Origin of the sequence: Xylanibacter ruminicola, assembly GCF_900142525.1 — a bacterium.
GTDB lineage: Bacteria > Bacteroidota > Bacteroidia > Bacteroidales > Bacteroidaceae > Prevotella > Prevotella ruminicola_A.
The window spans coordinates 57,672-115,342 of record NZ_FRBD01000010.1; the positions used below are offsets into that span (position 1 = coordinate 57,672).

The 57,671-nt window shown below is 46.3% G+C and carries 55 protein-coding genes, 1 pseudogene and 1 riboswitch (2 of these 57 cut by a window edge); of the genes and pseudogenes, 25 read left to right on the forward strand and 31 right to left on the reverse strand.

What is annotated here, in order from left to right; translation table 11 throughout:
- Both BUB86_RS07630 and BUB86_RS07635 read left to right on the forward strand, forming a co-directional pair.
- On the forward strand, positions 1-1,005 hold the 3' end of the coding sequence (locus BUB86_RS07630; protein WP_254795124.1) for a hypothetical protein. 1,509 nt of this gene lie to the left of the window's left edge; 1,005 of the gene's 2,514 nt are visible here — the last part of the coding sequence; the start codon falls outside the window, past its left edge; its stop codon occupies positions 1,003-1,005.
- An 84-nt stretch (positions 1,006-1,089) separates the two neighbouring features.
- Positions 1,090-1,506, forward strand: a complete 417-nt coding sequence (locus tag BUB86_RS07635; protein WP_073207862.1) for a hypothetical protein — start codon at positions 1,090-1,092, stop codon at positions 1,504-1,506.
- Between the two features lie 117 nt (positions 1,507-1,623).
- Here the strand turns inward: BUB86_RS07635 and BUB86_RS07640 are convergent, their stop codons facing one another.
- Positions 1,624-2,316: an SIMPL domain-containing protein gene (locus tag BUB86_RS07640; RefSeq protein WP_073207866.1), complete on the reverse strand. Its 693-nt coding sequence runs from the start codon at positions 2,314-2,316 to the stop codon at positions 1,624-1,626.
- Positions 2,317-2,581: 265 nt separating this feature from the next.
- Here BUB86_RS07640 and BUB86_RS07645 point away from each other — a divergent pair, with 265 nt between their 5' ends.
- Entirely contained in the window at positions 2,582-4,180 is a 1,599-nt protein-coding gene (locus BUB86_RS07645; protein ID WP_073207870.1) for a CTP synthase, read from the forward strand.
- 31 nt (positions 4,181-4,211) lie between these two features.
- Positions 4,212-6,041 carry an amidophosphoribosyltransferase gene (locus tag BUB86_RS07650; protein WP_073207874.1) on the forward strand — a complete coding sequence of 610 codons (1,830 nt, stop codon included), beginning with the start codon at positions 4,212-4,214 and terminating at the stop codon, positions 6,039-6,041.
- 84 nt (positions 6,042-6,125) lie between these two features.
- Here the strand turns inward: BUB86_RS07650 and BUB86_RS07655 are convergent, their stop codons facing one another.
- On the reverse strand, positions 6,126-7,358 hold the full coding sequence (locus tag BUB86_RS07655) for an LL-diaminopimelate aminotransferase (protein ID WP_073207877.1): 1,233 nt from the start codon (positions 7,356-7,358) through the stop codon (positions 6,126-6,128).
- Positions 7,359-7,684: 326 nt separating this feature from the next.
- On the opposite strand from BUB86_RS07655, the gene BUB86_RS07660 reads away from it, so the two are divergent.
- The 10 genes from BUB86_RS07660 (at position 7,685) to BUB86_RS07705 (ending at position 17,946) form a co-directional block, all read left to right on the forward strand.
- Positions 7,685-8,032 carry a P-II family nitrogen regulator gene (locus tag BUB86_RS07660; protein ID WP_013065263.1) on the forward strand — a complete coding sequence of 116 codons (348 nt, stop codon included), beginning with the start codon at positions 7,685-7,687 and terminating at the stop codon, positions 8,030-8,032.
- Between the two features lie 44 nt (positions 8,033-8,076).
- Entirely contained in the window at positions 8,077-9,330 is a 1,254-nt protein-coding gene (locus BUB86_RS07665) for an ammonium transporter (protein ID WP_139261513.1), read from the forward strand.
- Between the two features lie 107 nt (positions 9,331-9,437).
- Positions 9,438-10,133, forward strand: coding sequence for a hypothetical protein (locus tag BUB86_RS07670; RefSeq protein ID WP_073207883.1), 696 nt, complete (start codon positions 9,438-9,440; stop codon positions 10,131-10,133).
- Positions 10,134-10,198: 65 nt separating this feature from the next.
- The gene (asnB, locus tag BUB86_RS07675; protein ID WP_073207885.1) at positions 10,199-11,899 is read left to right on the forward strand and encodes an asparagine synthase B; all 1,701 of its coding nucleotides are present in this window, start codon (positions 10,199-10,201) and stop codon (positions 11,897-11,899) included.
- A gap of 170 nt (positions 11,900-12,069) precedes the next feature.
- Positions 12,070-12,711 carry a hypothetical protein gene (locus BUB86_RS07680; protein WP_073207888.1) on the forward strand — a complete coding sequence of 214 codons (642 nt, stop codon included), beginning with the start codon at positions 12,070-12,072 and terminating at the stop codon, positions 12,709-12,711.
- Positions 12,712-12,722: 11 nt separating this feature from the next.
- Positions 12,723-14,339 (forward strand): sigma-70 family RNA polymerase sigma factor, encoded by a 1,617-nt coding sequence (locus BUB86_RS07685; RefSeq protein WP_073207891.1) that lies wholly within the window; start codon positions 12,723-12,725, stop codon positions 14,337-14,339.
- Between the two features lie 135 nt (positions 14,340-14,474).
- Positions 14,475-14,879: an energy transducer TonB gene (locus BUB86_RS07690; RefSeq protein WP_081373151.1), complete on the forward strand. Its 405-nt coding sequence runs from the start codon at positions 14,475-14,477 to the stop codon at positions 14,877-14,879.
- A complete protein-coding gene (locus BUB86_RS07695; RefSeq protein ID WP_073207895.1) occupies positions 14,876-16,429 on the forward strand; it encodes a tetratricopeptide repeat protein in 1,554 nt (517 codons plus the stop codon). The genes BUB86_RS07690 and BUB86_RS07695 overlap by 4 nt, the downstream gene beginning before the upstream one ends.
- 211 nt (positions 16,430-16,640) lie before the next feature.
- Entirely contained in the window at positions 16,641-17,174 is a 534-nt protein-coding gene (locus BUB86_RS07700; RefSeq protein ID WP_081373152.1) for a porin family protein, read from the forward strand.
- A gap of 4 nt (positions 17,175-17,178) precedes the next feature.
- Positions 17,179-17,946, forward strand: a complete 768-nt coding sequence (locus tag BUB86_RS07705; RefSeq protein WP_139261514.1) for a hypothetical protein — start codon at positions 17,179-17,181, stop codon at positions 17,944-17,946.
- Here BUB86_RS07705 and BUB86_RS07710 read toward each other — a convergent pair.
- Both BUB86_RS07710 and BUB86_RS07715 read right to left on the reverse strand, forming a co-directional pair.
- Positions 17,932-19,278, reverse strand: coding sequence for an aldo/keto reductase (locus BUB86_RS07710; RefSeq protein ID WP_073207904.1), 1,347 nt, complete (start codon positions 19,276-19,278; stop codon positions 17,932-17,934). The genes BUB86_RS07705 and BUB86_RS07710 overlap by 15 nt on opposite strands.
- A gap of 21 nt (positions 19,279-19,299) precedes the next feature.
- Positions 19,300-21,498 (reverse strand): alpha-galactosidase, encoded by a 2,199-nt coding sequence (locus tag BUB86_RS07715; RefSeq protein WP_073207907.1) that lies wholly within the window; start codon positions 21,496-21,498, stop codon positions 19,300-19,302.
- A gap of 126 nt (positions 21,499-21,624) precedes the next feature.
- On the opposite strand from BUB86_RS07715, the gene BUB86_RS07720 reads away from it, so the two are divergent.
- The 3 genes and pseudogenes from BUB86_RS07720 to BUB86_RS07730 all read left to right on the forward strand — a co-directional run bounded on the left by BUB86_RS07720 (position 21,625) and on the right by BUB86_RS07730 (position 24,116).
- Positions 21,625-22,200, forward strand: coding sequence for a manganese efflux pump MntP family protein (locus BUB86_RS07720; RefSeq protein ID WP_073207911.1), 576 nt, complete (start codon positions 21,625-21,627; stop codon positions 22,198-22,200).
- Positions 22,201-22,277: 77 nt separating this feature from the next.
- Positions 22,278-23,054 (forward strand): annotated as a pseudogene (locus BUB86_RS07725) (ABC transporter ATP-binding protein); the annotation flags it as partial.
- A gap of 27 nt (positions 23,055-23,081) precedes the next feature.
- Positions 23,082-24,116, forward strand: a complete 1,035-nt coding sequence (locus BUB86_RS07730) for an aminotransferase class I/II-fold pyridoxal phosphate-dependent enzyme (RefSeq protein WP_073207918.1) — start codon at positions 23,082-23,084, stop codon at positions 24,114-24,116.
- Here the strand turns inward: BUB86_RS07730 and BUB86_RS07735 are convergent.
- The 9 genes from BUB86_RS07735 to BUB86_RS07775 all read right to left on the reverse strand — a co-directional run bounded on the left by BUB86_RS07735 (position 24,106) and on the right by BUB86_RS07775 (position 34,579).
- The gene (locus tag BUB86_RS07735; protein ID WP_073207921.1) at positions 24,106-25,230 is read right to left on the reverse strand and encodes an ABC transporter substrate-binding protein; all 1,125 of its coding nucleotides are present in this window, start codon (positions 25,228-25,230) and stop codon (positions 24,106-24,108) included. The two genes, BUB86_RS07730 and BUB86_RS07735, sit on opposite strands and share 11 nt — an antisense overlap.
- Complete coding sequence (locus BUB86_RS07740) at positions 25,230-25,994, reverse strand: DUF4465 domain-containing protein (RefSeq protein WP_081373153.1); 765 nt, start codon at positions 25,992-25,994, stop codon at positions 25,230-25,232. Before BUB86_RS07740 ends, BUB86_RS07735 begins: the two co-directional genes overlap by 1 nt.
- Positions 25,995-26,024: 30 nt before the next feature.
- Complete coding sequence (locus BUB86_RS07745) at positions 26,025-27,149, reverse strand: hypothetical protein (protein WP_073207927.1); 1,125 nt, start codon at positions 27,147-27,149, stop codon at positions 26,025-26,027.
- A complete protein-coding gene (locus tag BUB86_RS07750; protein WP_073207929.1) occupies positions 27,146-28,318 on the reverse strand; it encodes a YncE family protein in 1,173 nt (390 codons plus the stop codon). The genes BUB86_RS07745 and BUB86_RS07750 overlap by 4 nt, the downstream gene beginning before the upstream one ends.
- Entirely contained in the window at positions 28,315-30,381 is a 2,067-nt protein-coding gene (locus tag BUB86_RS07755; protein WP_073208091.1) for a TonB-dependent receptor, read from the reverse strand. Before BUB86_RS07755 ends, BUB86_RS07750 begins: the two co-directional genes overlap by 4 nt.
- A 41-nt stretch (positions 30,382-30,422) precedes the next feature.
- A riboswitch (cobalamin riboswitch) is annotated at positions 30,423-30,605 on the reverse strand.
- 596 nt (positions 30,606-31,201) lie between these two features.
- Positions 31,202-32,653 (reverse strand): PD-(D/E)XK nuclease family protein, encoded by a 1,452-nt coding sequence (locus BUB86_RS07760; RefSeq protein ID WP_073207931.1) that lies wholly within the window; start codon positions 32,651-32,653, stop codon positions 31,202-31,204.
- Positions 32,654-32,744: 91 nt separating this feature from the next.
- Positions 32,745-32,903 carry a rubredoxin gene (gene rd / locus BUB86_RS07765; RefSeq protein WP_073207934.1) on the reverse strand — a complete coding sequence of 53 codons (159 nt, stop codon included), beginning with the start codon at positions 32,901-32,903 and terminating at the stop codon, positions 32,745-32,747.
- An 11-nt stretch (positions 32,904-32,914) separates the two neighbouring features.
- Positions 32,915-33,967: a glycosyltransferase family 9 protein gene (locus tag BUB86_RS07770; RefSeq protein WP_073207936.1), complete on the reverse strand. Its 1,053-nt coding sequence runs from the start codon at positions 33,965-33,967 to the stop codon at positions 32,915-32,917.
- A gap of 6 nt (positions 33,968-33,973) precedes the next feature.
- Positions 33,974-34,579, reverse strand: coding sequence for a DUF4254 domain-containing protein (locus BUB86_RS07775; RefSeq protein ID WP_073207938.1), 606 nt, complete (start codon positions 34,577-34,579; stop codon positions 33,974-33,976).
- 283 nt (positions 34,580-34,862) lie between these two features.
- On the opposite strand from BUB86_RS07775, the gene BUB86_RS07780 reads away from it, so the two are divergent.
- The 3 genes from BUB86_RS07780 to rnc all read left to right on the forward strand — a co-directional run bounded on the left by BUB86_RS07780 (position 34,863) and on the right by rnc (position 37,424).
- Entirely contained in the window at positions 34,863-35,099 is a 237-nt protein-coding gene (locus tag BUB86_RS07780) for an acyl carrier protein (protein ID WP_013065488.1), read from the forward strand.
- 68 nt (positions 35,100-35,167) lie between these two features.
- On the forward strand, positions 35,168-36,430 hold the full coding sequence (gene fabF, locus BUB86_RS07785) for a beta-ketoacyl-ACP synthase II (RefSeq protein ID WP_073207940.1): 1,263 nt from the start codon (positions 35,168-35,170) through the stop codon (positions 36,428-36,430).
- Entirely contained in the window at positions 36,420-37,424 is a 1,005-nt protein-coding gene (rnc, locus tag BUB86_RS07790; RefSeq protein ID WP_073207943.1) for a ribonuclease III, read from the forward strand. The genes fabF and rnc overlap by 11 nt, the downstream gene beginning before the upstream one ends.
- A gap of 37 nt (positions 37,425-37,461) precedes the next feature.
- On the opposite strand, the gene BUB86_RS07795 is transcribed toward rnc, so the two are convergent.
- Together BUB86_RS07795 and BUB86_RS07800 are read right to left on the reverse strand one after the other, a co-directional pair.
- Positions 37,462-38,736 carry a serpin family protein gene (locus BUB86_RS07795; protein WP_175549440.1) on the reverse strand — a complete coding sequence of 425 codons (1,275 nt, stop codon included), beginning with the start codon at positions 38,734-38,736 and terminating at the stop codon, positions 37,462-37,464.
- Between the two features lie 20 nt (positions 38,737-38,756).
- Positions 38,757-39,209 carry a hypothetical protein gene (locus BUB86_RS07800; RefSeq protein WP_073207949.1) on the reverse strand — a complete coding sequence of 151 codons (453 nt, stop codon included), beginning with the start codon at positions 39,207-39,209 and terminating at the stop codon, positions 38,757-38,759.
- Positions 39,210-39,357: 148 nt separating this feature from the next.
- Between BUB86_RS07800 and BUB86_RS07805 the strand changes: the two genes are divergently transcribed.
- The 5 genes from BUB86_RS07805 to BUB86_RS07825 all read left to right on the forward strand — a co-directional run bounded on the left by BUB86_RS07805 (position 39,358) and on the right by BUB86_RS07825 (position 45,437).
- A complete protein-coding gene (locus tag BUB86_RS07805) occupies positions 39,358-39,903 on the forward strand; it encodes an RNA polymerase sigma factor (protein ID WP_073207952.1) in 546 nt (181 codons plus the stop codon).
- A 20-nt stretch (positions 39,904-39,923) separates the two neighbouring features.
- Complete coding sequence (locus BUB86_RS07810) at positions 39,924-41,111, forward strand: hypothetical protein (protein WP_139261515.1); 1,188 nt, start codon at positions 39,924-39,926, stop codon at positions 41,109-41,111.
- Between the two features lie 74 nt (positions 41,112-41,185).
- Complete coding sequence (locus tag BUB86_RS07815) at positions 41,186-42,679, forward strand: GH3 auxin-responsive promoter family protein (RefSeq protein WP_073207958.1); 1,494 nt, start codon at positions 41,186-41,188, stop codon at positions 42,677-42,679.
- Positions 42,676-44,625 (forward strand): Ig-like domain-containing protein, encoded by a 1,950-nt coding sequence (locus tag BUB86_RS07820; protein WP_073207962.1) that lies wholly within the window; start codon positions 42,676-42,678, stop codon positions 44,623-44,625. The genes BUB86_RS07815 and BUB86_RS07820 overlap by 4 nt, the downstream gene beginning before the upstream one ends.
- 2 nt (positions 44,626-44,627) lie before the next feature.
- Positions 44,628-45,437 carry a DUF3108 domain-containing protein gene (locus BUB86_RS07825; protein ID WP_073207965.1) on the forward strand — a complete coding sequence of 270 codons (810 nt, stop codon included), beginning with the start codon at positions 44,628-44,630 and terminating at the stop codon, positions 45,435-45,437.
- A gap of 39 nt (positions 45,438-45,476) precedes the next feature.
- On the opposite strand, the gene BUB86_RS07830 is transcribed toward BUB86_RS07825, so the two are convergent.
- The 16 genes from BUB86_RS07830 to BUB86_RS07900 all read right to left on the reverse strand — a co-directional run.
- On the reverse strand, positions 45,477-46,775 hold the full coding sequence (locus BUB86_RS07830) for a histidine-type phosphatase (protein ID WP_073207968.1): 1,299 nt from the start codon (positions 46,773-46,775) through the stop codon (positions 45,477-45,479).
- 157 nt (positions 46,776-46,932) lie between these two features.
- Positions 46,933-47,814: an alpha/beta fold hydrolase gene (locus tag BUB86_RS07835; RefSeq protein WP_081373154.1), complete on the reverse strand. Its 882-nt coding sequence runs from the start codon at positions 47,812-47,814 to the stop codon at positions 46,933-46,935.
- A gap of 21 nt (positions 47,815-47,835) precedes the next feature.
- Positions 47,836-48,003: a hypothetical protein gene (locus BUB86_RS07840; RefSeq protein WP_175549441.1), complete on the reverse strand. Its 168-nt coding sequence runs from the start codon at positions 48,001-48,003 to the stop codon at positions 47,836-47,838.
- 11 nt (positions 48,004-48,014) lie between these two features.
- Positions 48,015-48,437 (reverse strand): YjdF family protein, encoded by a 423-nt coding sequence (locus BUB86_RS07845; RefSeq protein WP_410543932.1) that lies wholly within the window; start codon positions 48,435-48,437, stop codon positions 48,015-48,017.
- 13 nt (positions 48,438-48,450) lie between these two features.
- On the reverse strand, positions 48,451-49,041 hold the full coding sequence (locus BUB86_RS18285) for a zinc ribbon domain-containing protein (RefSeq protein WP_073207979.1): 591 nt from the start codon (positions 49,039-49,041) through the stop codon (positions 48,451-48,453).
- Positions 49,042-49,243: 202 nt separating this feature from the next.
- Positions 49,244-49,765: a hypothetical protein gene (locus tag BUB86_RS07855; protein WP_073208093.1), complete on the reverse strand. Its 522-nt coding sequence runs from the start codon at positions 49,763-49,765 to the stop codon at positions 49,244-49,246.
- Between the two features lie 188 nt (positions 49,766-49,953).
- On the reverse strand, positions 49,954-50,562 hold the full coding sequence (locus BUB86_RS07860; RefSeq protein ID WP_073207982.1) for a hypothetical protein: 609 nt from the start codon (positions 50,560-50,562) through the stop codon (positions 49,954-49,956).
- Positions 50,563-50,573: 11 nt separating this feature from the next.
- Entirely contained in the window at positions 50,574-51,065 is a 492-nt protein-coding gene (locus BUB86_RS07865) for an RNA polymerase sigma factor (RefSeq protein ID WP_073207986.1), read from the reverse strand.
- A gap of 56 nt (positions 51,066-51,121) precedes the next feature.
- Entirely contained in the window at positions 51,122-51,364 is a 243-nt protein-coding gene (locus BUB86_RS07870; RefSeq protein WP_073207989.1) for a hypothetical protein, read from the reverse strand.
- A gap of 619 nt (positions 51,365-51,983) precedes the next feature.
- Positions 51,984-52,502 carry a GNAT family N-acetyltransferase gene (locus BUB86_RS07875; protein ID WP_254795125.1) on the reverse strand — a complete coding sequence of 173 codons (519 nt, stop codon included), beginning with the start codon at positions 52,500-52,502 and terminating at the stop codon, positions 51,984-51,986.
- Entirely contained in the window at positions 52,456-52,716 is a 261-nt protein-coding gene (locus BUB86_RS17190; protein WP_139261516.1) for a hypothetical protein, read from the reverse strand. Before BUB86_RS17190 ends, BUB86_RS07875 begins: the two co-directional genes overlap by 47 nt.
- Positions 52,717-52,725: 9 nt before the next feature.
- Entirely contained in the window at positions 52,726-53,343 is a 618-nt protein-coding gene (locus BUB86_RS07880; RefSeq protein ID WP_073207992.1) for a CatA-like O-acetyltransferase, family 2, read from the reverse strand.
- Between the two features lie 3 nt (positions 53,344-53,346).
- Complete coding sequence (locus BUB86_RS07885; RefSeq protein ID WP_073207995.1) at positions 53,347-54,072, reverse strand: DUF2461 domain-containing protein; 726 nt, start codon at positions 54,070-54,072, stop codon at positions 53,347-53,349.
- Positions 54,073-54,087: 15 nt separating this feature from the next.
- Positions 54,088-56,103, reverse strand: a complete 2,016-nt coding sequence (locus tag BUB86_RS07890; RefSeq protein WP_073207998.1) for a M13 family metallopeptidase — start codon at positions 56,101-56,103, stop codon at positions 54,088-54,090.
- 26 nt (positions 56,104-56,129) lie between these two features.
- Positions 56,130-57,191 (reverse strand): linear amide C-N hydrolase, encoded by a 1,062-nt coding sequence (locus BUB86_RS07895; protein WP_073208004.1) that lies wholly within the window; start codon positions 57,189-57,191, stop codon positions 56,130-56,132.
- A gap of 117 nt (positions 57,192-57,308) precedes the next feature.
- On the reverse strand, positions 57,309-57,671 hold the final stretch of the coding sequence (locus BUB86_RS07900) for a LytR/AlgR family response regulator transcription factor (protein WP_073208008.1). Its footprint extends 525 nt past the window's final position; the window shows 363 of its 888 coding nt (coding positions 526-888); its start codon lies off the right edge, out of view; it ends in the stop codon at positions 57,309-57,311.

Sequence of the window (57,671 nt, forward strand, 5' to 3'; positions counted from 1 at the left end):
ACAAAGGCACAAAAGGGTGAAGCCCTGAAAAGACCCGTGGTGGGAATCAGAGTGCATCCAGCCCGTACCGCTACCGGTGAGTTTATCCGCCACATGAATGCGGCTATTGAGACGGTTCAGGGCGTGCCTTTGAACCTCCACATGTTCTCGTTTGATGCTGAGCTGGATAACGTCACCAAGCAGAACAAGGGCGGTGACTGGAAGGACCGAGAAATCATGGAACTCAAAGCGTTCCACAACGAGGAAGAAGGTCAGATGTATGCCAACCAGGAGAGCTACACAGGTATGTTCAACGTCTATTGGAACTTCATCTACACCGGCACGCCGTATGCCCTGCACCGCAAGGTGAACCAAAGGAATTTCGGTACGGGTATGTCAACCCGACTGGCTGTGATTCCGCTGCCTGATAAGGGCTTGGCTAAGCGAAACCAGGTGGTAGATCCGAATGCCAACGAGACGCTGAAAACGTGGGCCTATCGCCTGGATAAGGTGGAGGGAGAACTGCCTATTGAACCGCTAAACGATGAAACCTACGACTGGCAGTCATCTCGTATGGAGATAGCTGAGTTCAACGGCGACAAGGCTGACAGAACGCTTCTGAAGCGAATCCCATACTACGGCATCGGTATCTCTCTTCCGTTTATCCTGATGCGTCATTGGGATGAGTGGCAGGAGAATCACACCCTCACCATGGATGATAGGGATAAGCGGCTGTGTCGTTTGGCAATGGAAATCCAGTACAAATGCCAACAGTTCTATTTCGGCGAGATGGCTTTCAACTACTTTGCCGACCAGAACAGGGAGTTCGTACAGCGTCGCCGCACAGGTCGCTACGAAGAGTGTTTCCGTAAGTTGCCCGATGAATTCAAGACCCAGCAGTTCATGGACGGCTTCGGTGTCTCTCAGTCTGCTGCCCAGCGTTCCATCGCAAGGCTCCAGCAGGATAACCTCATTGAAAGGGTGAAGTACGGGGTTTATAGGAAGGTTCTTCAGGAATTGCCATAAGGTGTTCCTGAAGATACCCACTTACCCAGTTACCCACTTATGACGGGAAGGAAATTGCAAGTTAAAAGTTTAAAGTTAAAAGTTATGCTACCAAGAGGAATTCGTAATCACAACCCGCTAAATATCCGCAGGTCTAAAGACCAGTGGAAGGGTATGGCAGAGGTGCAAAGTGACCGCGCCTTTGTGCAGTTCAAGTCACTGGAATGGGGGTGGAGAGCTGCCTTCTACCTGCTCACACGTACATATTATCATAAGTATCGCCTCTATACCATTCGAGGCATAGTGAGCAAGTGGGCGCCACCAAATGAGAACAATACCAAGGCCTACATCGCCAACGTCAGTCGCCTGACTGGCATCGACCCCGACGAGCCGATAGGCATCCCGTCAGACAAGCCCAATCGATGGATGGCAGTAGGCATGGCAATGGCAATTCAGGAAAGCGGAACTGACAGTCTGGATTACTTCGCCATGCTGCGAGGCTGGGAACTTTTGAAGCAGTGAGTGCAAAGCGATGCTTGCATCAGCTTTGCCGAGTCGCGCCAAAAGTCAACGAAGTTAAATGGCGAGGGCCGATGTATGAACCCCCAGAAATGTCTTAATGCAATTAAACGCAGTAAATTAGTCTTTTAGCGAGTAAGTAATTGTTGTTACTACGCGAAGTTTCTTGATGTACGGGGTGTTCTGGTCGCGATCTTCTATCTCGAACTGTCCCTGACCAGCTGTTTGTATCTGTCCCAAATCAGAGTTGCTGGCTTCAGCAAACTGCTCTGCCGTCTTCTGGGCGTTCTTGATAGCCTCGGCCATCATCTCCGGCTTCATCTGCTGGAACGATGCATACTCATATTGGGGGTTGCTGTTCTCGATAGCCACACCTTGCTTCAAGAGCTCTGCCTGCTTAAAGATAGCCTTGTTTACCTCTGTAACCTTATTGGTGGCCACGGTAATCGTGGTGGTCACAATGTAGCGGAAGTTCTTCTGGTTGTCGCCCCATTCGCGTGCCTCAAGGTCGCTGATTGAAGGTGGATTAACCGTAATCTCCTTTTCTTCGAGGCCATTCTGTTTCAGAAACTTCTTGATTTTATCCGTCTGGGTATTGATGTTCTCATAAAGCAAAGGCAGATCGTTGCCAGTAACCTTCGTGCCGATACTCCAAGTTACCTTATCAGCAGGAACTTCTCGCTCGGCTAATCCCTTTACGGTTACCTTGCGGTCTTTGTTAGCAAAGTTATCAATTCCTGCCTTGATAAATAATCCCATAAATGCAATGCCCAAAGCTACGAGGGCGGCTGCAATAATACGATTTTCTTTCATACGCAATTAAGTTTTATTGTTCAACGGTGCAAAGATAAATATAATTTCTGTTGTGTGCATGGGGAAATTCCCTATTTTTGCAGTTGGTTTTCCCTATAGTAATGTAATCTATTGCCGCTAATTATATTTCAATCTGAAAGCAAAACCATCAAGTTTACTTTCGGATTGTTATTTCAAGCGAAAAAGTAGATTGAAAAATGAATAAAAATAACTATGGTTTGCAAAGAAATAACTACCTTTGCAGTCCATAAAATGGATTGATTTTATGGAAAGAAAGTACATTTTCGTAACAGGCGGCGTGGTTTCTTCACTTGGAAAAGGAATCATCTCGGCCAGCATCGGCAAGTTGCTGCAAGCACGCGGCTACAAAGTAACAATACAGAAGTTTGACCCCTACATTAACATTGACCCAGGTACGCTGAACCCCTACGAGCACGGCGAGTGCTACGTGACGGAGGACGGCTTTGAAACCGACCTGGATCTGGGTCACTACGAGCGCTTTACAGGCATACACACCACACGAAACAACTCAATAACAACCGGTCGCATCTATAAGACGGTGATAGATCGCGAGCGCCACGGCGACTACCTGGGAAAGACCATCCAGGTGGTGCCACACATCACCGACGAAATTAAGCGCCGCATGCTGCGCGAAGACGAACCCGAGGAGCAGCTGGACTTTGTGATTACAGAGGTGGGCGGCACCATAGGCGACATAGAGAGTGCGCCGTTTATGGAGGCCATCCGACAGTTGCGCTGGCAGTTGGGCCGCAATGCAGTATGCGTACACCTGACGTACGTGCCCTATCTGAAGGCGGCCGACGAGCTGAAGACCAAGCCCACACAGCACAGCGTGAAAGAGCTGCAGGGCATGGGTATACAGCCCGACATACTGGTGCTGCGCACAGAGCGCCATCTGGACGACTCGATGCGCATGAAGGTTGCATCGTTCTGTAACGTCGACCTGGAGTGCGTGGTGCAGAGCGAGGATATGCCTAGCATCTACGAGGTGCCAGTGAGCATGCAGAAACAGGGACTCGACGCTGCCATCATGCGTAAGATAGGTATACCCGTAGGCGAGACACCTGCCATGAAGGGCTGGCACGACTTTCTGGCCAAGCAGCGCAATGCCACACGCGAGGTACACATCGGACTGGTAGGTAAGTACGACCTGCAGGATGCCTACAAGAGCATACGCGAGAGCCTGAACCTGGCTGGTATATATAATAATGTGAAGGCCAAGCTGCACTTTGTGAACAGCGAGGAGATAACCAAGCAGAAAGTGGCCGAGAAGCTGCAGGGTCTGCAGGGCATCGTGGTTTGTCCTGGCTTTGGTCAGCGTGGTATCGAAGGTAAGATTATCGCAGCCGAATATACTCGCGAAAACGACATCCCCACCTTCGGCATCTGCTTAGGCATGCAGATGATGGTGATAGAATTCGCTCGCAACGTACTTGGCTATAAGGATGCCAACAGCAGCGAGATGGATGAGAAGACGCCTCACAACGTGATTGACATGATGGAGGAGCAGAAGAACATCACCCAGATGGGTGGTACCATGCGACTGGGCGCCTACGAGTGCGAGCTGCTGAAGGGTAGCCGCGTTTACGAGGCCTACGGCGAGGAGACGCTGATTAAGGAGCGCCATCGCCATCGCTACGAGTTCAACAACAAGTATCAGGAGGAGTTCGAGAAGAACGGTATGAAGTGCGTGGGTATCAACCCAGCCGCTAACCTGGTAGAAATAGTAGAGATACCTGAGAAGAAATGGTACATAGGAACCCAGTTCCACCCAGAGTACTCATCGACGGTACTGAACCCACACCCACTGTTTATGAGCTTTGTAAAGGCTTGCGCCAAGTAATTGAACATTGAACATTGAAAATTGAACATTAATGGAACAGCTGAAGCACGAATGCGGCGTGGCAATGATAAGATTGCTGAAGCCACTTGACTACTTCGAGAAGAAATACGGCACTTGGGCCTACGGTTTCAATAAGCTCTACCTGATGATGGAGAAGCAGCACAACCGTGGACAGGAAGGCGCAGGACTTGCCACAGTATGCTTAAACAAGCAGCCTGGAACAGAGTACATGTTCCGTGAGAAGGCCGAGGGCAAGAACGCCATCACAGAAATCTTTTCGCGCGTGACGGAGGAGATGGCAGGCGAGCTCTATATGGGACACCTGCGCTACTCTACCACAGGCAAGAGTGGACTGACGTTTGTCCACCCATTCCTGCGCAGAAATAATTGGCGAGCCAAGAACCTGTGTCTGTGTGGAAACTTCAACATGACCAATATAGACGAAGTATTCGATTTCCTCACAGCGCAGGGGCAATCGCCACGTATCTATGGCGACTCGTACATCACCCTGGAACTGATGGGACACCGCTTGGACCGCGAGGTGGAGCGCCTGTTTACAGAGGCCAAGGAGAAGGGACTGGAGGGCATAGACATCACCAACTATATAGACGATAATGTGGAGATGGCCAACGTGCTGAAGACCACCATGATTCACTACGATGGCGGCTACGTGATGTGCGGACTGACCGGCTCGGGCGAGATGTTTGCCGTGCGCGACCCCTGGGGTATACGTCCGGCCTTCTTCTATCGCGACGAAGAGCTGATAGCGCTGGCCAGCGAACGCCCTGTGCTACAGACCACTTTCGATGTAGATCGCGACAAGGTGGTTGAGTTGAAGCCAGGTCAGGCACTCATCGTACACAAGAACGGCGACATCAAATTGGAACAGATTCTTGGTGGAAACACGGCGCAGTCCAATGGTCCGCTCGGCTCTGCCGCTTCGCAAGGCGAAGAATGTTCAATGGTCAATGTTCAATATAAATATAGCGCTTGCTCGTTCGAGCGCATCTACTTCAGTCGTGGTTCTGATTGCGACATCTATCAGGAGCGCAAACGACTTGGAGAGCAGCTTACGCCTGCCATCATGAAAGCCATAGATGGCGATGTAGACCACACCGTATTCTCGTATATACCAAATACAGCCGAGGTGGCCTATTACGGCATGACCGATGGCGTGCGCAAACTGCATGGCGACGTGAGAACAGAAAAGGTGGTGTGGAAGGACATTAAGCTGCGCACCTTTATCTCAGCCAATACAGAGCGTAACGACCTGGCAGCCCACGTGTACGACATCAGCTACGGATCGCTGACGCCTAACGTGGATAACCTGGTGATTATCGACGACTCCATCGTTCGAGGCACCACGCTGAAAGAGAGTATCTTTAAGATTCTGGACCGTCTGCACCCCAAGAGGATTGTGATGGTGAGCAGTTCGCCACAGATTCGCTACCCTGACTACTATGGCATAGACATGGCCCGACTGGAGGAGTTCTGCGCCTTCCGTGCCACCATGGCGTTGATAGAGGAGCGAGGCATGTGGCAGCTGGTGAACGACACCTACCTGGCCTGCAAGCGTGAGCTGCAGAAACCCAAGGAGGAGATGGAGAACTGCGTGCGTGCAGTATATGCCCCATTCACAGTTGAAGAGATAAACAATAAGATTGTAGAGATGTTGCGACCTGCTGACATGCAGGCACCTATAGAGCTCGTTTTCCAGAGCATTGAGGGCCTCCATGAGGCCTGCCCCAACCATCCAGGCGACTGGTACTTTACTGGTCACTATCCAACCCCAGGCGGAAATCGCCTCGTTAACCAAGCTTTTATTAACTACATTGAGAGCAAGACTTCAGCTAATAAATAGGTTGAAACATTGCTTAATCAAACCACCCCTAACCCCTCCTTGTTCTTCAAGGAGGGGAATAGCGGGAAAGTAATCCCCTCTTTCTTACTTCTTTAGCCAGTTTTCGATGCGCTGCAGCGCCTCATCAGTCTGCTCGTGACTGCCAAAGGCTGTGAAGCGTACGTAGCCTTCGCCAGAAGGACCAAAACCTACGCCAGGTGTGCACACTACGTGGGCGCCATAAAGCATCTCCTCGAAGAACTTCCACGAGCTTGATGTCTCAGGCGTCTTAGCCCAGATGTATGGCGCATTCTCGCCACCATAGCACTCAAATCCTAAGCCACGAAGCGTGTTGAGCATCTTCTTGGCATTCTGCATATAGTAGTTGATAGTATCCTTAATCTGCACCTTGCCCTCAGGTGTATAGATAGCCTCGGCAGCACGCTGAGAGATATAGCTGGTGCCATTAAACTTGGTGCACTGACGACGATTCCACAACGGATTCAATGGGATGCGCTCGCCAGTAAGCGTGGCGGCTGTAACCTCCTTAGGAACGATGGTATAGCCACAACGAACGCCTGTAAAGCCAGCGGTCTTTGAATAAGAATGGAACTCGATGGCACACTTGCGCGCACCACGAATCTCGTAGATGCTATGAGGAATCTTGTCGTCCTGAATATAAGCCTGGTAGGCTGCATCGTAGAAGATCAGGGTATCGTTTTTCAGTGCGTAGTTAACCCACTTGCGCAGCTCCTCTTTGGTGATGACGGTACCTGTAGGGTTGTTAGGATAGCACAGATAGATGACATCCACACGGCGATCGGGCAGCTGGGGCACAAAGCCGTTCTCGGCATTACATGGCATGTATACGACATTAGACCAACGACCATTCTCCTGAACGCCAGCACGACCAATCATCACGTTCGAGTCGATATAGACAGGATAGATAGGATCGGTAACGCCAATAGAGTTGTCCCAACGAACCAGCTCCTGAATATTACCTGTATCGCTCTTGGCGCCATCGTTGATAAACACCTCATCGCGATCCAGATGGATACCACGTGGCAAGAAATCGTTCTTCAAGATAGCATCACGCAGAAAATCGTAGCCTTGCTCTGGACCGTATCCACGGAATCCCTGACGGGTGGCCATCTCATCGGCAGCCTTGTGAATGGCCTCGATGACGGCTGGCGCCAACGGCTGAGTGACATCGCCTATACCAAGCGAGATGACATCAACTTTGGGGTGCATAGTCTTAAAAGCGTTTACCTTTTTGGCAATATCAGCGAACAGGTAGTTGTTCGGCAGTTTCAAGAAGTGGTCGTTTACTAATGCCATAATAATATAATGTTTGCGTTAAACAATTCTTTTTTACGGGTGCAAAGGTAGCACATTTTGGATAAATATTAAAGAAATACTTAGCATAATCATCTTCGTTTTGGCAAAAAGTAACAAATTATAAGTATTTTGGGCGTTTTGCTTACAATCTGAAAGAAAAACTAAAATAATGCTAACAAAAGAATAAGAGAGAAAAATAAAAAATAACAAAATGTGCACGATAACAATTGTTTTACTATCAAAATGCATTAACTTTGCACCCAAGAAATGACAAAGTGTCATCAAATTCGTGTTTTATATATTAATTAGGTAAAAGTTTGAAAGGTATGAAAAAGATTGAAGCGATTATCCGTAAGACTAAGTTCGAGGAGGTGAAAGCTGCTTTGCTATCATCCGACATCGACTGGTTTGAGTACCATGACGTTCACGGCATCGGACAGAGCCGTCAGGAGAGAATCTATCGTGGTGTACAGTACAGCACCGACGTGATCGAGCGTGTCGCTATCACCATCGTGTGTCGCGACATTTTCCTCGATCCAACAGTAAAGGTGATTCTGCAGGTAGCCCACACAGGAGAAATTGGCGATGGTCGTATCTTCGTGAGCGATGTAATCGACACATGGTCAATACGTACTGGTGAGAATGGTGACACTGTACTTCGTGACAAGAAGTAATTAAGAATTAAGAGTTAAGAATTAAGAATTAAATTTTCAGGATTATGAACGAAATTGGAATATCACTCGATACCGTTTGGATGCTATTGGCAGCCATGTTGGTTTTCTGGATGCAGCCAGGATTTGCCCTCTGTGAGGCAGGTTTTACACGTAGTAAGAACACGGCTAACATCCTGATGAAGAACTTTGTTGACTTCATGTTCGGCTCATTGCTGTTCTTCTTTATTGGCTTCGGCTTTATGTTTGGCAGCGAAGGTGCTGGTTTCATTGGTATGCCTAACTGGGGCGACCTGAGTTTCTATAGTGGCGATCTGCCTGTTGAAGGTTTCCTGATTTTCGAGACCGTGTTCTGTGCCACATCTGCTACTATCGTTAGTGGTGCTATGGCCGAGCGCACCAAGTTCTCTATGTACCTTATTTATAGTGCAGCTATCTCGCTGTTTATCTATCCTATCGAAGGTCACTGGACATGGGGTGGTGGCTGGCTCTGCAACGATGCTGCCGACAGCTTTATGATGAGCACTTTTGGTGATGTATTCCACGACTTTGCTGGTTCAGCTATCGTACACAGCGTAGGTGGTGTGCTGGCTCTGATTGGTGCTATCGTACTTGGCCCACGTATTGGTAAGTATAGCGAGGATGGCAAGAGCAACGCTATTCCTGGTCATAACCTGGCTATGGCTTCTCTGGGTGTATTCATCCTCTGGTTGGGATGGTTCGGATTCAACCCTGGTTCACAGCTGGCTGCCTCTGGCGAGGTTAACCGTATTGCTATCAGCCACGTATTCCTGACTACTAACCTGGCTGCTGTAGCTGGTGGTACTGCTACCATGTTCCTCACCTGGTTTAAGTATGGCAAACCATCGCTCTCACTGACTCTGAACGGCGTTCTGGCTGGTCTGGTAGGTATTACTGCTGGTTGCGACCTCGTATCGCCTATGGGTGCTGTCATCATCGGTCTGGCTTGTGGTATCGTACTGGTTTACGCTATCGAGTTCATCGATCACAAGCTGCATATCGACGACCCTGTTGGTGCTTCTTCAGTGCATGGTGTATGTGGTATCCTGGGAACCATCATGACAGGTCTGCTGTCAACCTCTAACGGTGCTTTCTATGGTCATGGTTGGGGATTCTTTGGAGCTGAGTGCTTTGGTATCCTGGTTATCGACCTCTGGGCAGCTGCATGTGGCGTAGTTCTGTTCTATGGTATCAAGAAGTTCCACGGCCTGCGCGTTGACAAGCGAATTGAGGAAGAGGGTCTTGACGTATACGAGCACGGAGAGATGTGTTATAACTAATCCCATCCCCGATTTCCCCTCCTGAGTTCTTGGACAAGCCAAGCGGCAAAGCCGAGCGGGAGGGGATAGGGGTGGTCTGAATAAATAATTTAAAGAGAGAGAGAATTATGAAAAAGATTGTTTTAATGGCGATGATGTTCGCTACAGGAATTGGTGCTATGGCACAGGATGAAGTTGAAACTACGATTGCTGCTGATGTTGTAAGCCAGTACATCTGGCGTGGTCAGGACTTAGGCAATGTTTCGTTGCAGCCTACTCTTGGCATCGGCTATAAAGGTCTTTCGCTCACAGCATGGGGTAGCGTAGGACTGAGTGAGCCTAGCGACACCAAGGAGTTCGACCTTACGCTCGCTTATACTAAGGGCGGATTCAACATCGGCATCACCGATTACTGGTTCAACACTCCTGAGGAGCGTTACTTCCTCTACGATGCTAATAAGACCAGTCATGTATTCGAGGCAAACATTGGTTACGACTTCGGAGCTGCCAGCATCCAGTGGTTTACCAACTTTGCTGGTAACGATGGATTGAACAAGGACGGCAAGCGTGCCTACAGTTCATATCTGGAACTCAGTGCGCCTTTCAAACTTGCCTCTGTTGATTGGAGTGCAACTGTAGGTGCCGTTCCTTATGCCACCGACTTCTATGGTGTTGATGGTTTTGCTGTAACCAACGTAGCTCTCAAGGCTACCAAGGACATCAAGGTTACTGATTCGTTCAGTATCCCTGTGTTTGGCCAGATTGCAGCCAACCCAAGCACACAGAAAGCTTATTTCGTCTTTGGATTCACGCTTCAGCCGTGAGTCCAAGGACTCCCTTTTAAAACAAAATGCAAACATTCAAACAATAATAAAAAAGACAAAAAACTATGTGTGGAATAGTAGGAATTTTCCGCTCGGCGACGCAAGGAGACGCTTGCCAGAGCAAGAATTTGAAGGAGCAAACGCACCAACAACGTGAGAAGGCATTAAAGATGAGTCAGAAAATCCGCCATCGCGGACCTGACTGGAGTGGAATTTATTGTGGCGGATCAGCCATTCTGGCCCACGAGCGATTGAGTATTGTGGATCCAGAATCGGGTGGTCAGCCTTTGTTTTCGCCCGACAAGAAACAAGTTCTCGCAGTAAACGGCGAGATTTACAACCATCAGGAGATACGTCGCATTTATGCTGGAAATTACGAGTTCCAGACGGGAAGCGACTGTGAGGTGATTCTGGCGCTTTATCGCGATAAAGGCATTAACTTCCTCGAAGACCTGAGTGGTATCTTCGCCTTTGCACTCTACGACGAAGAGAAAGATGAATTCCTCATTGCACGCGACCCCATTGGAGTTATCCCACTTTATATTGGTTACGATGCTGATGGAACCGTATATGTAGCCTCAGAGTTGAAAGCCCTCGAGGGTCAGTGCGAGCGTTACGAGCCATTCCTGCCTGGACACTACTACTGGAGTGGCGATCCTGGTATGAAACGCTACTACCAGCGCGATTGGTTCAGCTATGATGCAGTAAAAGACAACACAGCCAGCGTACCTGCAATACACGATGCACTTACAGCTGCCGTTAAGCGCCAACTGATGAGCGACGTGCCTTATGGCGTGCTGCTCTCTGGTGGTCTTGACTCTAGCGTCATCTCGACCATCGCAGAGAAGTTCAGTGAGCATCGTATCGAGGACGATTCCAAGACTAAAGCCTACTGGCCACGTCTGCACTCGTTTGCAGTGGGTCTGAAGGGGGCACCCGATCTTGCTAAAGCCAAAATGGTAGCCGACCACATCGGCACCGTCCACCACGAAATCAACTACACTATACAAGAGGGCTTGGATGCCATCCGCGATGTCATCTACTTTATCGAGACCTACGATGTAACCACCGTTCGCGCCTCAACACCTATGTATCTGCTGGCCCGCGTTATCAAGTCGATGGGTATCAAGATGGTTCTCAGTGGCGAGGGAGCCGATGAGATTTTTGGAGGCTATCTCTACTTCCACAAGGCGCCATCGGCCAAGGACTTTCATGAAGAGACCGTTCGTAAGCTCTCAAAGCTGCACATGTACGACTGTCTGCGCGCCAACAAGAGCCTGAGCGCCTGGGGCGTAGAGGGGCGTGTGCCATTCCTCGACAAGGAGTTCCTCGATGTAGCCATGCGCACCAACCCAGAAGCCAAGATGTGTCCAGGCACAACGATGGAGAAGAAGATTGTGCGCGAGGCCTTTGCCGATATGCTGCCAGCCGAGGTGGCTTGGCGCCAGAAAGAGCAGTTCAGCGATGGCGTAGGTTACTCTTGGATCGACACCCTGAAACAGATTACATCAGAGGCTGTCAGCGATGAGCAGATGGCGCACGCTGCAGAGCGATTCCCCATCAACCCTCCCAAAAACAAAGAAGAATACTATTACCGCTCTATATTTGCTGAACACTTCCCCAGCGACTCTGCTGCTAAGAGTGTTCCAAGCGAGGCCAGCGTAGCCTGCTCCACTGCCATCGCCTTAGAGTGGGATGCAGCCTTCAAAGGCATGAATGATCCTTCAGGACGTGCTGTCAAGGGCGTTCATGAACAGGCCTATTAACCTTCTTCCCAGTTTTAATCTTTACTAAGCACCCTCCCGTTTTGGGAGGGTGTTATTATGTTTTCTATGTTAACAAATTATAAAACGCCTCTGCTCTATGCAGTCTTTTTGATTATTCATACACTATATAAGCAAAGATATTTAAATTTGCAACTTAAATTAATTAAAGTATGAAACTAACCAAAAGCATTATTGCAGTAGTATCAGGCTTGCTGATGATGACAGCATGCTCAAAAAGTGATCCAATCGACAATGGGAATAAGAGTGAATATGGATTCACTCGAAGTCCTCACAATCAAGACATTATTCCAGTTAATCTGATTAATCTCTCTGAATTACCACAATGGTTGAGAGAAAAGACAGAGGGTTGGACTGAGAAGGATCGCAAGTTAGCTGGATATAAGATTTACAGAGGTAAATATAACAGTGAGATGATATATTACATCGATAATCTGCTGAGTTCATGGATAGGCTTCTATTGCGCAGACGGTAGCATCTTCATGGATGGCGATTGGAATTCTGTTACAGACTGGGAATGTATCTATTCAGAACTCCCCTTCATACAAGCACTTACAGGCATTCTGCATTTCGACCCTAATACAGAAACTTGGGACCATTATGTTGAAAGCGATAACAAGCGCTATTACATCTGGGGATGGCTCAGCACAGACGAGTTGAGTAAATATAACGGAAAGTTTGTACAGCTAGGAGGTTTTTCTTGGGGCGATATCACAAATGTTAAGACCGATTGCCCCTCTGGCATAACCTGCTATGGCATTGATGCCACTTACATCCGTATGGGCGTGCAATAGTCTATCCAAAAATGGAGGCAACAGAACTATATCAGCTATATAAACCTAAACTCCTTGGCATATGCAGACAATATGCCAAGGATGATGGTGTAGCAGAAGATTTGCTTCATGATGCCTTCGTGATTATTCTATCTTCGCTCGACAAACTCGAAGACAAGAATAAGATAGAACCATGGATGACATCGATAGTCAGAAACACATGCTATCACTATCGTCAACTTACAAACAAAGAGCAATCTGCATTACACCAGTTGGCCAATGAAAAGCAGGAAACCAATGAAACTGCCATGACGCCTGATTACGATCAGCTAAAATCGCTTGTAGCCCAGTTGCCACAAGGCTATCAGCAGGTTTTCAGGCTCTCTGTATTCGAGGGACTTTCGCATCAGGAAATCAGCAGAACTCTTGGTATTGCTCCCCATTCTTCTTCATCGCAACTGTTCCATGCCAAACGGATGTTGAGGCAGATGGTAAAACAATCGTGGGTACTCATATTATTGCTTCTAGCCATACCTGCTTATATATGGCTGTTTATGCAGAAAGAAGAAACTAAAATTGAGAATACTCAGATGGCAGAAAAAACAATCAAGATCAAGCAACCTGAGCAGCCAAAGGCACCTGAGTCTTCAGAACCTGATGCTCCTATCATCATCAACAGAATGCCATCAAGCAAGATAATACTTGCAACTCCATCTGTTGATGCTATTGATACTGCCACTTATCAGATAGTAATCCCACAGATAGAGGAGATGCAGGAAACGAATAATCAGGCACTCGTCGACACAACAGAAGTTGAGGAGCAGAGAGAGGTTTTACCAATCAGAACCTTAGAACCAGAACCAGTATTATTGGCTCAGACCAAGAAGCGCAGCAATCCTTGGAATATCACATTGACATACAGTGGATTGGGTAGAAACGACGATTATCTAGCAGCAGCAACAATTGGTGATATGAGTTTCGATGCTGCCAGCAACACCATGCTGCCAGCAAGCGCCAGCAACTGGATAGACTACGATTTCTATCTCAACACCGCACCTGGTATTGTTATGGATGCCGAGACACGTTCGCTTATGAACATTGCTGCCCAAAACTCAAGCATCAACAATGGATGGATAGAAGCCCGTTATGAGCACAAACTGCCTATAACACTGCAGGTTATGCTTAACCGCCAACTCTCTAAGCGACTGTCGGTCGAGGCTGGATTAAGCTACACCAACCTCAACTCTACTATCACCACAGGTAGCACTCGAGCTTATATTCAGGAAGAGCAGCGTATTCACTACCTGGGCATCCCTGTCCGCATCAACTGGCAATGGCTCTGCAAGTCAAAACTCTGTCTCTACTCAGGCTTTGGAGCCATGTTCGAGACGCCTATCCATAGCAGTCTTAACATCACTCATATGGCTGGCGGACAGAACACATTCGGCAAGTCGTCTACACTCAGTCCATCTAACCAATGGTCTACTTCATTGGGTGTAGGCCTGCAATACAAGCTCACACCAAACATTGGTCTCTACTTGGAGCCTAGTCTGCAATATTTCATTCCTAACAGCAGTTCAGTTGAGACATATCGCACAGAACACCCGTTAGAGCTAACACTTCCAATTGGAGTCAGAATCAGCTGGTAAGGCGAAAAAAGGCGAAAAATGGCCCTTTGTGTAATAATATGTAATCGATTTCTTGCAAAAAAGCAGGAAATCTTTTACTTTTGCACCGTCCGGACAGACAAACTGATTGTTGAACCATTTAAAAATTAGAAAAGTATGAAGAAGTTTTTAATCATGGCACTGATGGCCTTGTTCGGCCTCACCACCGTGAGCGCTCAGAAGACCGTAGTAGCTCAAAAGAATCAGCAGGTATTCGACGTAGTAGAGAAGATGCCTGAGTATCCTGGTGGTCAGGCTGCCCTGTTCGAGTACCTTAGCACAAACATCAAGTATCCTGCCGATGCCGAGAAACAGAAGATAGAAGGCAGAGTGCTTGTCACATTCGTGGTGAATACCGATGGTAGTATTACCGACATTGAAGTAGTAAAGAAGGCTTTCCCATCGCTCGATGCTGAGGCTGTAAGAGTCATATCAGGCATGCCCAAGTGGACTCCTGGCGAGCAGAAGGGCCAGAAGGTAAGAGTAAAGTATACCGTACCTCTTAATTTCCGCCTGAAATGATATTTTTCGTTTATCTCATATTCTCTCTCGTTATTGTGGGCTGCTCGCATCAGGAGCAGCCCCACAACAGCGTTATTACCCAAGCTGAACAGATAGTAGTAGAGCATCCTGATTCGGTGGTTATCATGCTCGAACCGTATTGGGCTGATACAACGCTCTCTAATCCTGATCGTGCCCTCTTCGGATTGCTTTATACCGAGGCCTTGCATCGCAGCGGATTGGCTACAGAATCAACTCAGCTTATCCAGTTCAGTAGAGACTATTATGAGAGTCATAACGATAAACCGCGATTGGCAAGGGCCTTTCTGCACCACGCCATCGTGCTCTACCACAAGCAGCAAACCCACGAGGCCGTGCTCACCATGAAGCAGGCTGAACAGATAGCTTCAGAGGTTAACGATCCCGTTCATAATTGTTACCTCTATTCCGTGCTTGGCGACATCAACGACAATGTGGGAAACTATACCCAAACGCTTCGATATTACAAGCTTGCTCTGGCCACAGCGCGCCAATGCCACAAGGACGACTGGATAGTAAGGGCGCTTAACAATATTGCCCAGACCTATGATATGCTGGGCGAGACGGATAGTCTGCATTACTACAACGAGCTGGCCAAGCCCTATGCGCCTAAAACCGATGGAGAGATTCGCGCCACCTATCTTACTAATGTGGCTAGCTACAAGATGCAACTGGGCAAGCGCCATGAGGCCAAGCAGCTATTGCTCAAGTCCCTGCAGGAGGCGCCTACTGATAGAGCTTCAAAACTCCTGGCCGATGTGTATCTGGCTGAGCACGATACAGTTAGCGCAGCTGAACAATGGTATCGACTGGTTAACTCCTTCTCGCCCGATGTCAGCATCAGCTCCTATCGCCAGCTGATCAGATACCTCACCAATCGTGGCGATGCTGAAAGGGCTGCCTATTTCAGCAGCTGCCTCAACGAGGTCTATCACGATCTCTACCAGCGCAGCGATGCAGCCAGCATCATCGACCTGCAGGCCCAGTTCGACGAGCAGCAAAAGGAGCGCCAGCAGTATCAAACCACCATCTTGTTGCTTTCAGCCATTCTGTTGCTGATACTCATCACGATAGTAGCCATCTGGTACAGTCGTCGAAGGATTGACCGCCTCAACGCCCGCTTTGTTGAAAGTCAGAAGAAGTACGACCGCACGCGCGAGGAGCTGACCCAAATGCGATTACAGCGCGAACGCGAAGAACGTGAGAATTCAGAGCAACTCAAGACCATCGTTGCCTCTCTGCATGCCTCAGCCAATAAAGGCCGTGCCGCCTCTGATGAGGATATGAACGCCTTGGCCCAATGCTCTTACGCCCTTAGTCCCAATCTGCAATTGCTCTTCGCACCACTCAACGCCAAGGAGCAGAGCATCTGTCTGCTCATCCGCCACAACTTCCAGCCTACGGAGATTGCCACACTGACCATCTCAACCCCTCAAACCATCACCAACACCCGCGTCCGCCTCCTCAAAAAACTCTTCAACGAGACAGGCGGCGCCAAAGATTTCGACACCAAACTCCACGCGTTCGAATAGAAATATGAAAACGACCTCCCCGCTCGACCTTTGGCGCTTGCAAGGCAAGAAAGCCGAGCGGGGAGGTTTGTCAATATAACATGCGGAAACCTGTTAAATGTTGCTTTTTTCTTGTATTATTGGAATTATTGTTTTATATTTGCAAACGAAATCTATTACAACAACAGACCTATTACCGGTTTAATTTATTAATTTTTTTTCTTTCATACGTATGAAAAAGTTATTTTTGACATTGTGTGTTGCTCTGTTCGCTATGGGCGCACAGGCACAGCAGAAGGGTGATTTTGCACTTGGTGTAAAGGGTGGTCTTTCATTTACAAAGTTTCAGTTCGGTGATTATAAGGAGAACATTACAAGAGGTGCTGTTGGCGCTTTTGCCCAGTACAATCTTTCCAATCACTGGCGCGCTGAACTTGAGGGTATCTACCATCCCAAAAAGGATAATGTATCTGATTTTACTGCAGGTCTGAATATTCAATATCTAGTTAATGTGTGCGAGGGGGTTAAGTTTTATCCTCAGTTTGGTTATGCATTGGCTTTTGTGCATGAGGATGATATTGTTTTTGCTAACGGAAGCACTATTAGTCATGACAATAATAATTCTACCGATGGCGGTATTCAGTTTGGTTTGGGCGCTCAGTTCAATATTGGTGAAAAGGCATTTATCCTAGCCGACTATAAATTCCAGCCAGGTATCTTCGGCGACTGCCACGTTGTAAATGTGGGTGTTGGATTCAGACTCTAACATTATGAACATTAAACTTCACACCCCAAAGAGCTTAAAGGCGGGCAGCGGAATGGCTTCGATGAAGCAATTCTTGTTGTCGATAGTTGCCACCTCCATATCTATCGCACTTACATTCGGAACGGCGGCTTTCCTTGACAACAAAAAGAAACAAAGCGAGAAACGCGAGATTGTGATGATGGTGATGTACGATATGTACAACTCGCTCAAATCGATTGAAAAGGCCGACTCGATGATTCATCAGTCGATGGAGATCCAGAGGCAGATAGCGGAAGATACCACCAAGTTTGAAACGTACAAGTTTAAAATGGTACATCTGATGCCGAAGGTGGAATATACAGAAACCACAGAGCGCATCTTCTCATCGAGCATCGAAACCATCAACACCGTGGGCAATGTTCTCTTCACCGAAAATGTGGCAGAGTTCTATCAGAATCGCCAGTATTACAAAACGATGGTCTGTGACTCTGTGACTAATGAATTAACCCAAACTGCGGCTATCTCCACATTAAAAGGCACACTAAATTTTAGTTACTTGATTTATGCCGTAATCAGCACTGGTACTCTGAATGACATGCAACAACAGTATGCCCAGTGCAAGCAGATGATGGAAGTGAGCGATGAGGAGATAGAGGCTTATCGGAAGCAAAGAGAACAGATAGATAAAGGTACATCTAAGGGTAATGAAGCAACTGCCTCCATCATCAACGAAATCAAGGAGTTGCAAAAGAGTATTGATGAGTCGAAAGCAAAACTTCTATTTTCTAAGTAGCTCTACTATGCGGGACATTTGATTGGGGATGCGGATTTGCTGGGGGCATTTGGCGAGGCATTCCTCGCAATCGGCACAACTGCGGGCCCAGGTTTCTACGTTGGGCAGGGCATTGCGCAGGCCATCGGCAAACTGCTGTTTCTTGGTGGCATAGTCGACAGCTTGCTTCTCGGGGAGGGGCAGGATGTGGTTGTTAACGGCCTCGTTGTAGTAGGCAAAGTTGCCTGGAATGTCAACGCCGTAAGGACAAGGCATGCAGTAGGCACAAGTGGTGCAGGGGATGGTGGGGAAACCTGCCATCTGGTCGGCAATCTCGGCCAGCAGCGTGTTCTCGGCCTCGGTACAGTTTTCGAGTGGCGAGAAGGTCTCCACGTTCTCCTTAAGGTGGCCCATCTGGTTCATACCGCTCAGCGTAGTGAGGATGTTGGGGTGAGAACCCACCCAACGGAAAGCCCAACGGGCGGTGCTATCATCAGGGCGAACGGCCTTCAACTGATCAGTAAGCTCCTTGGCCATCTTGCCAAAGGCGCCACCACGCAGGGGCTCCATAATGACGCATTGCACGCCCGTCTTCTCGCACTTATTATACAGGTACTCGGCATCGGCATCCTTACGCCAACCGTTACCCATAGAGGCATGGCGCCAATCGAGGAAGTTCATCTGAATTTGAACAAAATCGAAGTGGTACTCCTCCTGATGGTCGAGTAACCAGTCGAACGGACGCACATCGCCATGATACGAGAAACCCAAATGACGAATGCGACCAGCCTCGCGCTCCTTCAACAGGAACTCGAGCAGATGGTTGTCGAAGAATCGCTTGTTGAGTGTGTCCATACCTCCGCCGCCAATGCTATGCAGCAGGTAGTAGTCGATATGGTCCGTCTTGAGGCGCTGGAACGACTGGTAGTACATCTTCTGAGACTCTTCGAAGCTCCACAGGCGCTGATTCTGGTTTGACATCTTGGTGGCGATGTAATATTTGTCGCGCGGATGGCGGCTGAGGGCATTGCCCGTAAGCACCTCCGACTGACCGCCCATATACATGGGGGCGGTATCGAAGTAGTTCACGCCGTGCTCGATGGCATAGTCAACCAGCTGGTTCACCTCTTCCTGATTATTGGGCAATCGCATCATGCCAAAACCAAGCAGAGAAATCTGCTCGCCAGAACCATGCTGCACGCGATAAGTCATGCGATTAGGTGAAACCGCCTTTTTCTCGTTTTGAGCCAACGCACGCAGCGGACCCATGACGCTTGAAGCCATAGCGGCTCCTGCGCCCATACCTAGGCGGCGCAGGAAGTCGCGACGACTCATGTTTCTTTTCTCCTCCATTTCAAACAAGTTTTAGTTAAGTTATTCAGCATCTAACAGCAGTACACGGCTGCTCCAATCGCTCTTCTTGCTCCACTCAGGTTCGTTGCGATAAGGCATCTCTAGACCGTGATTCATTAAGTAAGCACCACTGAAGGTCTTGCCCTCAACATCCATAGGCTTGAGGTCGATGCGGTTCAGCTCGTGTACCTTATAATTCTTATTAGCATCAAGGCCAGCCATTTTTACACGAGGCAGATGCTCGTTTTGGAACGACTCGGTCTTCCACCAGAAGAACACGCTCTTTGATTTCTGCTCATCGACATACATGAGCGAAGCAACGCCCTTCTTATCGTAAGGCGAAACCAGGCGATAGATATCGCCAAACTGTACGATAGGACGAATCTGCTTATACTCAGCAATGGCATTACGGCACAGCGCCTTCTCCTCATCAGTCATATTCTTAGGCTGAATCTCCATACCCAGACGTCCGCTCATAGCCACATCGATGCGATACTTCATGGCTGTGGTGCGGAAAACGGTATGGTTTGGTGTGGCCGAAATGTGGCAAGCCATAGCGATGGCTGGGAAGAAATAAGAGGTGCCCCACTGCATATAGATGCGCTGGAGGGCATCGGTATTATCGCTCTCCCAGAACTCGTCGAAGTAGGGCAGTACGCCCCAGTTAGCACGTCCGCCACCAGAGGCACAAGCCTGAATGGTCAAGTCGGGATACTTGGCGCGAATACGCTGGCAGGTCTTCTCCAATCCACGATGATACTCGATGTAAAGATGGCTCTGATCGTTCATGGTGAGGTACTGCGAACCGTGGTTCATAATCGACATGTTGGCATCCCACTTGATGTAGTCGATCTCTGGATACTTGGTCATCAGATTATCAACCACAGAGAACACAAAGTCTTGAACCTTAGGATTGCTCATATCGAGAATCAACTGCGTGCCTCCACGGCCTTTAACGGCATCGCGCTTGGGAGCCTTGATAATCCAATCGGGGTGAGCATCGTAGAGCTCAGAAACAGAGTTGGTCATCTCGGGCTCAATCCAGATACCGAACTTGATGCCGTGCTTCTTAGCATCGCGCAGAAGTCCCTCGATACCCTCAGGCAGTTTGGTCTTATCAACTACCCAGTCGCCAAGGGCGCAGTTATCGGTTTTACGAGGATACTTATCGCCAAACCAGCCATCGTCCATTACAAAGAGCTCACCGCCCATAGAGGCGATATCGCCCATCATCTGGTCCATACCCTGCTGGTTGATGTCGAAGTAAACGCCCTCCCAAGAGTTGAGCAGAATCTTGCGCTCCTTATTGCCGTGAGCCAGCATGTACTTGCGGCCCCACTTGTGGAAGTTGCGCGAAACGCCAGAGAGACCACACTTTGAGAAGCTGAATGCCACCTTTGGGGTTGCGAAGGTCTCACCCTTCTTGAGGTGATACTCAGAGTTATCGGGGTTGATACCAGCAAAGAAGTAGTGGTACTCAGTATCATCGGTCTCAACCTTGAGCTGGTAGTTACCTGAATAGCAGAGGGCGGCACCAATAACATCGCCACTATTCTCGCGACCTTTTCCATCGAGCGAGAACATCACTTCGGCATGATCGGTATGCGAGTTGCGCGCGCCATCCTTATTCTTAATCACCTTCTGGCCTGCAAGAATGGGCTCTTCAGTCAGATTGGATTCGTTGCCCCAAGAGCCAGAGAAATGCGAAAGCCAAACATTGCCACGACGGATGGGCAGAGAGCAAGATGCAAACTGGGTGAGCGTAACAGGTTTCTTCTCACCATTCTTGATCTCTGTCCAGGTCTCGATAATATCCTCATCGTAAACAGCGCGATAGCAAAGGTCGACAGTTACGGGATAAACAGGATCAACTAGATGGATGCGATACTCACGGTTATTACCTTTGCCCTCAATCTCGTCGACATAATCTGAGCCTAATACCGTCGACATATTGCCATCAGCATGACGTATAGCGATGGCGGCCTCAGCCGGGCAGTTCATACCGTAAGCTGGATAAGCGTCCATACGGCCACTACGAGGCTTCTGCAGATTCTGCAGGTCATAATCACTCAGGCGTGTACCATAATAAACATACTGGGGCTGTTTATCCCCCTCTACATCAAGCACCATAGTGGTGTTTTTAGTCTGGATAACCACTTGTTCGGCCCATGTTGTAGAGGCTGAGATCAAGAGAGAAACTAGAAAAAGAATTTTCTTCATGTTGGAATAATGATTTAGTTGTTAGTGATAATCTGGGCGCAAAGATAAGAAAATAATTTGGTTATTTCAAAAAAAAGTTGTTATTTTGCAGGCTAAAGTATAAGAAAGAGTAAAATAAGTACATACATGAACCAACTGGATATATGGATGCTTGCCATCGCATTGGCTATGGACTGCTTCACGGTATCAATCGTGAGTGGGGTGATAGTGCGTCGCTGGTTGTGGGGCATGATATTGCGCATAGCTTTCTTATTCGGATGGTTCCAAGCCATGATGCCACTTATTGGATGGATGGCTACAAACCATTTTAGCGAACAACTGGAGTTTATTGATCACTGGATAGCCTTCGGACTGTTGGCCTTTATCGGAGGTAAGATGATTCGCGAATCGTTAGGACCAGAAGAAGAAAAACAATTCAATCCCAGAAATCTGAATACCCAATTGCTATTGGCTATTGCCACCAGCATAGATGCGCTAGCCATCGGAATATCTTTTGCCTGTACGGGCTACAGAGAAATCTCACAGATAGCCTATCCGCTATTTATCATCGGCTTGGTGTCGTTTCTGTTCAGTTTGTTGGGTTATCTGCTAGGCGTAAGATTCGGCAGGTCGATAGCACGCAAGCTGAAACCAGAACTGCTTGGCGGTATCATACTGATTGCAATTGGTATAAAAATACTGATTACACACATGTTTACATGATATTAATAGGTAAAAGGAAACTTTTTCCTCATTTTTCGTTTTGATTTAAAACTTTTTATTATCTTTGCACCATGAAGATGATGGGCGAGACGATAGAACTGCACAATCTCAGCATTGGCTACCAGACAAAACACGGCGTAAGAACGGTAGCAACGGGCATAAACGGAACCATCAAGAGTGGTGAACTGACCTGTCTGCTGGGAGCTAATGGTGTAGGAAAATCTACTCTACTAAGAACCCTCTCTTCGTTTCAGCCCAAAACAGGCGGCGAGATCATGCTGGAGGGATGTGAACTCTCAGAATACAGCGATAAACAGTTGAGCCGACTGATAGGAGTGGTGCTTACAGAGAAGCCTGACGTGAGGAATATGACCGTTCGCGAACTGGTTAGTCTGGGCCGATCGCCTTACACTGGGTTTTGGGGAACTTATTCGAAAGAAGACCTACAGGTGGTAGACGAATCCATCGCGATGGTGGGCATAGAGGCGCTGAGTAAGCGTATGGTTCACACACTGAGCGACGGCGAACGACAGAAGGTGATGATAGCCAAGGCATTGGCACAACAGACACCAGTTATCTATCTTGACGAGCCAACGGCTTTTCTAGACTACCCCAGCAAAGTGGAGGTACTACAACTACTAAGTCGCATTAGCCGCGAGGCAGGAAAAGTGATATTCCTATCTACCCACGATGTGGAGCTGGCCCTGCAAATGGCTGACACCATCTGGCTGATGACAAGCGGAGAGGCGATGGCAATAGGGTCGCCAAAAGCACTGGCAGAGCAAGGTGTATTGGGCAGATTCATTGAAAGAGACGGAATAAAGTTCGACGCAGAGTCGATGGCAATAAAAGTTACAAAGAGAATATAATCTATTGAGCTTATGATTTACGGGCATGGTGATGAAATTTACCGCTACGGAGAAAAGGTAAAGATAAATTTCAGTTCGAACGTGTATAGTCAGGCCGACTACACCGAACTGAAAGAATATCTGATGCAACATTTCGATGTTGTGGGCCATTATCCTGAGCCCGATGCCCACACGCTGGAATGCATGATAGCCGAGAAGCTTGGCGTGAAGGAGAATATGGTGATGGTGACAAGTGGAGCCAACGAAGCCATATATCTGGTAGCTCAATTATATAGGGGTTGGTCGTCAATCATACCGCAACCTACATTCAGCGAATACGAGGATGCTTGCCGAATGTATAACCACATTATATCGTATGATGTGAAAGACGAGATGGATGTGTTGCCACAAGACCGTATCTACTGGATTTGTAATCCTAACAACCCAACAGGAAACGTTCTAGTTAAGGGTATGCTGAACCACATTGTGAGAAAGCATCCACGCTATCTGTATGTTATCGATCAGTCGTATGCAGATTACACACAGGCGCCTATGTTAGAGCCAAAGGAGATGATGGATGTGTACAACCTGATGCTGATACACTCGCTCTCGAAGAAATACTGTATTCCAGGACTTCGCTTGGGTTATATCGTTGCCTCACCTATTATTATAGGCAGACTGAAACATATACGCCAGCCTTGGACTATCAATGCTTTTGCCATAGAGGCTGGAAAGTATCTGATAAGCGAAGGAAAACAGATGATTACAGACTTGAAGGGATATTTGGCTGAGGCCCAGAGATTGCGACAGAATCTGGAAGCCATAGATGGCTTGAAGGTGATGAAGACCGACACTAATTTTATGCTGGTAAGCATTAACCAAGGCACATCGATGGAACTGAAGCGATGGCTCATAGATAACTATGGCATATTGATTCGCGATGCATCGAACATTCGCGGACTTGACGATAACTACTTCCGTGTTACCGCCCAGACACCAGAAGAGGATGATCAACTAGTTGAGGCGCTAACAGAGTATGTTGGTCATTTGATTGAAACTAGTGATTAACCTTCTTGTAATAGCGTAGAGGTGCCAATCCCTGAATCTCCGGATGGAAAATCTGAATAAAGTCGTTTAACAACCGTTCTGGGTGGAATGGTGATTCTTCGTAGAATGGCGACCGTTCTACATCGCAACCGTATACCTCTTTATGATTATATGCTTTGAACTGATTATAGCCATGATGTTCGCTGGCGAGTTCGCCAAAAGTGATGTCATGATTGCTGCTATATCTGAAAAGCCAAATATCTGATTCGCCAGCACGCTCTAAAACCGTTTCGAAAGGTAACGAAATCGAACCACTATGCTCATCGTCGGCCCAAGGGTATTGAGCGTTGGCATCTTTTATCATCTGGCCAATAGTGCTCTTGCCAGCAGGAACATACCAAACGCTGCCGGTAACCTTATCTAATAATACCGAAGGGCTGGTTTGGGCTTTTGCTGCCAAATCCTTGAGGTGATGATAGTTCTTATCAACCGCTTGGAACAAACTATCAGCCCTCTGCTCGCAACCAAACAGCATTCCATAGAATCGCAGCCATTCGGCACGTGCCAATGGCGATATTTCCATATAGTCGGCACACTCTATGATAGGTATGTTGATGTCGTCGAGTTTACCATATCCGCCACTATTTTCAAAAGGCGATAGGAATAGGGCGTCAGGATGTTCATCGATAATTTTCTCTATCACAGGACTCATGCCGTCGCCCACATCGGTGATATGGCCTTGGGCTACCTGTTGCTGAATCCAGGGAATCTTAATATACTTCAGATCGGCCACGCCTGAAATGCAATCCTGCTTGCCAAACTCCATCAGCATGGCGCAATGAACTGTGGTAAACATCACAGCTTGTTTTAATGGTGTACGGACTACTGTACCACTAGGTAAGTGCTGAGGCACCTCTTTATCAGCAGGCACCAACACATAGCGATGCAGAGTCATTCCCTCTTTCCAGGGATTCTTGATGGTTGCTATAGAATAGCCGTTGTGCTTAACAACGCTAATCTGAGTGGCATATTTAAAAGCGACAGTATCGCCCCCAGCCTGCGATGAGGAGGTATTCTTGCCTCCTCCGCAGGCTGCGAGCAATACTGCCAGAATAATAAGATGAATGTACTTCATTAATATTCAATCTCGATATCGTCGATACAAATGTATATTGGAGTTGTTGGGCCCAAGTCGTTCTTCTTCGAACTCTCAAAGTTAAATGAGATGCTCTTTAGGTTTTTAAATGCATCTACTCCACTCAGGTCGCAGTACTTCCACTCCTTTACATAGTCACCATCTTTGGCAAGATCGATATCATAGCGTGCACCACTAAGACCCTCGACTGGAGTTGGATAAAGAACACACTTAAAATAGTCGGTTGGGCCAAAATTACCTGGGCTAATTCCGTCGCCATTGAGGATTGCATCAACAACCCATGAAGAGTTTGTGTACCAGAATCCCTTTAAGGTTGCTCCATTCAGATCAATTGTTTCTCCATAGGTCTGAACAACACAGAAATTATTTCCACCATGAGCTGTTCCTGTAATGTTATTGAACTGATCTGGCATTCCTGCGGGAGTGTAATCGCCCATGGTAAAGCCTTTTTCTGTACGGTTAGAAATGGCATATCCTGTCCAATAAGAAACACCATACATGGTGTTGAAGGAAACGCCATTCTCATTATATGTGCAAGGATAAGCAGTACCATAACCGGTATCAATACCATTTTCGTTAACTTCGCCACACCAGAAACCTTTGTCATTAAGAGTCTGGTTTTCAAAGGTTATAACAGCGGTTTTCTTTTCATTTACTGGATTGTCATCTTTAGAACAAGAGGTGAATGACAATGCAAAACCACACACGAGGACTGATAGTCCAAATAATTTGTTTGTTTTCATAACTTTTTTGTTTTAAGTAAATAATAAGAGTTATTTAATAATCCATTTCTTTTTGTTCCGAATATAAATGCCCTTTTTGGTTTTATAAACCCTTCTACCTTGTAGGTCATAGAGAGGCTGAGACTTGTTGGCATCGCCTTCGATAGATTGAATACCCGAGAGAGCATTCTTAATGGCGTCGATAGAGGCATCAAGATGAATGTCTTCTGCACATTGTATCTCTGTAGAAGTTTCTCCCCACCAATTGGGTGCTGGGCATTTTTGGTTGAGACCAGTGTATACTCTGACAAAGTCGATAAAGTCCAGATTCACAGGTTGACGATTCTCGTCGACAGCCCAAGAGATATCTATGCCACAACCCTCATAGTTCCATGAGTTTGCATCAGACTTATCTGTCCAGTTCGAGAGGTTGTCTGCATAGCCATAGCGGAATCCAACTAGCACATAGTACCATTGACTCCAACTACGTTCAACAGTTTCTGAGAGGTCAATCATGTTATCTGGCAGCCTTGTTCCTTTAAAGGTCAGTCCGTCGGGTAACCATAAAGGATAATATTCTTGATTATGATTGTCGTATCCATATAGTCTGTCGATAGTGCCACTATTACCTCGATTATCTGTCCAAGGGATATTGTCCATAGGGTTCTGATGATATACAACCTCATAAGTATAATCTACTTTTCCAATGCTGTCAATATCGCAACTACCACTAATCTCATACCAAGGATCATCAGGTTTTCCGTTTCCATTAATATCCTTTGAGACCATTACAATGCCAGCTTCGTTCATTCCACCAAACACTTGGTTAGTCATTTCCTGATAGGCATTGCCCCATATGGCAAAATCGCGCTGATTAGGAATATTTGCTATAGAGTGATCAAAATGGAAGGTAATATAGCCTCCCCATCCTCCAAGTGAAATAAGGTGGGTATTATAGTAGTCGCCTGCAATTCTTTCTGTGCACTTCTGGGCCATTTTCTCAGGTGTGTCGCCTTCTTCGTATTCAGGTATTACATTCACCCATTGTCCTGGGGCTGGGCGGTATTCGTCAACGGCCTGGATGTATTTGGAGTGCACAGATACATCGTCCATGCGCTGGGCGCTGGTATTAATGGTAGCAATTGCCAGTATTAATAGTAACAATATTTTCTTCATCTCTTCTCTGTTTTAAATAAAAACGCTGCGTGTGCTGGGATATCGCCTGTCTTGACCTTCCAGTCGAAAGTGCCATCGGGCAGGAAATGCAGCAACTCGCCACTTGATACATAGTCTTTTGCATCCATCAGATAGAAATCGCGATGAATGGGGTTCACGATGATGCCATAAGGCGTACGAATCTTGTTTATCTCTGGCGCATCAGACAGACTGGTACTTACAATCTGGTGAGTGCGCACATTGATGATACCATAGGTGATGGTATTTTTCTTTGTGACCTCACTCCACTGACTACCATAAAAATAGAGTGAATCGCCAACGATACAGAGATCGCTAACTGGTTGTTCAAGATGCCCGCCAACTGTCATCTTTCCATCAAAATCGGTTTTTAGCCAGTAGATACTCGACTCTTCATTCATATAGTTACCACGAGCCGTAACCCATAGTTGGTTGTACTTATCGACTTTTACGTGGTGCAGATTGGGGGCAACAACAATCTTTTCTGTCTCCTTCATCGTTGGCAGGTCAATCACGCTTACTGTACTTTCGTAGCCTTGTCCAGTCATACCCTGATAGCCTCCACTATTGGCCACATATAGTTTATGATCGATAATGGCCATCTCCTCAGGCTGATATCCCACAGAACAAGAATCAACCTTCTGTAGTGTTAGGGTGTCGACCTTATAAACGCTGCCTAAAGGACTACTGCTGCCACTATACACAGAACCTACATACGATGATACATAAGCATACTGATCCTTAAATGTTACGTATCTACAATTGGGGATATCGACCTTGCCAATTCTGAAAGCACTGTCAGCTGTAGCTACCTCTACCTTGTTAGAGCAGTTGATGACCAGCCATAAGCGTGAACCATAAATCTGGCAATCGTTACCAACATCGCCTAACGCCATGACTGTATTGGGGTTGCGATCGGTGTAGATGTTCCTGTAATAATGTACAGTTTCATCTTTACCAGAAAGGTCGAGATAGTCGAGTGAAGATTTGTTGGAGCCCATGTTGCCCTCGTTAAGCAGATACATACCGATAATCTCGCTCTTGGTGGTCTTTCCGCCAGTATCGATATCCTCCATTGGCACTATCATCACATCCTGGCGACATGATGCAAGTACACAAAGGGTCAATATGTAATATACCAGGTGCTTCATATCTCAATGCTTAATGTTAGTGCATAATTCCTACCAGGCATGGGATAGTTGACAATGACCTCGTAGTCTTGACCAAACACGTTATTAACATCTAACTGGGCCTTGCATAGCGCCTTGTTCCATTGGAAACGATAGATAAGGCTCAGGTCGCTGGTGTACCAAGGCTCCATGTGATTATAAATAATGTTCTCTCGCTCGTCATAGCGTTCGCCTGCATAGATAAACGAGTAATTGAAATTCCAATTCTTATAGTTCAGGCCTACGATAGCTGAGCCAGAGTGCCAAGGAATATATGGAATCTGGTGCTTATAATAAGATGTGGTAGGATCTGTTACGTCGCGAGCATCCTGATAAGTGTACTGGGCACGGGTGGTAGCTATAAGATCTGTACCAATCTTGAAATCGGCCTCGGCCTCAACATCGATACCCTTGATGTGTACTTCGCCCAAATTAAGCATGGTCCAACGGAACTGTTGTCCCTTGGGGTAGGCCACAATCTTATCGTGCACGGTGTTATAATAGGCATCGAAATGCATCTCAGCGTGACGGATGATGCCATGCTCAAAATGCTTGTTGAGCGCAAAACCTGCATCGTACTGCAGAGCACTTTCAGGCACAAGATTAGCATTGCCCATATCCGTATAATACAGGTCGTTAAAGGTTGGCATGCGGAAACTCTTCTTGACATATGCTCGCATAGAGAAGAACGTTCCTCTGAAGGGATATACGTTTACAAATAGAGCTGGAGTGAGTTTTGAAATAGAATTGCTGGTATTCATTCCAGCGAATTCTCCTCTACGATGCGTCTTGTCATGAATAAAGGTTGCTAAGATGGAACCTTGCGCTTTTAAGTGCTTATAGTCGATAGCTGTAGCCAAACTAACGAGGTTTGAAATTCGCGTTGGGTAGGCAAAGTTATAGATATCGGCATCCAACTTATTCCACTTAAAGTCGTAACTAACTGATGCGCTCCAATTAGGCAACAGTTCAAGTACATTAGCAGTAGAGAGATAGAATTCTTGCTGCTTATATCGATTATCAACAGGCAACTGGGTAGTATCCTTATTTACATAATGAGTATTGTAATAAGCATACTTGGCCAACCACCGGGTACTAAAGCCTTCGCCAATATTCTTATTGTAGTCGGCCTGAACAAAAGTATTCAGGTCTTGTTGGCGTTCGCCTCTACGCCACACATTATTAACGATGGCTCCAGGAATACCTCGTGCAGAGTTGTAGAGATAGGCCTTGAGTTGCCATCCGCCTTGATCTAGTCGCCCATGCAGATTTGCCTCAATACGCTCAGCGTGGATATCGCCATTCTGTCGGACTGCTGTTGTATCCCATGCTGTCTCGCCATTAGGATAGCAACGCTTGTAATGGAACTTATACTTTCCGCTAGCCGTCAAGAAACCTGCACTAACCGATGAACTTAATACATCAGACAATCGCTGTTCCCAGAGAGTAGAAAAGCGGAACATATCGCTCGAACCATATTGCGTTTTAAATCGCAAATTAGTATTCTCGTAGCCCCGCGCCCCCGCGCCCCCGTACCTTCGAAACTCCGGCACCTTTGTACGGATGTAGATGGCTCCAGCATTACCAAAATCGCTGGCTGGTTGGAAGATGGCACTCTTCTGTCCGTTATAAAGTGTAATCTCCTCTACGTTATCGAGCGAGAACTGCCCTAAGTCTATCTGTCCGTTCTGAGCATTTCCTAATTGCACGCCATCGTAGCTAATGCCTAAGTGGTGTGTTCCCATTGAACGGATGTTTACGGTTTTTATTCCGCCTACTCCACCATAATCCTTCAATTGGATACCAGAAAAGTAACGCAATGCATCAGCTACAGAGTGGGTATTCAATTGCTCAAGCAGCTCTCCATTCAGCTTCTGACTTGGCACAACTTCTCGCATGGCTGGGCGCGACACAACAACTATCTCACGTATGTGGTATACGGAGTCACGCTCGACGAAGTCGCTTCGCTTGTCGAAGAACTTGCTTTGTGCTACGACTGACATAGCTACCACACAAGTCAATGCCAATGTGCTGATTCTCTTCATCATTTATGGCTCGCTGAAATAGCCTAACCCCAGAGGCTTGTAAACAGCATCGAAAAATCGGCAGGTCTTCTGACTTATCGTCTGGCCACAAACGTCTTCCCGATTAAATCAGTGACTTACGTGTTTGCGCCTTAAAGGGCGATTTACAGCAGCGGGACTGTTCAGGATTTCCACCTGATTCCCTATTAATCACCTAAAGGTGAACCGATTACTGCGTGCAAAGATAAGCAAAAAAACTGTAGTACAATAACAAAAACACAAAAAGTTTGGTGAATTGAGTAAAATCCTAAATATCTAAATTCCTAAATCTCACAAAATGCACACATTAAAGACAGTTCTGATTTCTATAGGCAACTTCTTATTTGCAGTATGTTCGCCCTAAGAGTGGGCAGAAGCATATCTATACGGAGGTATGATGGCTGATGTCTGAGGGATTTATAGAGTGTCAGTGTAAATTTTGGCGATTCAAATCGGCTATAGGCGCACAGTTGTTTGCGTATAGGCGAACAATCGTTTGGGTATAGGCGAACGGATGAAATATGCCGTTTCTCTCCCTGCAAACCTTAGTTTTGTCCCCTGTAAACCTTAATATTCCCCCTTGCAAGCCTTAATACTTTTGGCGCTCCTGAATAGACATTCTGACGGTTACGGTTACAGCTGTAACCATGTAACCGCAGAGGCGAGCAAACATAAGTACTGAGCTTGTATTAAATTGATTTTTAACAACTTACATAATATGTAAGATTGCTTTTCGGATAGAATGGTTACATGGTTACAGCTGTAACCATGTAACCATTTTGTCCCCTTTTCTAGTTTATCTTTATAGTAATCGATGTCCTAAATCCCTCTGCGTGCAGATGGCTACAATCTGTTGAATCAGCTGGTCCATCTTGGGTACAGAGGCAACATAATAGGTGGGGTAATCAGGGCAGAGCACCACCAGATTCATGGCCTTAACCTTGATGCCATAATGCTTTTCGAGCATGTAGCGGTATAGGTTCTGCTGGATGCAGTAGTGATAATAAGATGTGTCGGGCAAGCTGATGCCATTATAGCTCATCTTACCTCGAAAGCCCTCAACGATGGGCTGGCCTTGGGCATTGACCACCTTTGAACTACGTTTCCAGTCGTAGATAGTATACTCGCCATCATCTTCCTGGCATATCAGGTCGATGGTTCCAGCTATATTCAGGTCTTTATCATAAACAGGCCACTCCTGGCGATAGGGTTCTATAGCATAGTCGCGAATAAAATGCAGGAAGTGCAGCTTCTCCTGTTCTACGCTGATGGTTTCTGTTTCATCGCCAAACTGCAATTTGCACTCCGTTTCGAAAAATCCACGCTGAAAGTAATTTTCTGTCTGCAGATGTACAAATGTGCCTACCTCGCTGGCCAAACGTCCTGACTTGCTCCACTTGTCTAGACTCTCTTCGACGGGTATGCCTTTATAGCGCAACTGGTTTTCGGCCTGAGGTAGTGCCTGAAACTCATCGAAGAAATAGGCTATCAATGAGCTGACAGGCAGCATGCGCCTTATACCTTTATATATATAGATGTGTTCTTCGGGTTCAAAATCAATATGTGCATCCTGTTCGTAGCAACCTGCATCTCTGAAAGTGGTCATTTTCTCCTTCATATCAGCAGACTTCTCGAATGGTTTGATAAACTGTAGGCATTTCTTTTCTTGTTCGTCCAGACAATAGCATCTGTCGTCTGTTGTTCTTGTCTCGCCTTCTATATTCTGCCAATAAGCCATTTTCAGAGCCTCATTGCGAGTCCACATCTCAACGGGGAAGGGTACTGAAGCAAATTCATGTTCAGCAAACTTCTCAGAATCATTGAGCATGACGTTAACAAGTTCTACCAACCAATCTGCACATACTTTGGGCTCTTGTTGAATCTGTTTCGAAGCTAGTCGTACTACCGTCCATCCATGACGATTCAGCAGATGATCGCGAAACATATCGCCACACGATGCAAAATGGATAGGCTTGCGGGTTGCGGCTTCGTAAGGCTCATCGATCTCCACGTCGATACGTATCTCTGGATGCCCTGCAACTAGCAATGCTATATCAAGACAAAAAGGCGGCAGGTGTTCTGATATAATAAGGCATACGTCTAAACGGCACTCAACTCCTGCAGGGAGTTTGTTAATGAGTTGTTGAGCAAAAGCCTTTTCGTGCTTTCCTGGTTTTACCAACGGATGATAACGATATGGATATTGTATGGTTCCTTTTTCTGGGAAACTGATAATGGGATATTCTGCTTTCATGGGTGCAAAAGTACGAAAATAGCACGAAAAAGCCAAGAGCAATGGCAAAAACTTGCTGAAATTGCTCTTGGCTAGATGTTTCTTCGTTGTGTTACTCTGGCTTGAACTGATCCTTGCCTACACCACACACGGGGCATACCCAATCATCGGGAATATCCTCGAATGCTGTTCCTGGAGCGATGCCACCATCGGGATCGCCTTCTGCTGGGTCATAAATGTAACCGCAAACTTCACATACGTACTTCATAATAGTTTTTGTTTTTAGTTATTAATAAGGGTTGTTATTCTCTCAACAATCCGCTCAGGCGGAATGTTTTGTAAGCAAGCATAGTCGCCACGCTGGCATGGCTTGTTGCCATAGATGCTGCATGGACGGCACTCCAGATCAATCTGGATAACATTCTCAGGATCCTGGTTGTAGCCAAGGAATCCTGCCATGGGATGGGTGGCTCCCCAAACACTGATTACAGGTATGCCAGTGAGCGATGCCAGATGCATATTGGCTGAATCCATAGATATCATGACATTGAGATGACTCATCAGTATAAGTTCCTGATACATACCCTCACAATGTTTTTCTACCCAAACGCATTGGCGGTACTGAGCACACCACAGTTGGAAGTATTTCTCCTCCTCTTCGCCTCGTCCAAAAAGGAAGATGCGTCCCTTGGGATATTTCTGGATGATTTGATAGATAACCTGCTCCATCAGTCTCGGAGGATATACCTTACCCTCGTGCGCTGCAAATGGAGCAATACCTATCCACTGCTCGAAGCTCTTTTTTGGTCCGAATACTGCAGGCAACAGATTCATGTTTCCGCCTTCAGCAGGGAAGATGGAATGGAAATGCTTCAGGTCAACGGGATAGCCCAAACGCTCAAAGACTGCTGCGTAGTTCTCGAATGATGATGGCAACTGTACTCTTTTTTCCAGTTTGCCAGCAACCAACTTGCGACGCTGGCTACGGTTTTTAATAAGGTGCTCTACACGATATCTGCCAAGATTGAATCGCAGGCGCAGATATTCCGAACGAAGAACATTATGCAAGTCGGCCACCTTGGTAAACTGCTTGGCTACCAATCGGCGATAAAGGGCATTAAGGCCTCTCACACCATGGTACTCCTTGCTAACGTCGGCCTCCATAAAATTAACGTTAGGAGCCAGGTCATCAAACAGCGGACGCGCAAACTTACGACTCAGCACCGTGATACGTATATCAGGATACTGCTTAGCAAGCGACCAGACTACGGGCACCATCATTGCCACGTCGCCAAGGGCTGAGAATCTAATGACCAATATGTGCTCTTTCTTCATCGGCCTTTATTTCTGATTATACAATATTGGATTAGTAGCTGGGTCGTTATACATTTTCATCTGGCGATACACCTTCATGTATATGCGACCACGCTCAATATCCTCCAGCAGCTGATCGATGGCCAGCGAAAGATCCTTCTGTTGCTCAAGCAGTACATTCAGCTTGGCCTTGCATCTTGCTATGTGTTCTGGTTCTGCATCAGTACGGTCTACCTGCTCTTGCATGTGATAGATCTTCAGAGCAAGAATGCTCAGGCGGTCAACAGCCCATGCAGGACTCTCTGTGTTAAGACGGGCCTCTGGCAATGGCTTAACATTGCTGAAATGCTGACGGAAAAAAGAATCAATCTCTTCAACCAAGTCTGTACGATCCTGATTGCTGCGATCTATACGACGCTTCAAGGCAAGAGCCTCTACAGGGTCGATATGGGGATCACGGATAATGTCTTCGTAATGCCACTGGACGGTATCTATCCAGCATTTGGTGTATAGGCTGTACTGAATACTGTCTTTTGTATACGGATTTTTCATGGGCGTATTCACATCATCAGTCAGATGATAATCTTTGATAGCCCGGTTAAAAATTTGATTCGCTTCTGATGTAAATGACATAATCTTATATTAGTTTGATTTTGCAAAACTACAGAAACTTTTTCAAATATCCAACTAAATTTGAAGAAAATCATCATATTTTGTATTTTTATAGCAAACATAACACCTTAAAACGGCATTTTTTTGCACATATGGCACTATTATGTGCAATCTAAAGTAAGTTTTTCTTAAAAATATTTGCATAAATGAAAGAAAATGTGTTACTTTGCACCCGATTTCGGCGAAATGCCGGAAAAATTTCAAGATAGCAACATCATTATTAACAAATTAAAGTATTACAATTATGTCAGAAATTGAAAGCAAAGTAAAGGCAATTATCGTAGACAAACTCGGTGTAGATGAGGCTGAAGTAAAGGCAGAGGCTAGCTTCACAAACGACCTGGGTGCAGACTCACTGGATACCGTTGAGCTGATCATGGAGTTCGAGAAGGAGTTTGGTATTTCTATTCCCGACGATAAGGCTGAGAAGATTGGTACTGTTGGCGACGCTATCGCTTACATCGAGGAGAACGCAAAATAAATTTGTTCACCAACATAATGGTTGCTTCAAAAACATACGAAGCAACCATTATGCTTTAAATTAAGCTTATGGAATTAAAAAGAGTAGTTGTAACAGGGCTTGGCGCAGTGACGCCAGTGGGCAACACTCCCGATGAGATGTGGAATAACCTGCTCAACGGAGTAAGTGGCGCAGCACCTATTACAAGTTTCGATACAACAAATTTCAAAACCAAGTTCGCTTGTGAGGTCAAGAACCTCAACGTGAACGATTTTCTGGATCGCAAAGAGGCACGTAAGATGGACCGCTACACACAGCTGGCCCTGATTGCTGCTAAGCAGGCCGTTGAGGATAGCGGCATGGATCTGGAGACAGAAGACAAGAACCGTATCGGCGTGGTATACGGAGTAGGTATTGGTGGAATTAAGACCTTCGAGGACGAGGTGAAGTACTATGGTGTTCACGAGGCCGATGGTCCTAAGTTCAATCCGTTCTTCATCCCAAAGATGATCGCTGATATCGCTGCTGGTCAGATTTCTATTATGTATGGCTTCCATGGCCCCAACTATATCACAGCTTCTGCTTGCGCATCTTCATCAAACGCTCTGGCCGACGCCTTCAACCTGATTCGTTTGGGCAAGGCTAACGCAATCGTTGCTGGTGGTGCCGAGGCTGCTATCTGCGCTACTGGTGTAGGTGGTTTCAATGCCATGCACGCTCTCTCTACTCGTAACGACGAGCCAGAGAAGGCAAGCCGTCCATTCAGCGCAAGCCGCGATGGATTCATCATGGCTGAGGGTTCTGGCTGCCTGATTCTTGAGGAGCTCGAGCACGCTAAGGCTCGTGGCGCTAAGATCTATGCTGAGATGGTTGGTGCTGGTATGAGCGCTGATGCTCACCACATCACAGCTTCTCATCCTGAGGGTCTGGGTGCTAAGCTCGTTATGCAGAATGCACTCGAGGATGCTGGCATGAAGCCAGAGGACATCGACTACATCAACGTTCATGGTACATCTACCCACGTTGGTGATATCTCTGAGGCTAAGGCCATCAAGGAGGTATTCGGCGATGCTGCCTTCAAGCTCAACATCTCTTCTACCAAGTCAATGACTGGTCACCTGCTGGGTGCTGCTGGTGCTGTTGAGGCAATGGCTACCGTTCTGGCTGTTAAGAACGATATCATTCCTCCAACCATCAACCACGAGGAGGGCGATGAGGATCCTGAGATTGATTACAACCTGAACTTCACATTCAACAAGGCTCAGAAGCGTGTGGTACGTGCTGGTCTCAGCAATACCTTCGGCTTTGGCGGTCACAATGCTTGTGTAGTATTCAAGAAGTATGAAGCTTAATAACATCATTGATAGAATAAAGCTCCCTTTCCGCAAGGAGAAGGAGCTTTTTTCTTCTCTTTATGAGATACTGGGATTCTACCCCCGCAACATCGAGTATTACAAGATGGCGCTGATGCATAAGAGCATCCGTAAGCGCAACGACAAGGGCAAACCGCTTAATAATGAGCGACTTGAGTTTCTTGGTGATGCCATACTCGACGCTGCTGTAGGTTATATCGTTTATCGTCATTATGAGGGTAAGCGCGAAGGATTCCTGACCAATACACGATCGAAACTCGTAAGCCGCGAAACGCTTGGAAAGTTGGCCACAGAGATGCGATTGAGCAATCTGCTGATATCAGCAGGTCATTCAACTTCGCACAATAGTTATGTAGAGGGTAATGCCTTCGAGGCGTTGGTTGGTGCCATCTATCTGGATCGTGGTTACGAGGCTTGCCTCTGGTTCTTCGAGAAGCAGGTGCTGGGCAAGTACATCGATATAGATAAGGTGGCATTCAAGGAGGTGAACTTCAAGTCGAAGTTGCTTGAGTGGAGCCAGAAGAATCGTGTACGTTTGGAGTATAAGCTCACAAAGCAGAAGAAGGATGAAAACGGTAGTCCCGTTTTCACCTATATGGTATTGATCGAAGGTGTTAGTGGCGAGAGTGGTTCTGGCTATTCTAAGAAAGAGGCTCAGCAGAAGGCATCGAAGGAAACGTTGCAGCGACTGAAGCGTGAACCACAGTTTGTAGATGCTGTATTTGCTGCAAAGACAGCCCGCACCCAGATGGAAGAAGAACCTGCTATGGCTGTTCCTAATACGGAGCAGGAGCAGAATTTCATTATTGAGCAGGAGACAGCTGCTGATACCAAAATTGAGGAAAACGAGAATAAGGTTCCAACAATAGATTTTACTGATAAGGAATTCGACCTTTCAGATATTTCGCACAAGGAGAAGTCGCGCGAAGAAATTATTGCTGAAGCCGAGGCTGCAGCTTTCTCTGAGGATTAAAAATATTCCCCTCCTGAGTAGGAGGGGAATTTTTATGTTATGCTCCAGTAAACTTTCCTACAAAGAGGATGACGCCTGATGAAGCTTCTCTAATCACATAAACAAATGGGCGATTGGCGTGGAAGGTAGCCTTGGGATATTCCACAGGCTCTATAGAAGATGTGTATTTTGTTCCTGCTATGGTAACAGCAGCAGCTTCAGAACCTTCTTCATTAACCTTGATCTTTGCCTTCTGGCGCATCATCGAGATATATACACCTCCCTTTTCGCACATATTGGGAATCTCAGCAAAATAGCTATCGAAAACAAGATTGATACCCATCTTTTGGAGCAAGCCGATAAGACCAATGTCTAAAGTATTTGTATCCGAGGCTGTCTCAAAGCGTGGGAGTTTCAGGTCAACTTCGTGGGGATAAGAATACTCTGACAAGCCTATCTTAGCCAGGTAGTTGATGATGTCATCTGTTGTTTTGCCTTCTTCTGGCAGCATTACAGTCATCTTCCAAAAGCCATTTCCATAAGGCATTTCGATAGCGCTGTATGTATCATTCTTAAGATAGTTGATAAGCACTTTCTGATGCATCAGGGGCAATTTTGTTTTGCCGTTTTCTGTGGTAAAGGTCTCTTCCTTGGTGTTCTTCTGGTCGAACTTCGAGGCCCAGTCTGCCTTAAAGTAGATGGCATTGAGTAGATAGGTTACTGTAGCAGGATCAATCTCGTCCAAGATATTGGGAATCATGCCGTTAGTATGATCGTTACACCAACCATTAATAGTGCTGAGGGTAGAGGGCGAATTGAAGTCGAGGTTTTCTGCCTGAGCATCATAATACTGCTTCATATCCTGCTGATACTGCGCCTTCAATGTAGCCCTGTTTTTATTGACAAATAGCGCGTTAGCAATGTTCAGCGTTACCTTATTATCTACCTTAGGCAGACCATCAATCAGCTTCTTGCAATAATCGTTGACAGCCTGTATGCCTCCTTGGTGGAAACCCAACACTTGTTCAAGTTCCTGTTCTGTCTGTCCTATCGCAGCATCGTTCACCATGCCTAATACATAGGTGATGCTTAGTGGAGAGTAGATAAAACTCTTACCGCTCTTATCTGCCTCGTTCACCGTCTTGAGGAAATTCAGCGTAAAGCCGTTATTATCGTTGGCAAACACCTGCTGTTCTTGCGTCAATTGGATTGGCGCCGATTCAGATAGCATGTTAACCACTTGTTTTGCTTCGCCCAAATCGATATCCTCTGACGAAGAACACGATAGCAGTCCGCCACTCAGAATGACTGCCAATCCTAATAGTTTACTCATTCTTTTCATTGTTCAATTATTTATTTGTTAGGTTTATCTATTTTCTTGTACACTACGTCAGTTCCTTCTTCAGGCGGAGTTCCGCAAAAGCCGCCAAAAGAACGAATAACCAAATGAGTTTTAGTTACCCTTACGATTTTGTAATACAGTTCATCTGGATTAGGCTTAGAATCTTTCGGACGATTCTGTATTTGTAATGTTCCATTGTCATCAAGCCAGAAATAGCCCCAATGATGTTCTGAGTACTCTTCGTTATCAGCAAGTTGTGAGTAACTATCAGTTGAGGCGAATCCCCAATACTTGATTTCGCCATCTGCGGTAAACAATAATCCTCCCCTGCCATAGTCAGAAGTTTCATTTTCCCAGTAGCCCAAGATGTTCTTGTCATTGATAACCAAATTGCCATCATCACAACTGCACCCTGCTAATAACAGCAATAATGCACATACCCATAATATATTTTTCTTTTCCATTTTAGAGTTCTTTTAGGTTTCATTCTGCTCTAATAATGCAGCAAAAGACCAATTCTTGTATGGAATAATGTTAAAGAAACAAAAAACTTTCTGTTCTCATACAAGATTTAAGTACTTTTGAATTATAAATGTAGAACAAGGCAAAAAGATGGTCAGTCAAATCGTTGAGCGCATACGGCAGAGAGACCAAAGGGCGATGAGCCAGCTCTATCAGATGTACGTCGGAGAGCTAACATCGGTCTGCTATCGTTATATCCCTAACGCTGACGATGCCAAGGATGTTCTGCAGAACAGTTTTGTGAAGATATTCACATCTATTCCAACCCTTGAGTATCGAGGCGAGAAGCAGTTTAAAGGCTGGCTTGTAAGGATTGTGGCTAACGAGGCGCTCATGTTCTTGAGAAACAAAAAGAAACTGCTGTTTGTGGAACAGGATCAGATGGCCGACAACATAGAGGAAGACGGCACAGGCCCTGACACAGAGCAGATTTCGCCTGACGAGTTGCACCAACTGATTAGCGAATTGCCTGATGGATACAGAACGGTGTTGAACCTTTATGTGTTTGAAAACTACTCTCATCGGCAAATAGCCGAACTACTAGGTATCAAGGAGAGCACATCAGCCTCTCAACTTTATTACGCCAAACAATGGCTTGCACGAAGAATTAAGGAATTAACGAGCGGGAAGGGATGAAAGAGGATTGGACAAAACAAATGAAACAGAAGCTTGAGGGGCATCAGATGACTCCTCCTGTAGGACTCTGGGAGGGCATCAGCAATCAGATGGGCCTCGATCCAGCTCCTGCAGCAAAACCAGCCATCGTTCGCAGATGGTATTGGGCTGCTGCAGCTGTAGTCCTGGCTCTTGTTGGTTTCTTTGCTTTCTACAATTTCGATGAAGAACAACCAAAGCTGGAGGCAAATTATGATAAGCACGTTAATACGGAGAAACCTGCAACTCCTGCAGAGTCTGTAACACCAACTGAGCCAGAAACGCCAGTAGCAACAATGACTGTTGCCAAGCCAGTTGCTGCTGCCAAGCCTGTACTCTTGGCTATGGCTACTAAGCAGGCATCCATTGATGAGACAGAACCTCAGACTGTTATTGAAGAGCAGCCAGAAACCACTATAGAAGAGAAAACTGAGCCAAAGCAGGAAACTGCTTCAGAGTTGCAGGCTACAACAGCAGAGTCGCAAGTTACTAAGAAGACTTATCTGCCTGATGTTGTTGAGCCAACGACAACTGCCTCAAACTCAGAACAATCAAGTAAATGGACCATCGGACTTGCTGGCTCTAACGGACTATTGCTTGCTGCCAATAGTTATGCGAATTCAATGAATGTTCAGGCGCTATACAATGATGTCAGTCCTGCAAAATACTATACAAACAGTTTTTGCGATCTGGCCCAGGCATATACATATACTGATGTGGAGTCTAAGCATCATATCCCATTGCGCTTGGGCATCTCGTTGCAGTATCAACTCAACAAACGCCTTGCTCTGCTTAGTGGTATCAGTTATACTTACATGGAGTCAGAGTTCAGTTATCCACAATACAGTTATCTCGACTTCAGTCAGCAATTGAGTTATCTTGGTATTCCAGTTGGCCTCTCGTGGAAGGTGTGGGCATCAGAACAATTCAATATCTATCTGGTTGGAAGCACTTTACTCGAGAAGTGTGTCAAGGCGAATATTTCTGAGGGTGAGATTAATACTCGTCCTTGGCAGTTGTCAGTCAATGCAGCTGCTGGTGCAGAGTATAACTTCTCGCGTCATTTTGGTGTTTATCTTGAGCCATCGTTGGGTTATTACTTCGATGATGGCAGCAGTCTGGAGCATTATTACAAAGAGCATCCGCTTGCTCCATCGCTGCAGTTTGGAGTCAGATTACATCTGAAATGAAAAAAAATCGTAAAATATTCCCACGTTACAAGGGAATTGCGTAATTTTGCAGGCAAATTACGCAATCAAAGAAAATGAGTATCACTAAGATAGTAAGAAAAGTGTTTGAGCCCAGACAAAGGGAGCTGGAAAAACACTTCAATCAAGGCAAAGCTCTGCAAGAGGCTGTGCTGGGCCGACTCATTGCTGAGGCTAAGGATACGGAATACGGAAGGAATCATGCCTTTGCATCTATCAAGGGCTACGATGACTTCATAAAGCATAACCCCGTTAATACCTACGAAGAACTTAAAGGTGCTATCGACCGCATGCGTCATGGCGAAACAGATGTTCTGTGGCCAGGTCGTGTGAAATGGTATGCCAAATCATCAGGAACCACCAACGATAAGTCGAAGTTCATACCTGTAAGCAAAGAGGGCTTGAAGAATATTCACTATCGTGGCGGATTCGATGCTGTGGCCATGTATCTACAGAACAACCCCAAGTCGAGAATGTTCGATGGCAGAGGATTGATTCTTGGTGGTAGTCATGCACCAAACTATAATTTGAAGGATTCGTTGGTTGGCGATCTGAGTGCTATTCTGATTGAGAATATCAATCCACTGGCCAATCTGGTGCGAGTACCTAAGAAGCAGACGGCATTGCTGAGCGATTTCGAAATCAAGAGAGACCGCATAGCTCGCGAGGCCATGAACAAGAACGTCACCAACATCTCTGGTGTGCCATCATGGATGCTCTCAGTACTTAGCCGTATGATGGAGATTACTGGTAAGACGCATCTCGAGGAGGTTTGGCCTAACATAGAGGTATTCTTCCACGGCGGTGTGGCCTTTACCCCATATCGCAAGCAGTACGAGCAACTCATCACCTCGCCCAACATGCACTATATGGAGACATATAATGCCAGCGAGGGATTCTTCGGACTCCAGAACGATCCATCAGACAAGTCGATGCTCTTGATGCTCGATTACGATGTGTTCTATGAGTTTATTCCTATGGATGGTGGCGATCCTGTACCCCTTTGGGGCGTAGAAACGGGTAAGAACTACGCTATGGTCATCACCACAAGCTGCGGATTATGGCGTTATGAGATTGGCGATACCGTTCAGTTCACCTCAACCAATCCGTATAAGTTCATCATTTCTGGTCGTACCAAGCATTTCATTAACGCCTTTGGCGAAGAGCTGATTGTGGATAATGCTGAGAAGGGATTGGCTTACGCTTGCGAACAGACAGGAGCAGAAGTGTCTGAATATACTGCAGCTCCTGTGTTTATGGATCAGAACGCCAAGTGCCGCCATCAATGGCTCATCGAGTTTAAGAAGCGCCCACAGGATTTGCAGTTGTTCAGCGATTTGCTCGACAAGCATCTGCAGGAAATCAATAGTGATTACGAAGCTAAGCGCTATAAGGACATCACTCTGCAGCATCTGGAAATAGTTGAGGCAAGAGAGAACCTGTTTAACGATTGGCTCAAGCTGAAGGGAAAGTTGGGTGGTCAGCACAAGGTGCCTCGCCTGAGTAACTCTCGCGAACATATAGAACAATTATTGAAGCTCAACGCATGAAGAAACTCCTATATATCTTCTGCATAGCATTGGCTATGGTTGGTTGCGCCCGTATGGGACAGCCTGATGGCGGATGGTACGATGATGATCCGCCAAAGGTTATCGGTTGTACACCAGCAGATCAGGCCACCAATGTTACAGCCAAGAAGATTACCATCCTTTTCGATGAGTATATTAAGCTTACCGATGCCACCAATAAGGTCATCGTGTCTCCACCACAACTCGAAGTGCCCGATATTAAGGCAACAGGAAAGAAGATTGTGGTTGAGTTGCAGGATTCATTGGTAGCAAACACCACATATACCATCGACTTCAGCGATGCTATCAGCGATAACAACGAGAATAATCCCATGGGTAGCTATACCTATAGTTTCTCTACTGGCGAGCAGATTGATACCTTCGAGGTTTCAGGCTATGTGCTCGATGCCAGCAATCTCGAACCTATCAAGGGCATCATGGTTGGTCTTTATAACGATCTGGCTGATTCGGCCTTTAAGACCAAACCAATGCTCCGAGTTTCTCGTACTGACGGTAGCGGACATTTTGTGGTTAAAGGTGTGGCTCCTGGCACTTATCGTGCTTATGCGCTGCAGGATGCCGATGGCGATTTCCGCTTCTCGCAGAAGAGCGAGATGATAGGTTTCAATCAACAGATATTTGAGCCTAGTTCAAAGCCTGATTTTCGTACAGATACCATCTGGCGCGATTCCCTGCATATCGATGGCTTGATAAGGGTGCCTTATACTCACTTCCTGCCAGATGACATCACTCTGTTGGCATTCACACATGTTCAGACAGATCGTTTCCTCATCAAGACAGAACGTGTTGAGGCTAATAAGTTCTCGATGTATTTTACTTACGGGCATCCTGAACTGCCCGTCATCAAGGGGCTGAACTTTAATAGCGATGATGCCTTTGTTGTTGAGGCCAACGAGAAGCAGGATACCATCCACTATTGGCTTCGCGATACAGCGCTGGTTAATCAAGACACACTGCGAATGGAAATCAGCTACCAGATGACAGATACTGCTGGTGTACTGGTAAATATGACAGACACTATCGAAGGCTTGGCAAAGGTCCCGTTCGAAAAGCGCCAGAAAGAGCTTAACAAGGAACTGGAGAAGTGGCGCAAGGAAGTGGATAAAAAGATAAAGCGTGGCGAAGAGGTTGATACTGTCTGGCGCGAGAAACCTTTGGAACCCAAGTACGACGTTCCATCATCAATGGATCCAGACAAGATTGCCAGAATAGAGATGCCAACCCCATTGCAGCATTGCGATACAGCAGGAGTTCATCTGTATTCTATGATCGACTCTGTTTGGTACGAGTCTTCATGTCAATTGGTGCCCGTGCCCAACAAAATCCGCAACTATGAGATTCTAGCTGAATGGCGCCCTGGCATCGAGTATAGCCTGGAGATTGACTCTGCTGCCTTTATCGATATCTACGGCAAGGTTTCTAATGCATATAAGCAAGGTATAAAGGTTAAGTCCGAAGACGAGTATAGCACGCTGAAACTAAACATCGCTGGTGTTGAAGATTCGGCTATGGTGGTTCAGTTGCTGAATGGCTCTGGCAAGATGGTCAAGCAGTCTCTGGTTAAGAAGCATGTGGCCGAATTCAAATACATAAAGCCTGACAAGTATTACGTCAGTGCCTTTATCGATAGTAATGGTAATGGTGTTTGGGATACAGGCGATTACGCTGAAGGTCGCCAAGCCGAGGCTGTGTATTATTATCCTCGTGAGATAGAGTGCAAGGCCAAGTGGGATGTATCCCAGAGCTGGAATGTTACAGCTACTCCCATCTACAAGCAAAAGCCTGGAAAGATTACCAAGCAGAAGCCCGATACAGTCAAGAAACTTAAGAACAGAAATGCAGAACGAGCCCGCCAGCTGGGTATTGAATACCTTAAAGGCAAGGGCATTAACATAGATAACAAGTAATAATGAAGAAGATACTTTTAACTCTCTGTATAGCTATGGGCATGAGCCTTACAGCCAATGCCCAATGTGGAATTGATAATACTGCCTTTAAAAGTGGCGAAAGTCTGGAATACGACCTTTACTTTAACTGGCAGTTTATATGGGTTAAGGTTGGTGTAGCACAGATGGACACCAAGATGGCTAAGTTCGAAGGCAAAGATGCCTGGAAGTCTTACCTGATTACTCGAGGCAATTCCAAACTTGATAGGTATTTCACCATGCGCGATACACTGCTGTCGTATTGCAATCCCGACCTCTCGCCACTCTATTTCCGCAAGGGCGCCAGAGAGGGTAGCAGTTACTATGTAGACGAGCTGTGGTATAGTTATCCGGGTGGAAACTGTCAGCTCAAGAAACATCGTATCACCTCTCATGGTGAGCACCTTTGGCAGACGAGCACCTATCGTAGTTGTATCTATGATATGATGTCTATCTTCCTTCGTGCTCGCAACTTCGATGCTTCTAAGCTCAAGAAGGGGCAAACTATCGCTATGCCAATTAGTGATGCCCGTAGCCTTTCAAATTCGTGGCTGGAGTATCGTGGTAAAGAAAACTTCAAGATGAATGGAACCAAGGAGAAGTTCCGTTGCCTGGTGATGTCGTTCTACGAGCGCGAAAATGGTAAGAGTCATGAGCTTATCCGCTTCTACATTACCGACGATCAGAATCATATACCAGTACGCCTCGACATGTTCCTCTCGTTTGGAAGTGCCAAGGCCTATCTGAAGAACTATAAGGGCATCAGAAGTCCTATGACCTCAAAACTCAATTAAATAATAAAGCCACAGATTTTGTCTGTGGCTTTATTGTGTTTATTTATCAGCCTCGAAAGCTGCAATCTTGTCTAGATAATACTTACGCAGGTCTTGCCAGTTGTAGTAAGGCCACTGGGTGGTTTTGATTGGCAGATAAGCCTCGCGCTCGTTCAGCAGAGCCTTTACTAGGATATCGCCTGTCTTACCTTTTTTAGGACGATAGAATATCAACTGGATGTTGCATCCCATTGGGAAGATGCGATAGTTGCGCCAATATTTGTCGAGCTCGTCGAGATTGTTAACAGCCATTCCGCAATTGTCAAGTTCGAGCAGGCATGCCAGAGGCATCACACACACCTCGTGGCCAAAGCGCAGCGTGGCTTGAGTCTGGGTCACGGTATCAGCTGTAGCTATGATGTTCTTCAGCAAGTTTAGCTGACTGAAAGGCATCTTTCCGCCTGAAACGGGCGATGCGCCATAATCGAGATACCAGCCAACGTTCTTAAGGCGCCACTGGTCGTAAACCTCCTCGTCGGTAAACAGCGAGAAGAGCTCCAAGTCAGTATCATGACTCTGCATATTGCAAGCCACGTGGAACAGCTGACGCATCAATGCTCCAGCCCCCACATTATTATATACGTACTGCTGGTCGTTAAAGAGTGTCTTCATCAGTCGCTCTGGGTGAGTCCATTTTACGGTATACTCTCTTTCTTCCTTACCGCCTTTCTTGCCCATCTTTTCTACTATTCCGTCCCAAGGCTGATTCAGATAGTACTGCAACGACTCGCTTACATCGTTGTGAATCTGGGCAGTAGGATTAGCGGCAGCCAACTCCTCGCACTCAGCAATCATCGACAGTATGCAGCGATTCACGGTAGTGCTACGCGCATCAATCTTCAGATTCTTCGTTTTGAATATCTCTGGAAAGTTCTTCGTCATGCGCTTACCAATGCCGTGATGCTGACGTTCGCCCACAGTTGTCAGGTCGCCTAGACGCTTGTTGGCTGTGGCATATATGGCTTCGATGGTAGCAAGTGTTTTTTCGCCCAGAGGGGTTAGCTTGCCTTGTTCCTTAGCAGCCTTTAGTGTGGCAATGGGTCTGGAATAGTTGCCATCGCTAATCAGCCAGCGCGAACCATGACGGCCGTAATGACTCATATAATAAGGTTCATAGTTCTTTGGAGCTGGTGTCAGCGGCTTATCCGTTAGCTGGCGATCATAGTCCAAATAGTTACTACCAGCCAAGAATCTGTTGGCCGCAATTTCATCTTTAGCTGAAGTCTCGAATACAGGCGCGTTCTGAGCCTGCAAAGTCATCGAAAAACCGATGGATAGAATTAATAGTTTTCGTTTCATTTTTAACTGGAATTTTGATAATAATGTGCAAAGATAAGGTTTTTTTTTGAAACGGAGCTATTTCGTAGCAAAATAATTTGTGCCTTTACTAGATGCCATTCGTCAGCCTCCCTCGCTGAATGTTTGTCTGAGTCTCTCTTCGGTTATGGGCATAATTTCATGACTTTAAGAAATTCTTCAGTTTCTCGTTGAACATATCAGGCTGTTCCATGTGGATGAAGTGTCCGCAAGTGGTCTGTTCAGTATAGTCGAGGTTGGGGTAGAGACGCTGCATTTTCTGCTTGTTGTCAGGATCAAGTCCGCTGTTCTGCGTGCAGATGACCATTACAGGCAGAGAGATTTGCGTATTGGGCCACCATTTCTTCTCGACAAGGTGCTGCATCGTGCTCGAAGCCACATACTGGAGCGTCTCGGGCATCACAGACATGGCATAGTCGTTGATCTCCTGAGGCGTATCCTTGCCTGCCAACGAGGATACAAAGCCTGTAATAACCTCACGACAGTTCTCGCCATCGAAGGCATGCCCGAATTGATTGACAGCCTCAACATATTCAGGCGTTTCTGTACCATCATAGAAACAATACACGCCATCGACATCCACCAAAGCGCCTTTGTGAGCTGTCGTCATCAGCGTCTGACGGCATACAGGCGTGCCGAGGCTATGACCAACAAAGATGGCATCTTGGATACGGTTTGCCTTCAGCACTTCATCAATGGCATGTGCAAAGAAGTCGAGCGTGTAGTCTACGTGCGGTTTATCGCTCTGTCCGTAGCCAGGCAGGTCGATGAACACGAGTTGCAGGTCTTTCTCATCACGGAATGCCTCGAACTGCTTCTCCCATGTATTCATGTCACAGCCAAACCCGTGAACGAAACAGATGGTTTTAGCATCTGCTTGGCTATTCATTATCTTATAATGTACGCGAATACTGTCATCGATAGTGATGTATTCAGACTTCAATTCACTAAGTATCTGTGGCTGGCTAGCACATCCTACCAGCAACAGCGCGAATAACAAATATAATACTGTTCTTTTCATACATTCTTTTCTTTTATCCAATTATCCAAGAACGCCATTTACGGCATCGTAAATTTCCATCCCTGTATCCCAAGGATTGAACGTCTGATAGTCCAAGCCTATCACTTCGCAGTCAGGGAATAGTGGCTTGTAGTACTCACTTTCCATTGCACTGCTGCCTTTGCCATGTATGTATAATATTGCGTTCATTCCTTGATAATTTAATGTCCTCTATGCTTGTCTTTCTTTTTAGCCTGGCGCAGGTCGAACTGTCGTTGCTTTTCTGCCTCACGTTCAGCCTTTGAGTGTTGTTTCCGCTCGGTTTTGTTCTGCTCTTGTTGTAGCTTCAGAGCTTGTTGAGACTTAGTTCCGATGCCTTGTGATTGCATTTGCTTTTTAGCCTCGCGAAGTTGTCTCTTAGGATTAACCTTAGCTCTTTCTGATTCGGCAGAAACTTCAATAGCCTGACTGAATTGAAGGCGATGCCAGTTCTTATCCACGAACTCTATTACCTCCTTTTCCGTTGGTTCTGCTCCGAACGTCACCTTACAGGCACGCAGCCCCTGCTGGTCGATCATCTCGAACAGTCCAATCCAGAAAGGATCTTCAAACAGAACAGTCAGCGAACCAGTGGTCATAATCACTCTCAGTTACTTGTCAGTCTCTATTTTTCAAAACCACGAGTTTTGCATCTGCGCCATCTTTCCCGTATTCGCTAACAAGGATATAGTGCTCGTCACAAGCAATACCAAAACATCTGCCATCGCCCTTCTCAACTTGAGTCCCCCAATAGCTGGCGCTGTCATCAAGAAACTTAACAGAGTTGCCATTGACTTTATACGACATATTTACAAACGAGCCTTGCAGCACGAAAAGGTTGGTAATCTTTGGCATGTCCTTGATACCTAGAGCATTTATTTCCTCGATAAGCTGCTTTTTCAGAGGCGATGTAGCATGTGGCAGTTCGTCTGCAGGTAGTTGCCAACGCTTCAGGTTGGGGAAATACTTAAGAAGCTGCTGTTTGTACTCCTCTCGGGTTAGGCTCTGTCCTGTATTCTTGTTGAATTCATCTACGAACTGGGCGCAGAAATCCGCCATCTCTTCCATAGTAAAGTCGCCTGTAAACGCACCGTCTTTATAGCAGTAGATGCAATACTCTTCGCTTTTACTACCATCGGCATTCGTGCCGAGGACCTCGTTAGTCAGTGGCATTCCGCAACTCTGACAGAATTTTATTTCTTTTTCCATATTTCTTCGATTAATTGTTTATTATCTTATTTACAGCTCGACATATTCTTTGGGCTTAAAGTTGTCCTCCATGCACCACACATGAGCTTTTCCATGCTGCATACGGAACACCTTCAGGAAGCTGAAAAAAGCCTCGTCGCCCTGCTGTCATATTCGTATTATCATTACAATTATCTATTATTCTGACGTTGCAAAAGTAGAGTTACTTCAATCTACCATTCAGAATCCTATTTCTGACGCATTTCACGGCGGGTTTGTAATAGTCTATCTCTATCGCCTCGAGGGTTCGTTTCAGTTCGTCCATCAGTTCTGGGTAGAAGCTACACATACGGAAGGCCAGTTTCATGCAGACCGACTGAATGCCAGGATACTCCTCGACGTCCAACATATGCTCAAAGCAGAAATCAAGAAAGTCTGTTCGCAGATCATCTTCAGACATCTTCAATCGCTCAACGACGTTCAGCGACAGTCGCCTAACGGATGAGTTATCTGTCTGCATGGCCTGGTCGATGAATTCATTTTGTATCACCTGTAGCTGCGACAATTCTTCTTTGCTGGCCTTGGTCAGTCCCCATAAGGAACTTCTTGCCACGCGATAATCCTGACTGAATGCATACTGACGAGCGAAATCAAGGAAATCGCCACTTGCCTTTACTTCCTGGTAGATCTCCTGTGCTCCTCCCTCGCTGAACGTCTGTCTAAGTCTCTCTTCGGTAATGGCCATATTTATTATATTTACTTTCTTATATTTTATTGTTTTGACGATGCAAAGATACAGATAGTTGCGAATATTACCAAACATCTGGGATATTTTGTACCATTCTGTGACGAATGGCGATAAATCAATGCAGCACGCATCATCACGACGAATGCTGCATTTTAGTTTCATTCTAACTTGATATTAACAAAACCTTATTCTTCAAATTCCTTCAGTTCTTCCAGTCCGCGTTCTATCTCCTGCATCTGCTGGGTGTGACGGCGACGCTGCCACAATCCGATAACAAAAGCTAGAGCAAAGGTGAGCAAGGTGAGACCTACTACTACCCAAACGCGATTGTTGAATCCATAGTCTACAGCTGTATTGAAACCAAGCTCAGAGATGTAGAAACCTACAAAGCCCAGAGTTACACCTGTGATAGTCCAGTAAGGGTCGTCGTGGCAAGCCTTCTTGTATTTCAATACCAAGCGGTTGAGTTCGCTTACGTTCTTGCCATCAACATCGAACTTAGACAGTAGCATGAGTTTCCTTACAACAGGAATCAATCCGATGAACATCACTGCCTCAACAATCACAAACGATGTGGTAGAGATTGGGGTATGCATCCAGACGTATGGGAAAACAAAACCTATGATAACCAGGCTCACTACGAAGTTGTAGATGTTATGCCCCACGATGCCGTTGAAAGCCGACTTGGTTTTCTGAGATACCATCTCCTTAACCATACGCATATTCACTATTTCTGTTTCTGCCAGACGCTTATCAAGAGCGTTCCAACTGGTCTTCAAATCGTCAAGTTCCATAATCTTACAATTTAACTGTTAGACATTTGCTTCAATTTTTCTCTAATACGATTGAGTTTAACGGCTACATTAGCCTTAGAGATGCCGAGTATATCGGCCATTTCCTGATAGCTACGCTCTTCAAGCCAGAGGAGGATCAGCGCGCGTTCCAATTTCCCCAGTTGGTTGATGAGGTTGTAGAGATACTTGAGCCTTGCTTCTGTCTCCTCGTCGGTCTCCAGACTGCCTGCTATCTGAGCCGTCATAGGTACGGTCTGTGGGCGAGTGTTGGAGTGACGCAAGAACGAGATGCAGGTGTTCATGGCGATGCGATACACCCAAGTGTTAAGAGAACTGTCGCCACGATAGCGAGGGAAGCTTTTCCACAGGTTTAGCACCGTTTCCTGAAACAGGTCGTTCAGGTCGTCTTGATCATTGGCATACATGTAACACACCTTGTAGATGGTACGTTTCTGCTCCTCGATCATGCTCAGGAATTCTTTCTCTAATTCTTTTGTTTCCATCGTTTTAACTCTTTCGTTTGACCTATTAGTCGCAGAAAAAGTGAAATAATTACAGATTATCTAATTTTTTTACGATAGTTAGCCCCCACCTTGACCTGTGGACGATTAAAGTCATAACGCAAGTCGCGCTCGTTAGCCAGCGTCAGGTCGAGACTCAATCCATCGCCTTGCAACTTTCGAGTGCGGATACGTACCACGGCTCTGACCTGGGCATCGTATTGGGCACCTGGATTGTTGATCACCTCTACATCGCGTATGTCCTCACTACGCAGACGCTTCAGTTCACTATCATCGCGCATCAGTCGCCCCTAATGACAACCTCCTTCAACTCCAACAATCTATCCACCGAGTCCAGTGGTTCCTGTGCTTGTGCCCTGCCCGCCATGCAGACAAAGGCTAAGGCTGAAAACAATAATCTTTTCATCATATACTTTTTAAATAAATCGCTGCAAAAGTACAAATAACTCCATATTTCACCAAACTTTTGGGATATTCTTTGCAAGCAAAGCGACCAAAGGTCGAGCGCTGCACCATTCTGTGACAGATGACATATAATACCATGATAATTATTTTGCGGAATCAAGAAAAGAATGTATTTTTGCAACGAGAAAGTTTATGTTTCCAGTCTGAGTACACAAGTTTTAAGCGCAGAAACATGTGTTTTCGGTGCAGAAACATAAGTTTACAGTGCGGAAATATAAAATAGTACGAAGGAGAAAGAAAAAATAATTGAGTATAAACAACAAAAGGAATACGGTGTACGATAGTGAGGAATATGGCGATAACTTAGATTGGACAAAAAGTGACTATCATGAAATGTTATAAAGCCATTGCTTCTATGCGAACTTTGGGACCGCGATGTTCGATGGTCGCATCATGTGTTCAAAGCAGAAATCAAGGAAATCTGTTCGCAAACGGTTATAGGCATAATTGCATTACTCTTACAGGGCGGTCTGAGCCGACTTCCAGATTAGGACAGAGCGTTTCCTTGCCTGTGTCAACGAATCCGCATTTCTCCATCACGCGACCGGACGCTGGGTTTGAAGGAAAGTAGTCACCCCAAAGCACTGTGAAACCCTTTTCATTGAAACAATAGTCGATGACCAGCTGAAGGGCTTCCGTACAGATGCCTTTGCCCCAAAACGGGCGGGCTATCCAATAACCTACCTCCGCCTGGTCTTCGGCTATCTTCAGGTTTGATGCGGATGCTGGGAGGTAGCCCACACAGCCAATGGGCTGACCAGACTCTTTCCATATGACAGCCCACATCCCTTCTGTGTTGAAAACAGTTCGAATAATCTCCAAACTCTCCTCCACAGACTGATGTGGTGGCCATCCGGCACGAGGTCCTACTTCAGGGTCGCTGGCGTATTTAAACAGCGCCTCAGCATCACTCTCCATCCAAGGGCGTAATAGTATTCTTTCTGTTTCCATCATTATCATTAATTCTACAATATAATATTCGTTTCACTCCAGGAATCATTCTGACCACCCATGTCAGGAGGAAGGAAAGGATGGTGGTGACGATTCCGATGAAAAGAAACTTTCCAAAGGCGCCCATCCAGATGCTGTCAACTACATTCTGCAGAACTATCATCAACAAGACGGTCAGACAAACCTTCAGATTGTCGAGATAATGTAGACGTTGCATTTAATTATCTTACAACTTGTTGATTTCATCTTGCAGACGCTGAAGGAACTTGGCTGCATGGCCACCATCCATCTGAACATGGTGGAACTGGAGCGATATGGGCAGAGTGGTCTTAAACCAACCCTTGCGATATCTGGCCCAAGCCAAGAATGAATTGTTGAACTTGCCGCTATATTGGTTTACTATACAGTCAATCTCTGTATGCACTAGGGTTGATGTTCCAATAATCATATAGTCTTCAAGGAAAGAGCTCTTACATTCACTGGCGGCCTGAGCGGTCAGCTTCTGGTAATCATTATTGAACTGCTGCAAGTCGTCAGAATAAGGAATATCACATGAGCTGATGTCGCCCTTGCTATTCTCCACGATGACATTGATGGCAAGTCTATCGAACTGGAATAGTTTGCCATTTTCTAGCAATAGGTAGAACTCCTTAATATCCTTGGCTGCCTTGCCTATGCACCAGCACATCAGCACGTTAAACTTCACACCACTCTTCTTACTGACTTTTACCAAGCGTGTAACATCAAACGTCTTCACCAAAGTCACCATTGGCACGGGTGATGACATCCACATGTTGAATGCATTAGCACGGATACTTTCTTGAGGATTAATTTCTTTTTTCATAGTTTATTCGTAATCGTCGATGACGGAGTTCATCATGTCCATCATGGGCTTGGCGGCACGGAACATGCGTTCCATCTCGTCGAGCCAATCATCGCTCTCGAAGAAGGTGTTTGATACTGCATGCCAACAGCAGTAATCTTTGAGTCGTAGGTACTTGACGTATGGCCAATCCTTAGGGAATCCTGCTGGGCAGGTTTTAAGCTTGGCCAATCCGAAACCTTGGGGCTGGTCCCAACTGTCAATATTGGTAGGTTCTTTGAAGCTACTTGCCTCGTCGCTACCAAAGTACTTCTGGAATTCCTCGTTCTCTACGCATTTGAGCCACTCTGCTGTATTACCCATCATCTCATTACGGCACGAGGTAAGGATATTGGTGGGCAACCAGTAGTTGCCCACAGCCAATATGCAGTGATCGGGTTCAAAATGCAGATAGTATCCACCTCTAAGCGCCTTCTTGCTTTTGGCATTGATATAGGCGCCGAGGTGGTTCTTGTATGGCGACTTGTCAGGAGAGAATCGAGTATCGCGATAGAAGCGATAGGTACAATCCTTTACCTGCACGTGGGCAATCTCAGGGTCGAACGTCACAATGCGCTCAATAGCCTGCTGTACGCCCTTTTCAAACTCGGCTCTTACTGCCTCGTATTCTTTCTTATTCTCCTGAAACCATTCACGGTTATTGTTTGCCATCACCTGGCGCAGGAAACTCAATATTCTCTTCTGATCCATCGTCAAATAGTTATTTTACCAAATATGTGCGCGCTGTTCAGCAGGCACAAACATCTTGTCACCCTTCTTAATGCCAAAGGCTTTGTACCAAGAATCAATCATAGGTAGGGCAGCCATCACACGGATACGGTTAGGCGAGTGAACATCACTGTTTACAATATCAGCGATGTACTCTGGTGTAGAGTTGCTGGCCCAAACACGAGCGTATGCCAGATAGAAGCGCTGGGCAGGGGTAAAGCCTTCAACCTTCTTCAAAGGCTCCTGCTTCATGCGGTTCTCGTAGGCACGATAGGCAATCTTCAGTCCGCCGTTATCACCAATGTTCTCGCCCAGTGTCTTCTGTCCGTTCACCTTCAAACCAGGCACTGCTTCCTGCTTTGAGAACCAATCGGCCAATACCTTGGTACGCTCATCATATTTAGTCTTGTCGTCGGCAGTCCACCAGTTCTTCAGGTTACCATCCTTATCAAACTGACAGCCTTGATCATCGAATCCGTGACTCATTTCATGCCCTATCACTACGCCGATAGCACCATAGTTGCTAACGTAGTCGGCCTCAGGATCAAAGAATGGAGGCTGCAGAATAGCGGCAGGGAAGTTGATGCTGTTGAACATGGGGTTGTAGAAGGCATTAACAGTCTGTGGTGTGCAGGCCATCATGGTCTTATCCACAGGCTTGCGCCAATATTTGCGGAAGACAGCCTTAGTGGCCTCCTGATTGATGCGGATATAGTTCTCGATAAGGTTCTCGCTCTCGCGGATATCTACAAACTTCTCCATATCCTCCCACTTGTCGGGGTAGCCCACGTTGATGTACATAGCGTGAAGCTTCTCAATTGCCTTGGCTTTGGTCTCCTCGCTCATCCAGGTGTTTTCCTTCAGGCGATCTTCAAAGGCCTGCTGCAGGTCTTTAACCAGGCGATATACACGCTGCTTGCTGCTCTCAGGGAAGTACTCCTTAACATAGAGTTTACCAACGGTCTCGCCCAGACTTCCACTGATTTCAGATACAGCACGCTTCCAACGAGGTTTCTGTTCCTGTACGCCAGAGATGACTTTGTTGGCCTCGAAAGCACGATCGGTAAAGGCATCTGACAGATAGCCAGAGAATGCTTTAATAACATGCAACTCCATATAGGCCTTCAGATCATCTATGCTGGTATTGGCCAGAATGTCCTCTACTACGTGCAGAGGCTCTAGCTGACTTACGTTAACGGTATCGATATCCTTTGGATAGTCCATAGCATCGCGATAAGCTACCCAGTCGATACCCTTAAAGTCCTTCAGCAGCTGCTCCCAAGTCATGATGTGGATGGTGAGCATGGGATTACGCCTTGCAACCTGGTTGAGTGTCTTCACACCAATCTTATGTTCGATAGCCCACTCTGCCTGCATCATGCGCTCGGCATCGGCATCGTTGTAGCCTACCATCTTCAGGTAGTCTTTGTTCAGACTCTTGATGGCTTCTACTACCTTCTTCTGACTCTCGTTAGGTTCGGCATAATACTCCTGAGCCAGTGATGCTCCACCATGACCTACGCCCATCATAAACTCTGACGACTTGAATGGATTCAGACTTAAATTCATGCCGAAAGGAGCAGTATTGAATCCCTTGCTGTCGAACTCGTACATCAGTTTCAGCAACTCCTCACGGGTTTTCAATGCACGAACCTGCTTAAGATAAGGCAGAATAGGCTCGTAGCCCATCTTATTGCGGCCTACGCTATCCATATAAAGGCGATAGAGTGTGCCAATCTTCTGTCCGTCGCTACCCTGAGGCAGATCTTTCTTATCTGCATACATCATGATAAGTTCGTTGATGCGCTTCTTGTTCAACTCTTCAAGATCAGTAAATGCACCGTTCTCTGCATGCTGCTTGTCGAGTGGGTTAGCCTTCAGCCATCCACCAACGGCATACTGCCAGAAGTCGTCACCAGCTTTTACACTGGGGTCCATGTTAGCTTTCAAACCTTGTGCCGAGCCAGCCACACTTATAAGGGCCAAAGCAACGGCGAAAAATAGTTTTTTCATCTTGTTGTTATTGTTTGTTTAAACGATTACTTGCGAGTTAACTCAAATCGGAGAGGTTTATCGAAATGGCGACGTGAATAATAGGTTACTGAGGGATTTTTCAAGTTCATCACCATTGTCCAAGCTGTTCCAAGGAATCCCTTTCTTTCAGGCTGCGATACATCTGCGATGGCATCAGTCAGCTGTTGCTCGCTCATTACACCACCTGTTTGGTCATATCGTTGACAGAGTCTGTCGTATCTGTCATCGCCTTCTTTCAATCCCACATTGAGCTTTTCTTCACACAGATAGTGGTTGGCTACTTCTGGTGATTCTGTCACAACCATTTTGTTGTCAACATATTCTACCACCACGCTTCTACCAGTAGCATCGGCCATCGCATAATGGTGGGCAGAACCAATGTCAGAGTGTATGTCGATACCTTTAAGCAACTCTAATGCCTCAGCCACATTGGCTGCATTTTTCAGTAGGTAGCAGATGGCTGCTGATGTAGTCAGGTTGGGCTTGTTTGTGTTTTGATGAGTCTCTACCTCATCGCCTGCCATCAGGTCGGCTATTGCCAAGCCTTTTTCGTTGATACCATCAAGGGCACAGAACAAACTTGCCTGTGCCAGATATTGGTTTTTAAATCCTTCAGGCTTATAATCATCGCCGAATCCAAAGAACTCGACATTGAAAGTGGTAATTGTCTCGTAACCTTTATCTGGAATAGTATGAAGAACCACACCTACAGCAGATGGAAAGTCGAAATTGCGCCCCATCAATACACCACCTTCTGGTGTGGTAACAGTAAGCGCTGAACAGCCAAAGTCTGTCTTTGCAGGTTTTATTTCCGGTTTATAATGTCCTTTCGATAGGAAGCTGATGATGTAGGTAGAAATCTCTGTGGCATCCTTGGCACCACCTTGCTTCATCAACTCGTCGAAACCGTCGTCACCCTTATACTCCATATAGTATAGCCCGTCGTCGATTTTCTCTGCCGACATGGCTCCTTTTACCAATGGTCCAAACTCTAACCACATCAATACACCTGCGACTACAACTAGCCCCAGAATACTGAAAAGCACGATTTTCAATACCTTCTTCATTGTCTACCAAATTAATTTTTTAAGATACATACAACAGTTTGACGTTGCAAAAATATAAATAGTTGCGAATACTTCCAAATTTTAGGGATAAACAGTGTAAAATTGTGATGAATGGTATCAGTCTAGCCCGTTGATGGCCTCCTTAACCTGTGCTATATTGCTTCGTGATACAGGAATGGCGTCTTGGCTGTGATGCATAATGAGCTGCATGGCGCGAGAGTTGGATGAGATTTGCTCTACCTGACCAAGATTTACCAAGAAGGCACGATGGCAACGTACTATCATCGGATAAGCCTGAAGATCGTCTTCCACCTGTTTCATCGTAGCACGAAGCATGTCTGTATGCACCTCATTGTCGCGCAGTTGGCATACCTTTACATAGTTTCCTACGGCCTCTATATATAATAGGTGTGATGTGTCGAGAGTAACCTTCTCGTTAGTCGAGCCCTCGAGTGTCAGAGTTTCTGGTAATTCTTGCTG

What these genes read in the sequence shown, in the direction of transcription:
- BUB86_RS07820 (WP_073207962.1), top strand. Translation starts at nt 42,676, where the DNA reads ATGAAGAAACTCCTATATATCTTCTGCATAGCATTGGCTATGGTTGGT.
- BUB86_RS18285 (WP_073207979.1), bottom strand. Translation starts at nt 49,041, where the DNA reads ATGGAAAAAGAAATAAAATTCTGTCAGAGTTGCGGAATGCCACTGACT.
- BUB86_RS07855 (WP_073208093.1), bottom strand. Translation starts at nt 49,765, where the DNA reads ATGGCCATTACCGAAGAGAGACTTAGACAGACGTTCAGCGAGGGAGGA.
- BUB86_RS07865 (WP_073207986.1), bottom strand. Translation starts at nt 51,065, where the DNA reads ATGGAAACAAAAGAATTAGAGAAAGAATTCCTGAGCATGATCGAGGAG.
- BUB86_RS07740 (WP_081373153.1), bottom strand. Translation starts at nt 25,994, where the DNA reads ATGAAAACAAACAAATTATTTGGACTATCAGTCCTCGTGTGTGGTTTT.
- BUB86_RS07660 (WP_013065263.1), top strand. Translation starts at nt 7,685, where the DNA reads ATGAAAAAGATTGAAGCGATTATCCGTAAGACTAAGTTCGAGGAGGTG.
- BUB86_RS07835 (WP_081373154.1), bottom strand. Translation starts at nt 47,814, where the DNA reads ATGAAAAGAACAGTATTATATTTGTTATTCGCGCTGTTGCTGGTAGGA.
- BUB86_RS07715 (WP_073207907.1), bottom strand. Translation starts at nt 21,498, where the DNA reads ATGAAGAAAATTCTTTTTCTAGTTTCTCTCTTGATCTCAGCCTCTACA.
- fabF (WP_073207940.1), top strand. Translation starts at nt 35,168, where the DNA reads ATGGAATTAAAAAGAGTAGTTGTAACAGGGCTTGGCGCAGTGACGCCA.
- BUB86_RS07880 (WP_073207992.1), bottom strand. Translation starts at nt 53,343, where the DNA reads ATGAAAAAAGAAATTAATCCTCAAGAAAGTATCCGTGCTAATGCATTC.
- BUB86_RS07735 (WP_073207921.1), bottom strand. Translation starts at nt 25,230, where the DNA reads ATGAAGTACATTCATCTTATTATTCTGGCAGTATTGCTCGCAGCCTGC.
- BUB86_RS07745 (WP_073207927.1), bottom strand. Translation starts at nt 27,149, where the DNA reads ATGAAGAAAATATTGTTACTATTAATACTGGCAATTGCTACCATTAAT.
- BUB86_RS07670 (WP_073207883.1), top strand. Translation starts at nt 9,438, where the DNA reads ATGAAAAAGATTGTTTTAATGGCGATGATGTTCGCTACAGGAATTGGT.
- BUB86_RS17190 (WP_139261516.1), bottom strand. Translation starts at nt 52,716, where the DNA reads ATGCAACGTCTACATTATCTCGACAATCTGAAGGTTTGTCTGACCGTC.
- BUB86_RS07840 (WP_175549441.1), bottom strand. Translation starts at nt 48,003, where the DNA reads ATGAACGCAATATTATACATACATGGCAAAGGCAGCAGTGCAATGGAA.
- BUB86_RS07710 (WP_073207904.1), bottom strand. Translation starts at nt 19,278, where the DNA reads ATGGAGGAGAAAAGAAACATGAGTCGTCGCGACTTCCTGCGCCGCCTA.
- BUB86_RS07875 (WP_254795125.1), bottom strand. Translation starts at nt 52,502, where the DNA reads ATGATGGAAACAGAAAGAATACTATTACGCCCTTGGATGGAGAGTGAT.
- BUB86_RS07690 (WP_081373151.1), top strand. Translation starts at nt 14,475, where the DNA reads ATGAAGAAGTTTTTAATCATGGCACTGATGGCCTTGTTCGGCCTCACC.
- rnc (WP_073207943.1), top strand. Translation starts at nt 36,420, where the DNA reads ATGAAGCTTAATAACATCATTGATAGAATAAAGCTCCCTTTCCGCAAG.
- BUB86_RS07730 (WP_073207918.1), top strand. Translation starts at nt 23,082, where the DNA reads ATGATTTACGGGCATGGTGATGAAATTTACCGCTACGGAGAAAAGGTA.
- BUB86_RS07635 (WP_073207862.1), top strand. Translation starts at nt 1,090, where the DNA reads ATGCTACCAAGAGGAATTCGTAATCACAACCCGCTAAATATCCGCAGG.
- BUB86_RS07755 (WP_073208091.1), bottom strand. Translation starts at nt 30,381, where the DNA reads ATGAAGAGAATCAGCACATTGGCATTGACTTGTGTGGTAGCTATGTCA.
- BUB86_RS07770 (WP_073207936.1), bottom strand. Translation starts at nt 33,967, where the DNA reads ATGAAGAAAGAGCACATATTGGTCATTAGATTCTCAGCCCTTGGCGAC.
- BUB86_RS07760 (WP_073207931.1), bottom strand. Translation starts at nt 32,653, where the DNA reads ATGAAAGCAGAATATCCCATTATCAGTTTCCCAGAAAAAGGAACCATA.
- asnB (WP_073207885.1), top strand. Translation starts at nt 10,199, where the DNA reads ATGTGTGGAATAGTAGGAATTTTCCGCTCGGCGACGCAAGGAGACGCT.
- BUB86_RS07775 (WP_073207938.1), bottom strand. Translation starts at nt 34,579, where the DNA reads ATGTCATTTACATCAGAAGCGAATCAAATTTTTAACCGGGCTATCAAA.
- BUB86_RS07885 (WP_073207995.1), bottom strand. Translation starts at nt 54,072, where the DNA reads ATGGATCAGAAGAGAATATTGAGTTTCCTGCGCCAGGTGATGGCAAAC.
- BUB86_RS07780 (WP_013065488.1), top strand. Translation starts at nt 34,863, where the DNA reads ATGTCAGAAATTGAAAGCAAAGTAAAGGCAATTATCGTAGACAAACTC.
- BUB86_RS07830 (WP_073207968.1), bottom strand. Translation starts at nt 46,775, where the DNA reads ATGAAACGAAAACTATTAATTCTATCCATCGGTTTTTCGATGACTTTG.
- BUB86_RS07870 (WP_073207989.1), bottom strand. Translation starts at nt 51,364, where the DNA reads ATGCGCGATGATAGTGAACTGAAGCGTCTGCGTAGTGAGGACATACGC.
- BUB86_RS07860 (WP_073207982.1), bottom strand. Translation starts at nt 50,562, where the DNA reads ATGGAACTTGACGATTTGAAGACCAGTTGGAACGCTCTTGATAAGCGT.
- BUB86_RS07650 (WP_073207874.1), top strand. Translation starts at nt 4,212, where the DNA reads ATGGAACAGCTGAAGCACGAATGCGGCGTGGCAATGATAAGATTGCTG.
- BUB86_RS07685 (WP_073207891.1), top strand. Translation starts at nt 12,723, where the DNA reads ATGGAGGCAACAGAACTATATCAGCTATATAAACCTAAACTCCTTGGC.
- BUB86_RS07720 (WP_073207911.1), top strand. Translation starts at nt 21,625, where the DNA reads ATGAACCAACTGGATATATGGATGCTTGCCATCGCATTGGCTATGGAC.
- BUB86_RS07680 (WP_073207888.1), top strand. Translation starts at nt 12,070, where the DNA reads ATGAAACTAACCAAAAGCATTATTGCAGTAGTATCAGGCTTGCTGATG.
- BUB86_RS07700 (WP_081373152.1), top strand. Translation starts at nt 16,641, where the DNA reads ATGAAAAAGTTATTTTTGACATTGTGTGTTGCTCTGTTCGCTATGGGC.
- BUB86_RS07890 (WP_073207998.1), bottom strand. Translation starts at nt 56,103, where the DNA reads ATGAAAAAACTATTTTTCGCCGTTGCTTTGGCCCTTATAAGTGTGGCT.
- BUB86_RS07800 (WP_073207949.1), bottom strand. Translation starts at nt 39,209, where the DNA reads ATGGAAAAGAAAAATATATTATGGGTATGTGCATTATTGCTGTTATTA.
- BUB86_RS07795 (WP_175549440.1), bottom strand. Translation starts at nt 38,736, where the DNA reads ATGAGTAAACTATTAGGATTGGCAGTCATTCTGAGTGGCGGACTGCTA.
- BUB86_RS07645 (WP_073207870.1), top strand. Translation starts at nt 2,582, where the DNA reads ATGGAAAGAAAGTACATTTTCGTAACAGGCGGCGTGGTTTCTTCACTT.
- BUB86_RS07655 (WP_073207877.1), bottom strand. Translation starts at nt 7,358, where the DNA reads ATGGCATTAGTAAACGACCACTTCTTGAAACTGCCGAACAACTACCTG.
- BUB86_RS07695 (WP_073207895.1), top strand. Translation starts at nt 14,876, where the DNA reads ATGATATTTTTCGTTTATCTCATATTCTCTCTCGTTATTGTGGGCTGC.
- BUB86_RS07805 (WP_073207952.1), top strand. Translation starts at nt 39,358, where the DNA reads ATGGTCAGTCAAATCGTTGAGCGCATACGGCAGAGAGACCAAAGGGCG.
- BUB86_RS07750 (WP_073207929.1), bottom strand. Translation starts at nt 28,318, where the DNA reads ATGAAGCACCTGGTATATTACATATTGACCCTTTGTGTACTTGCATCA.
- BUB86_RS07825 (WP_073207965.1), top strand. Translation starts at nt 44,628, where the DNA reads ATGAAGAAGATACTTTTAACTCTCTGTATAGCTATGGGCATGAGCCTT.
- BUB86_RS07815 (WP_073207958.1), top strand. Translation starts at nt 41,186, where the DNA reads ATGAGTATCACTAAGATAGTAAGAAAAGTGTTTGAGCCCAGACAAAGG.
- BUB86_RS07665 (WP_139261513.1), top strand. Translation starts at nt 8,077, where the DNA reads ATGAACGAAATTGGAATATCACTCGATACCGTTTGGATGCTATTGGCA.
- BUB86_RS07895 (WP_073208004.1), bottom strand. Translation starts at nt 57,191, where the DNA reads ATGAAGAAGGTATTGAAAATCGTGCTTTTCAGTATTCTGGGGCTAGTT.
- BUB86_RS07640 (WP_073207866.1), bottom strand. Translation starts at nt 2,316, where the DNA reads ATGAAAGAAAATCGTATTATTGCAGCCGCCCTCGTAGCTTTGGGCATT.
- BUB86_RS07810 (WP_139261515.1), top strand. Translation starts at nt 39,924, where the DNA reads ATGAAACAGAAGCTTGAGGGGCATCAGATGACTCCTCCTGTAGGACTC.
- BUB86_RS07705 (WP_139261514.1), top strand. Translation starts at nt 17,179, where the DNA reads ATGAACATTAAACTTCACACCCCAAAGAGCTTAAAGGCGGGCAGCGGA.